Annotated in this window: 59 protein-coding genes (1 of these 59 running past the window's edge); 41 read left to right on the top strand and 18 right to left on the bottom strand. The window is 52.5% G+C overall.

What is annotated here, in order from left to right:
• Together EVJ28_RS09685 and EVJ28_RS09680 are read right to left on the bottom strand one after the other, a co-directional pair.
• Positions 1-94, bottom strand: partial view of an MATE family efflux transporter gene (locus tag EVJ28_RS09685; protein ID WP_131470597.1) — the 5' portion only. It extends 1,265 nt beyond the left edge of the window; the window shows 94 of its 1,359 coding nt (coding positions 1-94); it begins with the start codon at positions 92-94; the stop codon falls past the left edge of the window.
• A 158-nt stretch (positions 95-252) separates the two neighbouring features.
• Positions 253-2,037, bottom strand: coding sequence for a glycoside hydrolase family 13 protein (locus tag EVJ28_RS09680; protein WP_131488801.1), 1,785 nt, complete (start codon positions 2,035-2,037; stop codon positions 253-255).
• A gap of 373 nt (positions 2,038-2,410) precedes the next feature.
• On the opposite strand from EVJ28_RS09680, the gene EVJ28_RS09675 reads away from it, so the two are divergent.
• From EVJ28_RS09675 to EVJ28_RS09630, 10 genes are all read left to right on the top strand, one after another.
• Positions 2,411-3,676 carry an extracellular solute-binding protein gene (locus EVJ28_RS09675; protein ID WP_131488799.1) on the top strand — a complete coding sequence of 422 codons (1,266 nt, stop codon included), beginning with the start codon at positions 2,411-2,413 and terminating at the stop codon, positions 3,674-3,676.
• Between the two features lie 105 nt (positions 3,677-3,781).
• The gene (locus EVJ28_RS09670) at positions 3,782-5,134 is read left to right on the top strand and encodes a carbohydrate ABC transporter permease (RefSeq protein ID WP_131459084.1); all 1,353 of its coding nucleotides are present in this window, start codon (positions 3,782-3,784) and stop codon (positions 5,132-5,134) included.
• Position 5,135: 1 nt separating this feature from the next.
• Positions 5,136-5,969 carry a sugar ABC transporter permease gene (locus tag EVJ28_RS09665; protein WP_070327830.1) on the top strand — a complete coding sequence of 278 codons (834 nt, stop codon included), beginning with the start codon at positions 5,136-5,138 and terminating at the stop codon, positions 5,967-5,969.
• A gap of 22 nt (positions 5,970-5,991) precedes the next feature.
• Positions 5,992-7,503, top strand: a complete 1,512-nt coding sequence (locus EVJ28_RS09660) for an alpha-amylase family glycosyl hydrolase (protein WP_131488797.1) — start codon at positions 5,992-5,994, stop codon at positions 7,501-7,503.
• A gap of 49 nt (positions 7,504-7,552) precedes the next feature.
• Entirely contained in the window at positions 7,553-8,596 is a 1,044-nt protein-coding gene (locus EVJ28_RS09655) for a LacI family DNA-binding transcriptional regulator (RefSeq protein ID WP_070327828.1), read from the top strand.
• Positions 8,597-8,830: 234 nt separating this feature from the next.
• The gene (locus EVJ28_RS09650) at positions 8,831-9,790 is read left to right on the top strand and encodes a DUF2382 domain-containing protein (RefSeq protein ID WP_131459082.1); all 960 of its coding nucleotides are present in this window, start codon (positions 8,831-8,833) and stop codon (positions 9,788-9,790) included.
• An 89-nt stretch (positions 9,791-9,879) separates the two neighbouring features.
• A complete protein-coding gene (locus EVJ28_RS09645; RefSeq protein WP_161566973.1) occupies positions 9,880-10,689 on the top strand; it encodes a YsnF/AvaK domain-containing protein in 810 nt (269 codons plus the stop codon).
• Positions 10,689-11,096: a general stress protein gene (locus EVJ28_RS09640; protein WP_236634117.1), complete on the top strand. Its 408-nt coding sequence runs from the start codon at positions 10,689-10,691 to the stop codon at positions 11,094-11,096. The genes EVJ28_RS09645 and EVJ28_RS09640 overlap by 1 nt, the downstream gene beginning before the upstream one ends.
• Positions 11,097-11,319: 223 nt before the next feature.
• The gene (locus EVJ28_RS09635) at positions 11,320-13,617 is read left to right on the top strand and encodes a glycoside hydrolase family 65 protein (protein ID WP_131468566.1); all 2,298 of its coding nucleotides are present in this window, start codon (positions 11,320-11,322) and stop codon (positions 13,615-13,617) included.
• A gap of 145 nt (positions 13,618-13,762) precedes the next feature.
• The gene (locus EVJ28_RS09630; protein WP_131459078.1) at positions 13,763-14,611 is read left to right on the top strand and encodes a YitT family protein; all 849 of its coding nucleotides are present in this window, start codon (positions 13,763-13,765) and stop codon (positions 14,609-14,611) included.
• Between the two features lie 44 nt (positions 14,612-14,655).
• Here EVJ28_RS09630 and EVJ28_RS09625 read toward each other — a convergent pair whose 3' ends face one another.
• Positions 14,656-15,468 (bottom strand): Cof-type HAD-IIB family hydrolase, encoded by an 813-nt coding sequence (locus tag EVJ28_RS09625; RefSeq protein WP_131488795.1) that lies wholly within the window; start codon positions 15,466-15,468, stop codon positions 14,656-14,658.
• 164 nt (positions 15,469-15,632) lie between these two features.
• Between EVJ28_RS09625 and EVJ28_RS09620 the strand changes: the two genes are divergently transcribed.
• From EVJ28_RS09620 to nfsA, 15 genes are all read left to right on the top strand, one after another.
• On the top strand, positions 15,633-15,827 hold the full coding sequence (locus EVJ28_RS09620) for a YjzD family protein (RefSeq protein WP_070327820.1): 195 nt from the start codon (positions 15,633-15,635) through the stop codon (positions 15,825-15,827).
• Positions 15,828-15,895: 68 nt separating this feature from the next.
• Positions 15,896-16,315 carry a thioredoxin family protein gene (locus EVJ28_RS09615; protein WP_131458969.1) on the top strand — a complete coding sequence of 140 codons (420 nt, stop codon included), beginning with the start codon at positions 15,896-15,898 and terminating at the stop codon, positions 16,313-16,315.
• Entirely contained in the window at positions 16,312-17,097 is a 786-nt protein-coding gene (locus tag EVJ28_RS09610; protein ID WP_131458971.1) for a phosphatidylserine decarboxylase, read from the top strand. Before EVJ28_RS09615 ends, EVJ28_RS09610 begins: the two co-directional genes overlap by 4 nt.
• Positions 17,098-17,236: 139 nt before the next feature.
• Positions 17,237-17,863 carry a YqeG family HAD IIIA-type phosphatase gene (locus EVJ28_RS09605; protein WP_070327818.1) on the top strand — a complete coding sequence of 209 codons (627 nt, stop codon included), beginning with the start codon at positions 17,237-17,239 and terminating at the stop codon, positions 17,861-17,863.
• Positions 17,864-17,996: 133 nt separating this feature from the next.
• Positions 17,997-19,109, top strand: a complete 1,113-nt coding sequence (yqeH, locus tag EVJ28_RS09600) for a ribosome biogenesis GTPase YqeH (RefSeq protein WP_016508207.1) — start codon at positions 17,997-17,999, stop codon at positions 19,107-19,109.
• Positions 19,106-19,891 (top strand): shikimate dehydrogenase, encoded by a 786-nt coding sequence (gene aroE / locus EVJ28_RS09595; RefSeq protein ID WP_071399265.1) that lies wholly within the window; start codon positions 19,106-19,108, stop codon positions 19,889-19,891. The genes yqeH and aroE overlap by 4 nt, the downstream gene beginning before the upstream one ends.
• 5 nt (positions 19,892-19,896) lie before the next feature.
• The gene (gene yhbY, locus EVJ28_RS09590) at positions 19,897-20,193 is read left to right on the top strand and encodes a ribosome assembly RNA-binding protein YhbY (protein ID WP_016508126.1); all 297 of its coding nucleotides are present in this window, start codon (positions 19,897-19,899) and stop codon (positions 20,191-20,193) included.
• Positions 20,190-20,759 carry a nicotinate-nucleotide adenylyltransferase gene (locus EVJ28_RS09585; protein ID WP_070327816.1) on the top strand — a complete coding sequence of 190 codons (570 nt, stop codon included), beginning with the start codon at positions 20,190-20,192 and terminating at the stop codon, positions 20,757-20,759. Before yhbY ends, EVJ28_RS09585 begins: the two co-directional genes overlap by 4 nt.
• Positions 20,749-21,306, top strand: coding sequence for a bis(5'-nucleosyl)-tetraphosphatase (symmetrical) YqeK (yqeK, locus tag EVJ28_RS09580; RefSeq protein WP_070327815.1), 558 nt, complete (start codon positions 20,749-20,751; stop codon positions 21,304-21,306). The genes EVJ28_RS09585 and yqeK overlap by 11 nt, the downstream gene beginning before the upstream one ends.
• A 10-nt stretch (positions 21,307-21,316) precedes the next feature.
• A complete protein-coding gene (gene rsfS / locus EVJ28_RS09575; protein WP_070327814.1) occupies positions 21,317-21,664 on the top strand; it encodes a ribosome silencing factor in 348 nt (115 codons plus the stop codon).
• Positions 21,664-22,389: a class I SAM-dependent DNA methyltransferase gene (locus EVJ28_RS09570; RefSeq protein WP_131488793.1), complete on the top strand. Its 726-nt coding sequence runs from the start codon at positions 21,664-21,666 to the stop codon at positions 22,387-22,389. The genes rsfS and EVJ28_RS09570 overlap by 1 nt, the downstream gene beginning before the upstream one ends.
• A gap of 124 nt (positions 22,390-22,513) precedes the next feature.
• Positions 22,514-23,101, top strand: coding sequence for a DUF2238 domain-containing protein (locus EVJ28_RS09565; protein ID WP_131458976.1), 588 nt, complete (start codon positions 22,514-22,516; stop codon positions 23,099-23,101).
• A 113-nt stretch (positions 23,102-23,214) separates the two neighbouring features.
• The gene (locus EVJ28_RS09560; RefSeq protein ID WP_131458978.1) at positions 23,215-24,684 is read left to right on the top strand and encodes a catalase; all 1,470 of its coding nucleotides are present in this window, start codon (positions 23,215-23,217) and stop codon (positions 24,682-24,684) included.
• Positions 24,685-24,754: 70 nt separating this feature from the next.
• Positions 24,755-25,441 (top strand): hypothetical protein, encoded by a 687-nt coding sequence (locus EVJ28_RS09555; protein ID WP_131488791.1) that lies wholly within the window; start codon positions 24,755-24,757, stop codon positions 25,439-25,441.
• Positions 25,442-25,503: 62 nt separating this feature from the next.
• On the top strand, positions 25,504-26,253 hold the full coding sequence (gene nfsA, locus EVJ28_RS09550; RefSeq protein WP_131488789.1) for an oxygen-insensitive NADPH nitroreductase: 750 nt from the start codon (positions 25,504-25,506) through the stop codon (positions 26,251-26,253).
• A gap of 78 nt (positions 26,254-26,331) precedes the next feature.
• Here the strand turns inward: nfsA and EVJ28_RS09545 are convergent, their stop codons facing one another.
• The 3 genes from EVJ28_RS09545 to EVJ28_RS09535 form a co-directional block, all read right to left on the bottom strand.
• Positions 26,332-27,456, bottom strand: coding sequence for a TlpA disulfide reductase family protein (locus EVJ28_RS09545; protein ID WP_131488787.1), 1,125 nt, complete (start codon positions 27,454-27,456; stop codon positions 26,332-26,334).
• 63 nt (positions 27,457-27,519) lie between these two features.
• Complete coding sequence (locus tag EVJ28_RS09540; RefSeq protein ID WP_131488785.1) at positions 27,520-28,920, bottom strand: MBL fold metallo-hydrolase; 1,401 nt, start codon at positions 28,918-28,920, stop codon at positions 27,520-27,522.
• Between the two features lie 67 nt (positions 28,921-28,987).
• On the bottom strand, positions 28,988-29,284 hold the full coding sequence (locus EVJ28_RS09535) for a rhodanese-like domain-containing protein (protein ID WP_131458982.1): 297 nt from the start codon (positions 29,282-29,284) through the stop codon (positions 28,988-28,990).
• Between the two features lie 114 nt (positions 29,285-29,398).
• Between EVJ28_RS09535 and EVJ28_RS09530 the strand changes: the two genes are divergently transcribed.
• The 7 genes from EVJ28_RS09530 (at position 29,399) to EVJ28_RS09500 (ending at position 37,171) form a co-directional block, all read left to right on the top strand.
• Positions 29,399-29,770, top strand: a complete 372-nt coding sequence (locus tag EVJ28_RS09530) for a rhodanese-like domain-containing protein (protein WP_236634116.1) — start codon at positions 29,399-29,401, stop codon at positions 29,768-29,770.
• A 41-nt stretch (positions 29,771-29,811) separates the two neighbouring features.
• Entirely contained in the window at positions 29,812-30,591 is a 780-nt protein-coding gene (locus EVJ28_RS09525) for a sulfite exporter TauE/SafE family protein (protein WP_016508199.1), read from the top strand.
• Between the two features lie 206 nt (positions 30,592-30,797).
• On the top strand, positions 30,798-32,705 hold the full coding sequence (locus EVJ28_RS09520) for an LTA synthase family protein (RefSeq protein ID WP_131488783.1): 1,908 nt from the start codon (positions 30,798-30,800) through the stop codon (positions 32,703-32,705).
• A gap of 401 nt (positions 32,706-33,106) precedes the next feature.
• Positions 33,107-34,588 carry a SulP family inorganic anion transporter gene (locus EVJ28_RS09515; protein WP_131469685.1) on the top strand — a complete coding sequence of 494 codons (1,482 nt, stop codon included), beginning with the start codon at positions 33,107-33,109 and terminating at the stop codon, positions 34,586-34,588.
• Between the two features lie 15 nt (positions 34,589-34,603).
• On the top strand, positions 34,604-35,017 hold the full coding sequence (locus tag EVJ28_RS09510; protein WP_131443509.1) for a universal stress protein: 414 nt from the start codon (positions 34,604-34,606) through the stop codon (positions 35,015-35,017).
• Between the two features lie 58 nt (positions 35,018-35,075).
• Positions 35,076-35,690 (top strand): class I SAM-dependent methyltransferase, encoded by a 615-nt coding sequence (locus EVJ28_RS09505; RefSeq protein WP_131443508.1) that lies wholly within the window; start codon positions 35,076-35,078, stop codon positions 35,688-35,690.
• A 233-nt stretch (positions 35,691-35,923) separates the two neighbouring features.
• Complete coding sequence (locus EVJ28_RS09500; RefSeq protein ID WP_201738414.1) at positions 35,924-37,171, top strand: MFS transporter; 1,248 nt, start codon at positions 35,924-35,926, stop codon at positions 37,169-37,171.
• Here EVJ28_RS09500 and EVJ28_RS09495 read toward each other — a convergent pair.
• The 4 genes from EVJ28_RS09495 to EVJ28_RS09480 all read right to left on the bottom strand — a co-directional run bounded on the left by EVJ28_RS09495 (position 37,168) and on the right by EVJ28_RS09480 (position 40,141).
• The gene (locus EVJ28_RS09495) at positions 37,168-38,070 is read right to left on the bottom strand and encodes an arsenic resistance protein (protein ID WP_131488822.1); all 903 of its coding nucleotides are present in this window, start codon (positions 38,068-38,070) and stop codon (positions 37,168-37,170) included. The two genes, EVJ28_RS09500 and EVJ28_RS09495, sit on opposite strands and share 4 nt — an antisense overlap.
• A gap of 104 nt (positions 38,071-38,174) precedes the next feature.
• Positions 38,175-38,369 (bottom strand): hypothetical protein, encoded by a 195-nt coding sequence (locus EVJ28_RS09490; protein ID WP_236634115.1) that lies wholly within the window; start codon positions 38,367-38,369, stop codon positions 38,175-38,177.
• Positions 38,370-38,493: 124 nt separating this feature from the next.
• Complete coding sequence (locus EVJ28_RS09485; protein ID WP_131469683.1) at positions 38,494-39,231, bottom strand: ABC transporter permease; 738 nt, start codon at positions 39,229-39,231, stop codon at positions 38,494-38,496.
• Complete coding sequence (locus EVJ28_RS09480) at positions 39,209-40,141, bottom strand: ABC transporter ATP-binding protein (RefSeq protein WP_131459108.1); 933 nt, start codon at positions 40,139-40,141, stop codon at positions 39,209-39,211. The genes EVJ28_RS09485 and EVJ28_RS09480 overlap by 23 nt, the downstream gene beginning before the upstream one ends.
• A gap of 334 nt (positions 40,142-40,475) precedes the next feature.
• On the opposite strand from EVJ28_RS09480, the gene EVJ28_RS09475 reads away from it, so the two are divergent.
• Both EVJ28_RS09475 and odhB read left to right on the top strand, forming a co-directional pair.
• Positions 40,476-43,322, top strand: coding sequence for a 2-oxoglutarate dehydrogenase E1 component (locus EVJ28_RS09475; protein WP_131488779.1), 2,847 nt, complete (start codon positions 40,476-40,478; stop codon positions 43,320-43,322).
• Between the two features lie 18 nt (positions 43,323-43,340).
• On the top strand, positions 43,341-44,612 hold the full coding sequence (gene odhB, locus EVJ28_RS09470) for a 2-oxoglutarate dehydrogenase complex dihydrolipoyllysine-residue succinyltransferase (RefSeq protein ID WP_131459110.1): 1,272 nt from the start codon (positions 43,341-43,343) through the stop codon (positions 44,610-44,612).
• A gap of 36 nt (positions 44,613-44,648) precedes the next feature.
• Here odhB and EVJ28_RS09465 read toward each other — a convergent pair whose 3' ends face one another.
• Positions 44,649-46,244 (bottom strand): diguanylate cyclase domain-containing protein, encoded by a 1,596-nt coding sequence (locus EVJ28_RS09465; protein ID WP_131488777.1) that lies wholly within the window; start codon positions 46,242-46,244, stop codon positions 44,649-44,651.
• Positions 46,245-46,397: 153 nt separating this feature from the next.
• Here EVJ28_RS09465 and EVJ28_RS09460 point away from each other — a divergent pair, with 153 nt between their 5' ends.
• The 4 genes from EVJ28_RS09460 (at position 46,398) to EVJ28_RS09445 (ending at position 49,262) form a co-directional block, all read left to right on the top strand.
• Positions 46,398-47,069: a DsbA family protein gene (locus tag EVJ28_RS09460; RefSeq protein ID WP_131457534.1), complete on the top strand. Its 672-nt coding sequence runs from the start codon at positions 46,398-46,400 to the stop codon at positions 47,067-47,069.
• Positions 47,066-47,485 (top strand): disulfide oxidoreductase, encoded by a 420-nt coding sequence (locus tag EVJ28_RS09455; protein WP_131457532.1) that lies wholly within the window; start codon positions 47,066-47,068, stop codon positions 47,483-47,485. The genes EVJ28_RS09460 and EVJ28_RS09455 overlap by 4 nt, the downstream gene beginning before the upstream one ends.
• A gap of 4 nt (positions 47,486-47,489) precedes the next feature.
• On the top strand, positions 47,490-48,077 hold the full coding sequence (locus tag EVJ28_RS09450; protein WP_131457530.1) for an SCO family protein: 588 nt from the start codon (positions 47,490-47,492) through the stop codon (positions 48,075-48,077).
• Between the two features lie 90 nt (positions 48,078-48,167).
• Positions 48,168-49,262 carry an MBL fold metallo-hydrolase gene (locus tag EVJ28_RS09445; protein ID WP_236634114.1) on the top strand — a complete coding sequence of 365 codons (1,095 nt, stop codon included), beginning with the start codon at positions 48,168-48,170 and terminating at the stop codon, positions 49,260-49,262.
• A 25-nt stretch (positions 49,263-49,287) separates the two neighbouring features.
• Here the strand turns inward: EVJ28_RS09445 and EVJ28_RS09440 are convergent, their stop codons facing one another.
• Entirely contained in the window at positions 49,288-50,505 is a 1,218-nt protein-coding gene (locus EVJ28_RS09440; protein ID WP_131468582.1) for an MFS transporter, read from the bottom strand.
• 173 nt (positions 50,506-50,678) lie between these two features.
• On the opposite strand from EVJ28_RS09440, the gene relB reads away from it, so the two are divergent.
• On the top strand, positions 50,679-50,900 hold the full coding sequence (gene relB, locus EVJ28_RS09435) for a type II toxin-antitoxin system RelB family antitoxin (protein ID WP_131457528.1): 222 nt from the start codon (positions 50,679-50,681) through the stop codon (positions 50,898-50,900).
• Positions 50,901-50,962: 62 nt separating this feature from the next.
• Here the strand turns inward: relB and EVJ28_RS09430 are convergent, their stop codons facing one another.
• On the bottom strand, positions 50,963-51,658 hold the full coding sequence (locus EVJ28_RS09430) for a DsbA family oxidoreductase (RefSeq protein ID WP_131457526.1): 696 nt from the start codon (positions 51,656-51,658) through the stop codon (positions 50,963-50,965).
• An 86-nt stretch (positions 51,659-51,744) separates the two neighbouring features.
• Positions 51,745-52,389, bottom strand: a complete 645-nt coding sequence (gene trhA, locus EVJ28_RS09425; protein WP_070327786.1) for a PAQR family membrane homeostasis protein TrhA — start codon at positions 52,387-52,389, stop codon at positions 51,745-51,747.
• A gap of 125 nt (positions 52,390-52,514) precedes the next feature.
• On the opposite strand from trhA, the gene EVJ28_RS09420 reads away from it, so the two are divergent.
• Both EVJ28_RS09420 and EVJ28_RS09415 read left to right on the top strand, forming a co-directional pair.
• Positions 52,515-53,039 (top strand): DUF1836 domain-containing protein, encoded by a 525-nt coding sequence (locus EVJ28_RS09420; protein ID WP_131465569.1) that lies wholly within the window; start codon positions 52,515-52,517, stop codon positions 53,037-53,039.
• A 305-nt stretch (positions 53,040-53,344) separates the two neighbouring features.
• On the top strand, positions 53,345-54,436 hold the full coding sequence (locus tag EVJ28_RS09415) for an RNA-guided endonuclease TnpB family protein (protein ID WP_131488775.1): 1,092 nt from the start codon (positions 53,345-53,347) through the stop codon (positions 54,434-54,436).
• 52 nt (positions 54,437-54,488) lie between these two features.
• On the opposite strand, the gene EVJ28_RS09410 is transcribed toward EVJ28_RS09415, so the two are convergent.
• The 4 genes from EVJ28_RS09410 to EVJ28_RS09395 all read right to left on the bottom strand — a co-directional run bounded on the left by EVJ28_RS09410 (position 54,489) and on the right by EVJ28_RS09395 (position 57,236).
• The gene (locus tag EVJ28_RS09410; protein ID WP_131488773.1) at positions 54,489-54,785 is read right to left on the bottom strand and encodes a hypothetical protein; all 297 of its coding nucleotides are present in this window, start codon (positions 54,783-54,785) and stop codon (positions 54,489-54,491) included.
• 14 nt (positions 54,786-54,799) lie between these two features.
• Positions 54,800-55,414 carry a PH domain-containing protein gene (locus EVJ28_RS09405; RefSeq protein WP_131457520.1) on the bottom strand — a complete coding sequence of 205 codons (615 nt, stop codon included), beginning with the start codon at positions 55,412-55,414 and terminating at the stop codon, positions 54,800-54,802.
• 13 nt (positions 55,415-55,427) lie between these two features.
• Positions 55,428-56,261 (bottom strand): aldo/keto reductase, encoded by an 834-nt coding sequence (locus EVJ28_RS09400; protein WP_071399295.1) that lies wholly within the window; start codon positions 56,259-56,261, stop codon positions 55,428-55,430.
• A gap of 63 nt (positions 56,262-56,324) precedes the next feature.
• A complete protein-coding gene (locus EVJ28_RS09395; RefSeq protein ID WP_131465567.1) occupies positions 56,325-57,236 on the bottom strand; it encodes an MBL fold metallo-hydrolase in 912 nt (303 codons plus the stop codon).
• Between the last annotated feature and the right edge of the window lie 435 nt (positions 57,237-57,671).

Genomic DNA, 57,671 nt, shown 5'->3' with positions numbered 1-57,671 from the left:
CGATGATCCCGGTCCCCATGTGGAGCGCGAGCTCGATGAAGATCGGCCACGAGATTTTAAATAGGCTGAGCTGTTCGGTGTTTTTGGTTGGCATGAATGTTCCCCTTTTGTTCAAAAATTCTTTATATGAAATATTTATCTTTTAAAAATTACAATGGTCATGTTACTCCTTTTGAAATGAAAAAGAAAGGGGGTTTGCCAAATTATTTTCAACAAAAAAAACCACCCAAGCAAATGGGTGGTTAAACGCCGTCATTTCAGTTTTAAAATGGAAGCACTATACGGTGCGAGTTCGATTTCAAGTGAGTCTACGTCCCGGTCGTTCAGTAAATCGTGGGCACCACCTGTATGCCAGAGCGGGTTGAGCGTAGACACCGTATCTGAGTTATTGAAGTAGATCAAATACGTCTCGTCTTTCGAGCTCCGTTCGACGATGAGGGCGTTGTCTTCATCGTCGACGAGGTTGAACCGGTACGATCCGCCGTTCGCGAGCACCGGGTGATCTTTGCGGAGCTGGATCAACTTCTGGACGAAGCGGAACAAGTTACGGTCTTCCTCGGCCTCGTCCCACGGCATGCAGCGTCGGCAGCCCGGATCTTGCTCGCCTTCGAGCCCGATCTCATCACCATAGTAAATACATGGGCTACCCGTATACGTGAGCATCGAAGTCATGAGGAGTTTGAACTTCCCTTTATGCCCTTTTGCCCGAGTGAGGGCCCGTGGGGTGTCATGAGAGTCGATCAAGTTGAACGTCACTTCGTTCACGTTCATCGTGTTCATCATCTCGACACGCGTCAACTCGTCCCGGAACTGTGACGCCGTCGTCCGATCGAGCGCGAAGTAGTTTAAGCTCGCGTTCGTGAACGGATAGTTCATGACCGCATCGAACTGGTCGCCTTGAAGCCACGGTTGGGCATCGTGCCAAATCTCACCGAGGATGTACGCTTCGGGGTTCGCTTCTTTTACAGTGCGACGGAAGTCACGCCAGAACGCGTGGTCGACCTCGTTCGCGACGTCTAAGCGCCAACCATCGATGCCGAACTCTTCGACCCAATAACGGGCCACATCTAATAGATAAGCTTTCAACGCCGGGTGTTCGGTGTTGATCTTCGGCATGTTCTTCTCGAAAGCGAACGTATCGTAGTTCGGCTTCGGTGCCGTCTCGATCGGGAAGTCGCGGAGATAGAACCAGTCGCGATACTCGGAATGCGGCCCGTTTTCGACGACGTCTAAGAACCAAGGATGGTTGTAGCCGACGTGATTGAACACCGCATCGAGCATGACTTTGATCCCGTTCTCATGAAGCAAGTCGACCAATTGTTTGAACTGCTCTTTCGTCCCGAACTGTGGGTCGATTTCCATATAATCGAGCGTGTCGTATTTATGGTTCGTCGTCGCTTTGAAGATCGGGCAGAAGTAAATGCCGGTGATCCCGAGTTCGACGATGTGGTCCATATGATCGATGATGCCTTGGAAGTCGCCACCGAAGAAGTTTGTGATCGTTGGCTCAGTGCTGTTCCAGGCGAGCGTCCCTTCAGGATCGAGTGACGCGTCTCCGTTCGCGAACCGGTCCGGGAAGATTTGATACCAGACCGTGTCCTTGACCCATGACGGGGCGTGGAAGATGTCGATCGGGTTGATGAACGGGACACAGAAGTAATAACCCGTATCGTCGAGCGGTTTATCTTCGAACCAGCCTTTTTCCGTATAGACGGCCGTCTCGTTGCCGTCATGGAGCCGGAACCCGTAACGGAGGCGACGGAACGGCGGCTTGATCGCGATGAACCAGTAGTCGTACTGGTCGTCGTGGCCGATTTGTTCCATTGGTGTCTCGAACGTGCGCCAGTAGCTCGGCTTGTCCGGGTCAAAGTTCCACATCGCCGGGTCTTCTGAATGCCAGTCGTATGGGTCGTTCCAAATTAAGTCAACAGATTGGATATCATTTCTTTTCGTATGAAACCGAATATGGATCGTTTCCCGGTCGTACTTATAAACGAAAGGGGACATGGCGCGATGATAAATAGCTTCTTTGATCAAGTGAAATCGTTCCTTTCTCGATTGGGGTTGTAACCATTTTACACTGTCTGTTCCGAAAAGAAATGACAGTTGCGAAAACGTTTGCTCAAGCAAAGGGTAATAAAGCGTTTTCATTTTGTCAATCACTGTTCATAACAATTATTGAACAATTGAACGTAGAAACGTTGAAAAAGAGATAAATGGGATACCTACAAGAAAAAATCGTAAAAAAAAGTCTTGTAAAACGCTTACACAACTGTATAATAAAAATTGAGGTGAGGATGCAAACGTTTTCACTGAGCGGCTGATTTCGTAGCGGAGTTGATTAAAATCAGTCGTTCAGTACGTGTGCGCAAATCTGACCATACTAATTTCCTTGGGGAGGTTTTTCATCATGAAGATAAAAAAAATGGTAGCAGGACTTTCAACGGCAGTATTAGCTTTCGGTGCACTTGCTGCATGTGGCGGCGGTACGGATAACGGTTCTACTAACGAAGGCGGTTCTACTAGCGAGAACAAGCCAGAAAAAATCGTAATTTGGGAAGATATTGAAAAGTCGGAAACGACGAAAGAAGTTGCGAAAGCGTTTGAAGAAGAACACGGCGTCGCAGTAGAAGTCGTCGAAGTTCAAATGACGGACCAAAAAGACAAGTTGGCGCTTGACGGCCCGGCTGGTAAAGGTCCAGATATCGTTCTCGTACCGCACGACCAAATCGGCACGATCGCTGACCAAGGTCACTTGGCACCGCTCGCTGACGAAGGCGCGCTCGAAGCGTTCACAGATGCTTCGAAATCGGCTGTCATGTTCGACGGACAAGCTTACGGCTATCCTAAATCAGTTGAAACACCAGTCCTCATGTACAACAAGGATTTGGTTTCAGAAGCTCCTGCTTCAATGGACGACCTTTACAAGTTGTCTACAGATCTTAAAGACAAAGGCGAGTACGGCTTCCTCGGTCTTTGGGATAACTTCTACTTCGCTCACGGTGTAATTGCAGGCTTCGGCGGTTACGTCTTCAAAGAAGACGGCGGCGCGCTCGACCCAACCGACATCGGCTTGAACAACGAAGGCGCAGTCAAAGGATTCGACTACATCGGCAAATGGTACCAAGAAGGCCTCTTCCCTAAAGGATTGGTCGGCGAGTCTGGCGGCCAAGCGATGGACCAACTCTTCACTGAGAAGAAAGCACACACAGTTATGAACGGACCTTGGGCTGTTGCTGGTTACCAAGATGCTGGCGTCAACCTCGGAGCGGCGGCAATGCCAACACTTCCGAACGGTGAGCCAATCAAGACGTTCATGGGTGTGAAAACATATGCACTCTCTGCGTACACTGAGAACCAAGAGTGGGCTGAAATGTTCCTCGCAGAACTTACAAACGAAGAGAACGCATTGAAAATGTTTGAAGCATACAACGAAATCCCACCGGTAGCAGCACTCGAGTCGAATGAGACAATCACATCGAACGAAGTTGCGAAAGCGGTATTCGATCAAGCGACAAATGCAATCCCAATGCCGAACATTCCTGAAATGGGACAAGTTTGGGAGCCAATGGCACAAGCGCTTCAGCTCGTAGCGACTGGCAAGCAAGATGCACAAAAATCAGCTGACGAGGCTGTTAAAGTCATCGAGCAACAAATCCAAGCAAACAACCAATAAGGATGTGAAATGACGGGGTACGCCACATGGCGTTCCCCCTCATTTTCTGAAATTGAGCAAACGCTTGCTCGATTGATTTGCTCAAATTGAAAGGAGAAATTGAGGATGGCTTCAATTCCGAACCCAAAAACACCGGAACAACGACCGGACAAACCGACCAACCATGCTCGGAACGCCGCATTACTCTCGATCATTCCGGGAGTGGGGCAGTTCTATAACAACCAACGTGCGAAGGCGATCGCGTTCTTTATCGTCATCATGTCTTATTTTGCAGTAAACTACGATCTGTTTTTCAAAGGGGCGGGCGCCGGACCTGGTGACCGTGGTGGCCTTTGGGGATTGATCACGCTTGGCGAAGTAGCGGGACCTCGTAACGACCACTCCATCTTCTTGATGGTAGAAGGTATTGTCGCAATAATCTTACTGTTCTTCGGTATCGCGTTCTACATTTGGAACATTCGTGACGCTTACCGAGTCGGTCGCATTCGTGATCAGCACCTAAACGTGCCAACGTTCCAAGTGCAACTTCGCAACTTGCGTGACCATGGATTCCCATACTTGATGTTGATCCCGTCGCTCATCTTGCTCGTCTTCACAGTCGTGTTGCCGCTGATCTTTACGTTCTTGATCGCATTCACGAACTATCGTTACAACAACGCGCCACCGGCAAAACTCGTCGAGTGGATCGGGTTCGAAAACTTTACGCGCATCTTTGAAATCGACATTTGGCGCGACACGTTCGTCGGCGTTCTCGGTTGGACGCTCGTCTGGACGGTCGCTTCAACGGTCGGTGTCATCGCGATCGGGATTTTCCTTGCCGTTCTGTTGAACCAAGAAGGACTTCGGTTCCGTCGCTTGTTCCGTTCAATCTTGATCTTGTCATGGGCCGTACCAGCGTTCATCACGATCTTGATTTTCCGCTCGATGTTCAATGAGTCGTTCGGTGTGTTCAATACGACAATCCTGCCGGCCTTTGGTCTCGATCCGATTAACTGGATGACCGACCCGACAGCGACACGTAGTGCGCTCATCTTGATTCAATGGTGGCTCGGTTTCCCGTTCATCATGACGCTCATGACCGGTGTCTTGCAGTCGATCCCGGGTGACTTGTATGAAGCTGCGACGATTGACGGCGCGAACATCTTTGATAAGTTCCGTCTGATCACATTGCCGATGCTCTTGTTCGCAACAGCACCGATTCTCATCACGCAGTTCACGTTCAACTTTAACAACTTTAACATCATCTATCTCTTCAACGGTGGTGGGCCGGCTGTCCCAGGACAAACTGCCGGTGGTACCGACATCTTGATTTCATGGATTTACAAATTGTCGCTCGGGGCCAACCCGCAATACGGACTTGCGGCTGCGATCACGCTCATCTTGTCATTCTTCATCATGACTCTAGCCGTCATCCAGTTCCGTCGGACAAAATCTTTCAAAGACGAGGATATGATCTGATATGAAAAAACAAAAACGAATCAATTTGGCGTTCTCTTATGTCATCTTGACGCTTGCGTCGATCATTATTCTCTATCCGATGCTGTGGGTAATGGGAACGTCATTTAACCCGGGTCGTACGATCACGTCGACGATCATTCCGTCAAACCCGACGCTCATTCACTACAAAAACTTGTTTGACCTAACAATTTCGGATTATAGTTTATGGTATGTGAATACGTTGAAGATCGCGTTCATCACGATGGCGCTCGCCGTCATCTTAGTAACGATTACTGGTTATGTGTTCTCGCGTTACCGTTTCGTCGGACGGAAGAACTCGCTCATCTTGTTCCTCGTCTTGCAGATGGTCCCGCAATTCGTTGCCATCATCGCGATTTTTGTGTTACTCAACATGCTCGGCCTTCTTGATACGCATACAGCGCTGATTCTGCTGTACGCCGGTGGGGCGATTCCGATGAACACGTACCTGGCGAAAGGTTACTTCGATACGATTCCGAAAGAGCTCGATGAGGCTGCTCGGATGGATGGTGCCGGTCACCTTCGTATCTTCTGGCAAATCATTTTGCCGCTCGCGAAGCCAATTGTCGCAACGATCGCCTTGTTCAACTTTATGGGCCCGTTCAACGACTTCATCTTGGCATCGCTCGTCCTGCGTACACCTGAGAAGCAGACGCTAGCGGTTGGACTTTACAATATGATCTCGCGACAATTCGACAACAACTTCACGTTGTTCGCGGCAGGCGCCGTCCTTTCGGCCCTCCCGATCGTCCTCTTGTTCTTCATATTCCAACGTTACTTCGTCTCCGGTCTCACTGCGGGTGGTACGAAAGGTTAATACTCAAAAAGGGGGAAGCGATATGAGGCGAGGCGTCGTGCTCGTTCTCCTGTCGCTTCTTTTGTTTCCTACAATCGTCGGAGCGAAAGAAGCAGCAACATGGGAACAAGAACGCATGTACTTTATTATGGTCGACCGGTTCGTTGACGGGAATCCTGACAACAACGACCAAGTCGACAAGGATGATCCAAAAGCGTTTCACGGAGGCGACATTCGAGGTGTGATCGAAAAACTCGACTACATCGAATCGCTCGGATTTACGTCGATTTGGTTGACGCCTGTGTTTCAGAACATGCCGGACGGTTACCACGGCTACTGGATCAAAGATTTTTATGACATCGATCCCCAGTTCGGGACGAAAGAAGATTTGCAAGAACTCGTCGATGAGGCGCATAAGCGCGATATGAAAGTCATTCTTGACTTCGTCGTCAACCATGTCGGTCCGAAACATCCGTGGGTCGAGGAACGACCGGACTGGTTCCATGACGAGTTGCCGATCGTGCTCTGGCAAGACCAAGAGCAAGTCGAGACGCACTGGTTGTTCGACTTGCCGGACTTTAAAACGGAAGACCCTGAAGTGAAAGACTATTTGATCGACGCCGCTACTTATTGGATTGAAGAGACCGGCATCGATGGCTATCGTCTCGATACGGTCCGCCACGTCGATAAGCCGTTTTGGGAAGACTTCGTCGAAGCGGTGCGGGCGGTCGACCCTGACTTTTACTTGTTGGCCGAAGTGTTCGACCCGAATCCACAATACGTCGCCGAGTACGACAATTTAGGATTTAACAGTGTCACAAACTTTACGTTCTATGATCGCGTCTCGAAGACGATGACGCAAAAGCACGCCAACGTCGACGAAATCGACGTGGCGGCAAGCTACGCCGAGACGTTTTTCAACGATCCGAACCAAATGGCGACGTTCCTGGACAACCATGATGTCGAGCGGTTCATGCACGTCGCTGGACTCGGGGGAGCCGAGTCGGCAGAGCGGCGACTTCGCCTAGCGCTGTTCGCGCTCTATGCGTCGCCTGGTATGCCGATTTTATTCCAAGGGACAGAAAATGCACAAACCGGTGGGGCCGATCCGGCCAACCGGGTGATGACGGATTTCCCAGGGAATGAAGAGTTACATGAGTACGTCGCGACGATGAACCGGATGCGGGAAGACTATCCCGTCTTCGCCACTGGAGAGCAACGGATGATTGCCTCGAAAGACGGCATGGCCGTGTTCGAGCGTCGCGACGGCGATGAGGTCGCCTTGTACGCCATCAATATGAACGATGAGGATACAGAGATTGAATTCGAGGTAAGCGAAGTCGGTGAAGATCAACGGCTCCGCGGTCTCTTGTTCTCACAACTTGTCACGGAAAAACGTGGCACGTTCACTATCAAGCTCGCTGGCGAAAGCGCCAACGCCTATGTCGTCGAAGAATCGGAAGTGAACATGTGGACGCTTGGTCTGCTCGTCGTCGCGATTCCGCTGTTCTTGACGGGTCTGGTCATGTGGAAGCGACGCCGCGGCGCGAACTGAATACCCTGTCGCAGGGAACAATGAATTAACGGAAGCAAGGGGGAGCATCATGCAAATCACGATCAAAGATGTCGCCAAACACGCCAACGTCGCACCGTCGACAGTGTCACGCGTCATCGCCAACAGTCCGCGAATTAGCCAGAAAACGAAAGAACGTGTTCGTAGTTCGATGGAAGAACTCGGGTACCATCCGAACATCCATGCAAGAAGTCTCGCCAACCGCTCGACACAATCGATTGGTCTTGTCATGCCGAGCGCGGCGACGAAAATACTCCAAAATCCGTTCTTCCCGGAAGTGTTGCGCGGAATCAGTACGAAAGCCCATCAAAACGGTTATTCGTTGTATATGACGACCGGTGTGACCGAAGAAGAAGTGCTGTCGGGTGTCATCGAGATGGTCCAAGGTCGCCGGGTCGACGGTGTCATCGTCTTGTACTCACGCGAAGACGATAAAGTCGTCCAATATTTGCGGCAGACGAAGTTCCCGTTCGTCGTCGTCGGGAAGCCGTTCGGGGACGCCTCGTCAATCACGTACGTCGATACGGACAACTACTTAGCTGGTCGTGAAGTGACGAAGCACTTGTACAACCTCGGTCACCGCCGCATCGCCTTCATTGGCGGATCGGATAAATTGGCTGTCACGCAAGACCGTCGCAACGGGTACGCGACGGCGCTTATGGAAGCCGGGATCCCGGTACGGGAAGACTACATCGCCCGTGCCGAGTTCATGACGAAAGGTGGCGCCAAAGCGGTCCGGGAACTGCTTCATGTCGATGAGCCACCGACGGCTGTCGTCGTCAGTGATGATATGATGGCGCTCGGTGTCATCAGCACGCTCAGTGAGATGGGTCTGAAAATCCCTGAAGACGTCGCTGTCGTCAGTTTCAACAACGTCTATATCGCTGAGCATTCGAATCCGCCGCTCACTTCAGTCGAAATCAACATCTTCGGTCTCGGTTTCGAGGCGACGAACTGCCTGATCGAACAAATCGGCGATAGTGCACCACCGTACGGGAAACGTGTCATCGTCCCGCACTATTTAGTCGTCCGCCAGTCGTGTGGTCAAAAAAAGAATAGCCATGCGGCTGAATGAGTTGAAACCTTCCGTTTTCGTGCGGAAGGTTTTTTGTGCGGATTCTAACGCATACAAAGAAAGAACGTTCAATCCGACAAAAGTCCTGGCGTTACAAACAGATTACAGTTGTGAAAGAAATGGTTGAAAAAACAGGACGAGGGAACACTTATACTACCGGCAAAATAGCAAATCACGACAGAGCAGTCCGGCCAATAACCAAAAAAATATAGAATTTGAAAGGGAGATACAATCATGGATAACAAACGTTATGTAGGGACTTACTATCAAGAAGCAGAGCTTGTCTCGAAAATTGATGAACTTCGCGCGGCGGGACACCGCGAGGACGACCTGTACGTTGTTGTAAAAGATAAATCGAACCTTTCGATGGTTCGCGGCGAAACGGATGCAGAAGTAAAAGAAACGAAAGCATCGTGGCTCGATCGCTTCTTCGGAGTCGCAGACGGCGGCGATGAAGTGCGCCATACGTTTGATAAACTCGGCTTCTCAGAAGAGGAGACGGCACGCCACCATCAAGATATCGAAAAAGGCGGCTTCGTCTTGTTATTAGATACAGACGACGGCGTCTTGGACAACGGTCGCAACGACACGTTCGAAGGCGGTCGCACGTCAGCGGGCTATGGTTCTGAAGGGAACGAGGCTGGAAACATGACGTCGCGTGATCATGACCTCGGGACGACAGGTGCCGGACTTGGCGCAACGGGCGCGGGAGTCGGAGCGGACCGTCACCATGACATGGACGAGGACATTCGCAACCGTACCGACTTGACGGACGAGCAAAAGCTTGAGCTTCACGAAGAGCGCCTCCAAATCAATAAAGAGCGCGTTCAGACCGGTGAAGTCCGAGTCGAAAAAGAAGTCGTCGAGCACGAAGAACGGGTCGATGTCGAAGTCGAGCATGACGAAGTGCACGTCGAACGACGTCAAGTCGACGGGGACCGTGAAGCGACGGGCCATTCGTTCGATGCGACGACAGATCGCGACGAGATTCGTGTGCCAGTCACAGAAGAACGCGTCGATGTCACGAAGAAAGACGTCGTGGCCGAAGAGATTGTCGTCGGCACAGACAAAGTGAAAGATACAGAGACGGTACGCGAGACGCTTCGTAAAGAAGAAGCCCATATCGAAGGCGAAAACAGCCATCAAAAACATGACGCTGACCATAAGCGCCGTGATGAGCGCGACCGGATCTAATTGGATGACCAAGCACCTCGACAAGGATGGCTCTCTCTGAGGGACCATCCTTTTTTTCGCCAATTCATCTTACAGGAGGAACGAATGTTATGAAACATGCCATCATCTCTGAAGTATTTGACCAACCCGAGGTGTTGCTCAAGCGGACGATCGATTTGAAGCAAGAAGGATATAAAGAAGAAGACATGTACGTCTTCGTCAAACGGACTGAAACGGCTGACGCCATCCGACGCCATTCAAAACTATACGTACTAGTCGCGGATGAGCCGGATACGGTGGCGTCTCTCGTCACGTCAAGCGAACGGCCAATCGAGCGCTGGCTCGGCAGTATGCGGTTGACGCGCGAGCAGCAGGAACGATTCGTGGGTGAAGTCGAGCAAGGACGGTTGTTCCTTTACGTCGACGCGGATCAAAACGAGGAGATGGCGGACATTAAACGATTGCCGCGCGCTTCTTCCAAGGAGCATGAAGAACAGACGCTTGAACTCCACGAGGAGCGACTCGCGGTTGAAAAAGAAACGGTGCAGACGGGGGAACTCGTCATCGACAAGCATGTAACCGAGACTGAACAGACGATTGAAGTACCGGTTCGGAGGGAACACCTACATGTAGAGCGCCTTGCTGGTTCTGAAAATGTGATTGAAGACTACGACTTCGACAAACCTGGCATCCGGACGATCGACGAAGGGGACCAACTACGTATCCAAGTCATCGAAGAGCGCGCCTTCATCGTCAAGCGTCCAGTCGTCGTCGAAGAGATCATCGTCCGCAAGCAAGTGGATGAAGATACGAAGACGGTCACCGAGACGCTCCGTAAAGAAGAGATTGATATTAGGCAAGTGGGACAAGGCAAGATCACGATCGAGGACAATCCAACACCTAGAAAGGATGATAAATGATGAGTAACAAACGATTTGTTGATACGTACAAAGACGAGGCGGCACTCGTCTCAAAGATTGATCAACTGAGCCAAGACGGGTACGACGAGAAAGACCTTTACGTCGTCGCGAGAGACGAGGATAACGTCTCGCTCGTCAAACGGAACACTGACGCGAAAGTCGAGGAAGCGAACGCTTCTTGGATGCAGAAGTTCGCGGGCGTCGCCGAAGGAGAGCAGGAAGTGAAACGGGCACTCCTCGATCTCGGTTTGGCCGATGATGACGTCAACAAAGCGTACGGGGACATTATGGACGGTGGGTATGCCCTCATTCTCGATGAGCCCGATACCGGATTCAACGATGGCGACAACCCGGCCTTTGAAGGTCATGAAGCGAACGCCGCCTTCGGTCGTGATTCAGACGTGTGATACAGACGTACCTACTCTGGCCCAATGAGGCAGGGTAGGTTTTTTTCGTTCCAAAAGTGACAAAAAAAGAATGAAAAACTTTTATGCAAACGATTGCATTCTCGGTGTAGTCGTGTAAAATGAGAGGTGAGATTAAAAATACAGCGCTTTCATAGACAAGCGGTTGCACGATTCGGTTGTCTACTGACAAGTAGCCTTGTAGAGAAAAAGGAGTGGCAGACAGATGAAACGATTGTTTGCAGTCGACGAATGGAAAGTAACGGAAGAAGGGCTTCACCCGAACGAGAACCGTCTCGCAGAATCGATCACCTCGCTCGGTAACGGGCACATGGGGATGCGCGGGAACTTTGAAGAAGATTATTCAAACGATACGCACCAAGGATTTTACGTGGCGGGCGTCTACTATCCTGACAAGACGCGTGTCGGTTGGTGGAAAAATGGATATCCGGAATACTTTGCCAAAGTATTGAACGCGACGAACGTGGCCGGCCTGCGTGTCGCCATCAACGGGACGCCTGTCGACTTGGCGAAGTGGGAAGTCAAAGGCTTCACACGCGAACTCGATATGCAGCGCGGTGTCCTCACGCGGACGTTCACGCTCGTGAACGGATCCGAGGAGACGAACGTCGAAGTCGTTCGCTTCTTCTCGATCGTCGACAAAGAGATTTTGGCGATTCGCTACAACGTCACCCCGGTGAACTATGAAGCGAAAATCGAATTCACTCCTTATCTAGACGGGGACGTCGTCAACGAAGACTCGAACTACGATGAGAAATTCTGGTTGCCGGTCGAACACGGCGTCGAAGAACGGTTCGGTTTCGTCACGACAAAAACGAAGAAACTTGATTGGCACGTCACGGCGTCGATGATCGCCGACGTCGAAGACGCACGCTGTGAAGTGCTCGATGCGACCGACCTCTACGTCGCGAACCGCTTCACGGTCAAAGCGGCAGCGGGTGAGATGGCAACGGCGTACAAGTACGTCTCGGTCGTCACGAACCGTGACCATGAAATTGACAATTTGCAAGGAGTCGGCATGCAGCGCGTTGAAGCCGCGTTCGAGAAAGGGTTCGAGACGCTCTTGGCGGAACAGACGGAAGCTTGGCTCGCCCGTTGGGAAAACGCGGACGTCCGCATCGACGGCGACGCGGAAGCGCAACAAGGCATCCGTTTCAACATCTTCAACATGTATCAAACGTATACGGGCGAAGACTCACGTCTCAACATCGGACCGAAAGGGTTCACGGGCGAGAAGTACGGTGGCGCCACGTATTGGGACACGGAAGCGTATTGCCTCCACTTCTACTTGGCGACGACGAAGCCGGAAGTGTCGTGGAACTTGCTCAAATATCGTCATAATCAATTGCCGCAAGCGAAAGAGAACTCGGTCAAAAACGTCGGGATGAAGGGCGCCTTGTATCCGATGGTGACGATGAACGGGGAAGAGTGCCACAACGAGTGGGAGATCACCCATGAAGAGATTCACCGGAACGGTGCGATTGCCCATGCGATCTTCAACTACACGAACTTCACGGGCGACAAGTCGTACCTAGGTCAATACGGACTTGAAGTATTGGTCGAGATCTCGCGTTACTGGGCTAGCCGCGTCAACTTTGTACCACACAAAGACGTGTACATGATCCTAGGCGTCACAGGTCCGAACGAATACGACAACAACGTCAACAACAATTGGTACACGAACTTGATCGCCGCTTGGACGCTCGAGTACACGCAAGAAGTGTACAACTACTTGAAAGAAGCAGAACCGGCACGACTCGACGAGTTGACAGCAACGCTCAACTTGACGGATGCGGAACTCGCTAAGTGGGCTGATATCCAAACGAAGATGTACTATCCGAAAGACGACCTCGTCCCGGACGTGTTCATGCAGCAAGACGGGTTCATGGATAAAGAGCAGATCTTAGTGAAAGACCTCGATCCGAAACACTTGCCACTTAACCAAAATTGGTCGTGGGACCGCATCCTCCGCTCGAACTTTATCAAGCAGGCGGACGTGCTCCAAGGCCTGTACACGTTCAGCGACCGCTTCACGCTCGAACAAAAACGTGCGAACTTCGACTTCTATGAGCCGCGTACGGTGCATGAGTCGAGCTTGTCGCCTTGTGTCTACTCGATCGTGGCAGCTGAAGTCGGTTATGAAGACAAAGCGGTCGAGCTGTACCAACGCTCAGCCCGACTCGATCTTGATAACTACAACAACGATACAGAAGACGGTCTTCACATCACATCGATGGTCGGTTCGTGGATGGCGATCGTCCACGGCTTCGCTGGGATGCGCGCCCTCGAGACCGAACTCACGTTCAGCCCGATGATCCCGAAAGATTGGGACGGTTACTCGTTCAACGTGCTCTGGCGCGGCCATCACTTGACGGTCACATCGACGCGTGAACAAGTGACGATCAAACAGACAAATGGAACGGACGTTACGATTCGTGTGTACGGAAACGCGGTAACGGTTCCGGCGAATGATTCAGTGACGATCGAGACAGTGAAAGCGTGACCAAACGTATCAGGGCAGCAAGTCGGCTTCGGCCGGCTTGCTTTTTTGTGATACAGGCGGGCACATCCCATTATTTTTGTTGTAGGCATGGCTTTGAATGTATGTTATCTTGATGCTTAGCTAATTTTGAAAGGGGAGACAGAACTTGACGGAATCCGTTAAAGAACACGCGCGCATCGGGATCGTTTCGATCATCGGGGGAGTGTTCGTCGCATTATCGATGACATTATTCTTAATCCCAGCGGGGGTTTACTCGACTGGGTTTACGGGCTTGGCCCAAATTTTCACGACCTTATTTGCCGGTACGCCGTTTGAGCTCGGTGAAGGCATTTGGTTCTTCATCTTGAACGTACCGCTTTTAGTCGTCAGTTATTTTATGCTCGGAAAGAACATGATGATCCATACGTTGATCAGCGTTGCCTCGGTCACCTTGTTCATTCGCGTGCTTCCGCAATCGCAGCTCCTCTCGGACGATCCACTGTTGAACGCCGTCTTCGGCGGGGTATTGCTCGCCATCGGGTCAGGCATCACGATTCGGTTCGGTGCCTCGACCGGAGGGTTTGATATCGTCGCCCTCATCCTAGCGAAGTTCACGAACAACTCGGTCGGCGTCTACTTGTTCCTCATGAACATGATGATCGCGCTTTGGGCCGGTGCTTTGTTCGGATGGCCGACGGCGCTGTATACGATCGTCTTCTTGTACGTGACGTCGAAAGTCATCGATGAGATTTACACGAATACACAGCGTCAGACGCTCTTCATCGTCACGAATCATCCAGACGAAGTGACGCAAGAGTTGCACCAACACGTGTTCCGCGGCATCACGCTCATGCCAGCGATCGGTACGTACTCGAAAGTCGAGAAAGCGACGCTCATGATGGTCGCCCAACGCCACGAAGTGCGTGAGATTACCCGTATCTGTAAAGATGCCGATTCACACGTCTTTATTAACGTCGTTCCGACGGAAGATGTTGAAGGGGCGTTCCGACGCTGACAGGAAGTCAAGAAAACCCGCTGAACGGTTTCAGCGGGTTTTTGTTATGACTTGATGCCAAATTTTTCTTCGAGGTAGATGGCGATGCCGTCATCCATGTTCGAAGCGGTCACTTCGTTGGCGACGACTTTGAGCTGGCTGATGGCGTTGCCCATCGCGACGCCCGTGCCGACGTAGTCGAGCATCTCGAGGTCGTTCTCTTCATCGCCGAAAGCGATGATGTTCTGACGGCTAATGTTCAAGTGCTTCGATACTTCGCGAAGGCCGAGCGCCTTCGATGTATTTTGGCTCATGACTTCGATCATGTGCTCGGGCATGCGCCATTGACGGTTCAAGACGGCTTCGGCGTGCACTTTGTTCAAGCTGGCCCGGACGTTGTCGACGTGTTCTTTCGTCGCGTGGATCAAAAGCGACGTCGGCTCGTCTTGCAAGTGCTTGAGCAAGTCACCAGATGTGACGCTGAGTGCCCGTTCGGCGTAGGGACCGTAAAATTCTTGCGGATCTTTATGGAAATAGACGTGGTCGGTCACTTCGACGACGATGTTGTGTGCTTTCGTCTCCGATACTTCTTCGATGATGTCGTGTGCTGTTTTAAGTGGGATCGGACGGTGTGTGACCGCGTAGGACGTATCTTTCGGGTGATGGACGAGCGCTCCGTTGAAGTTGATCAAAGGCGTCGTCAAGCCGAGTTGTTCATAATACATGATCGAGTGACGATGGGGCCGTCCTGTTGCGATCATGACTTCATGGCCGGCATCACGAGCCGCTTGAAGAGCGCGGATGTTCCGCTCACTGATCGTCTTGTCATCTCGTAACAACGTACCGTCTAAATCGACTGCGATTAAATAACGTGACATAAGTCATCCTCTTTTCTACATTGTGTACTATTTCTCTGACCGTACCATATTTCACGTTTCGACGGAAAGAATATACAATCGAGGTCGCATATTGTACGGCAACAATGATATACTATTGCCGTATGGAATTTTATGAATCATCTGTGAGATGGAGGGGACTTTCGATGCGTTACTTAGTCACATTGTTCTGGGCGATCTTGCTTTCGAATACAGCAGTCTTTATCATTTCAGCTGTCGATGGCGTGACGTTCAATGCGGTGCTCGCAACAGCCTTTGGCGTGGTCATCACAATCTTTATCGCGCTCTTGGATACACTTAACCAAGACATGGGAATCAACGACGTCGCCCAAGAAAAGTAAGACGTCCACAACCAAACTGGCTCATATCCGAGTCAGTTCTTTTTATACACATTTAGGAGGGATCGACCATGAAAAACAGCGCCAAACGCGCCAACTTCATTACGTTCGCCATCATCGGTGCCATCATCGTGATCGGGATCGCGCTTTTATTCTTCTTGAATAATGCGAATGAAGAGACCGGCGTCAACGCCGTGTCAGCGGACGAGCTCGAACAGAAAATTGACGAAGAAGAAGAGGTCGTCGTTTACTTCTGGCAGACGGGTTGCGAATATTGTGATCAAGTCAAACCGTATGTCGAACCACTCATCGAGGAGTATGACGCGGTCTCGATCAACTTGGCCGATCATGACGTCTGGACGACTTATGGCATTAACGGAACACCAACGATGATTCGTTTTAAAGACGGTCAAGAAACGGGTCGTGTCGAAGGGGCCGTCTCGGAACAACAGTACGAAACGTTCTTTAAAAACGAGGAGGCCGCACAGTGATCAAAAGCCGCTTGTATCAGACGTTGTTTGAATTGAATGCGACACCGTTCATCGCCAAGCGGCTCCGTCAGTTCGCCGAATCGAAGGCGAGCCGCGCGTTCATCCCGTCGTTCGCGAAAACGTATCAAATCGATATCGCTGAAGCGGCAGAGCCGATCGACGCCTATCCGAGTCTGCACGCCTTTTTCACGCGCCACTTGAAAGACGGGGCGCGCCCGATCGATGCAAACACGGACACGGTCGTATCACCGTGCGACGGACAGCTGTCGATCGTGTCCGCCATAACAGACGAGAGTCGGTTTGAAGTAAAGGGGCAGTCGTATACGCTCGCCGAGATGCTCGGTTCACAGTCAGAGGCGAGACGGTATGCCGGCGGGACGGTTTGCGTGCTCTACTTGAGCCCGCGTGACTACCACCGTGTCCATGTCCCGCTCGCAGGCCGAGTGCTCAGCCATTACGAGCTCGGCGACCGTTCGGCGCCGGTGAATGAACTCGGTTTGACGGAGACGGTCCGCCCGTTGTCACGTAACTATCGCCGTGTCACACGCTTTGAGAGCGTGGCCGGACGTTACGAGCACATCATGGTCGGCGCTTTGAACGTCAATACAATCGAATGGACCCATGACGGCGAACGTGTCGATAAAGGGGCCGAGGTCGGTTACTTCTCGTTCGGCTCGACCGTTATCCTCTGTTTTGAGAAAGATCGTGTCGTCATCGACCCGGCGAAAATTGGTCCGGTCCGGCTCGGTGAAGTCATCGGTTCGATTCAATCGAACCGATGACTGATAAGTAAATAGACAACAATTTTCTGGCCGGTCAAACGAGACACTAGTCGTTTGGCCGGTTTTCGTATAACATAGAAGGGATATCAATACTTGTATAAGCTGTTGAATCGCTTTAGCTAATTGGAGGAATACAAACGTGTTTAATCGACTTTATCCGAAACAGTTCGTCGCGTCAGTATTTGACATCGACCTTGAAGACTTGAAAGACCGTGGTGTCCGCGTCATTTTGACGGACCTTGATAATACACTCGTGGCCTGGGACGTCCCGCACGCACCTGAGCTTCTTTTGCTATGGCTCGAGAAAGTGAAATCACATGGACTCGATGTCATCGTCGTCTCGAATAATAACGAGAACCGCGTGCGCACGTTTACGGAACCGCTCGGTCTTCATTATGTGGCGCGTGCGAAAAAACCGTTGCCGTCTGGGTTCAAGCAAGCACTTGCCAAGTACGGCTATTCAACCAAAGAAGCGATTTTCTTAGGCGATCAAATCTTCACTGACGTGCTCGGCGCCAATATGGCAGGCATTCACGTCGTTCACGTGCAGCCCGTCGTCAAGACGGACGGTCTCGTCACGAAGTTCAATCGCATGCTGGAGAAAGTCGTATTCGCGCATATGAAGCGTCGCGGGAAGTACGTGTTGATCACGAAAAAAGTGGAGGAAATCGCAGTCGATGCGAAGCGGGCCAAAGTGGCCGTCGCTGAAAAAATCGGCGAGGCGATGCACTCACGTTCAGAAGATTCACATAAAAAAGATAAATAAGGGCCTCGAACGCATAGGAAGAAGGAGGCTGTCTTGTACGGCGCGTAAGACGTCGGAATTAACGCTTCAGGAGTAGCGGCGAGGCGCTACGAAGAATGAAGAAGAGGAAACTTAAAGGACAGCACATACGAATATGGAAGAAACGAAACGTTATTGCGCCGGTTGCGGCGTTCTCATTCAAACAGAAGACCCGACAGCAGTCGGTTATGCACCAAAATCGGCACTTGATCGCGAGATCGTCATTTGCCAACGCTGCTTCAAATTGAAGCATTACAACCAGATCCAAGACGTCGAATTGACGGACGATGACTTCTTGCGCATCTTGAACGGGATCAGCGCCAAAGAAGCGCTCGTCATCAAAATCGTCGATATTTTTGATTTCAACGGAAGCTGGCTCCCGGGACTTCAACGTTCGGTCGGATCGAACGATGTCTTGTTAGTCGGGAACAAAGTCGATCTACTGCCGAAGTCGGTCAACCCGAACCGGATGGCGAACTGGATGAAGACCGAGGCGAAAGAACTTGGCTTGACGCCGGTCGATGTCCATTTGATCAGCGCTAAAAAAGGTCACGGCATCGACGAACTAGCAGAGAAGATCGAGTACTATCGCAAAGGGAAAGACGTCTACGTCGTCGGTTGTACGAACGTCGGGAAATCGACACTCATCAACCAAATCATCAAGCGCTTCGGTGCTGAAGATGAAGCGATCATCACCGTCAGTCATTTCCCGGGAACGACGCTCGACTTGATCGACGTCCCGCTCGACGATGATGCGAACCTGTACGATACGCCAGGGATCATCAACCGCCATCAAATGGCGCATTACGTCGACGCGCGCGATTTGAAGACGATCACACCTAAAAAAGAGATCAAGCCGCACGTGTTCCAATTGAACCCGCAGCAAACACTCTTCTTTGGTGGTCTGGCTCGTCTCGATTACCTGGAAGGCAATAAACGTTCATTCGTCGTCTACATGTCGAACGAGTTGAAGACACACCGGACGAAGCTCGACAAAGCAGATGAGCTTTATGAAAACCATATCGGCAAAATGCTTAACCCGCCGAACGAGAAGACGTTGCAATTGTTGCCGCCGCTCGTGCGTCATGAATTTAGTCTCCGTGACGGCGTCAAGACGGATATCGTCTTTAGCGGACTCGGTTGGGTCGCCATCCACGGAAAAGGTGGACGGATTGCCGCTTGGGCACCAAAAGGAGTCGTCGTCACATTACGCGAGGCGCTCGTATGAGACTGGCCGTCATCGGTCACCCAATCGCTCATTCGCTCTCTCCCTCCCTGCACGAGCAGTGGCTGAGAGCGTCTGGGCTTTTCGGGCGGTATGACGCGCTCGACGTCACAGCGGACGAGCTCGCCCCGTTGTTTCAGGCGATGCGGGACGGGGACTATGACGGGTTCAACGTCACGATCCCGTACAAGGAAGCGGTCATCCCGTTGTTAGACGACTTGGAGGACTCAGCCAAGTCGGCCGGTGCCGTCAACACCGTCTATAAGCGGGACGGACGTTTGATCGGCGCGAACACGGACGGCGTCGGTCTTGTGACCGCACTCGACCCGTACACCGACTGGTCTGGTCGTGTGCTCGTCATCGGGGCGGGTGGAGCGGCCCGCGGGATCATCAGCGCGTTGCCGACCCGAAACGTCACGGTCACGAACCGGACGATCGACCGGGCCGAGCGTCTCGCGAAGACGTTCGGCATCGAGTCACAACCGCTCGGTGATGTCGACGTCGCCCGCTACGACGTCATCATCCAAACGACATCGGTCGGCATGGATGGGGTACAATCACCGCTTCCGTTAAATGGATTACGACAAAACACCGTCATTTGTGATATCATATATCGTCCACTCGTCACACCGTTTTTAAGCGACGCCACAATCCGAGGCGGTAAAACCGTGAACGGGACTGCCATGTTCGTCGGGCAGGGAGCGTTGGCGTTCGAACGCTGGACAGGTGTGAAACCGGATCAAATTGTCGGAATGAAGTTAATTGAAAGCTTATTGGAGGAATAAAAATAATGTTATCAGGTAAACAGAAGCGATTTTTACGCGCCGAGGCACACAACCTCTCGGCCATCTACCAAGTCGGAAAAAACGGCGTCAGTGAAGCGATGTGCAAAGACATCGGCGATGCGCTCGAAAAGCGTGAACTGTTAAAAGTCCAAGTTCTTCAAAACTGTCTCGACACGCCGAAAGACGTGGCTGGAGAGTTGGCTGAAGGAACGAAGGCAGAAGTCGTTCAAGTCATTGGAAAAGTCATCGTCTTGTACAAACAGGCGAAAGAGAAAGAGAATCGCCAAATCAAGCTTCCATGAGTCGCATCGGGCTGATGGGAGGGACGTTCGACCCGCCGCATCTCGGTCATCTGTTGATCGCCGAGCAGGCGAGAGAACAACTCGAGCTCGACGAGGTCTGGTTCTTACCGGCAGCGATCCCGCCCCATAAGGCCGGGTTCAGCCGGGCGGACGACCGGATCGAGATGACGCGACGGGCCATCTCCGGTCACCCGGATTTCAAGCTCAACTTGATCGAGTTCGAACGAGCTGAACCGTCCTACACGGTCGAGACGATGAAACGGTTGCGGGAGCAGTATCCGGCTGACACGTTCTTCTTCCTGATCGGGGCCGATTCACTCGATGCGCTCGAGAAGTGGCACGATTATGAGACGCTGACTACGCTCGTGACGTTCGGTGCGGTCGCACGGCCCGGGAGTCGTTACCGGATCCCGAGCCGAGCTGACGTCCGTACGATCGACATGCCGCAGCTTGAGATTTCGTCGACCGACATTCGGGAACGTGCGAAGCGGAACAAGTCGATCACGTATCTCGTCCCATGTGAAGTCGAAACTTATATCAAGGAGCACGATTTGTATGACGTATGAACAGGCACAGGCATTGATTGAACGAACGTTGCCTGAGAAACGGTACATCCATACGCTCGGTGTCGTCGAGACGGCAGAACGTCTCGCCCGAACGTACGGAGAGGACGTAGACCAGGCCCGGCTCGCGGCAATGTTGCACGATTATGCGAAGTACCATGACCGTGACGAGATGCGTCAAATCGTCTTAGACGAGCATCTCGACCCGTTGTTGCTCGAGTTTGATGACGAACTGCTTCATGCGCCGGTCGGAGCGGTCTTGTTAGACCGCGCCTACGACCTCGACGCTGAAGTCATATCGGCCATCAAAAATCACACGACCGGCGAACCCGGCATGTCGCGCCTCGATCAAATTTTATTTGTCGCGGATGCGATTGAACCGAATCGTCGGTATCCCGGTGTCGACGTGTTGCGCGATTTGGCCGACGTTTCACTTGAAGCGGCCGTCGTCGCGACACTGCGCCATACGATTAACTATTTATTGAAGAAGTCGGTGCGGATTTTCCCGCAGACGATTACGACATATAACTATTATTTGAACACACCTTAGGAGGGTCTATATGACTGTAAAAGAAGAACTTGAATTGATTGTAAAAGCTGTTGACGATAAACGTGGGGAAGACATCGTCGTCCTCGACATGGAAGGTATCTCACCGATCGCCGATTATTTCGTCATCTGCCACGGTAACTCTGAGAAGCAAGTCGAAGCGATCGCACGTGAAATCAAAGACGTGGCGGGCGAGAACGATTTGCCGCTTAAAAAATTCGAAGGCATGGACTCGGCACGTTGGGTGCTCGCTGACCTCGAAAACGTCGTCGTCCACATCTTCCACCGTGACGACCGTGACTACTACAACCTCGAAAAATTATGGGCTGACGCGCCGCACGTCGACGTGGAAGTCGGCTAATGACGTACGAAGGGTTCGCCTACGTATACGATGAGTTGATGAAAGATGCCCCGTACGCGGATTGGGTCGCGTTCGTGCGGCGCCACGTCGCGGACGGTGCATCGCTTGCCGACGTCGGATGCGGGACGGGCTCAGCGACGATCCGGCTGGCCGAGCATTACGACACGATCGGTCTCGACTTATCCGAGTCAATGCTCGAAGTCGCCCAAGAGAAAGCGCTTGAAGCGGGCGTCACGCTCCCGCTCTGGCAACAAGACATGCGTGAGCTCGAACTGCCGGCTCCGGTCGATGCCGTGACGATCCTTTGTGACTCGCTTTGCTACCTTGCAGACGAGGCCGACGTCGTCGACACGTTCGAGGCGGTATATGAGCAGCTGAAGCCGGGCGGGACGTTCATCTTTGACGTCCATTCACCGAACAAGATGGAGACGCTCTTCAACCAGAAGACGTACGCGTCGAACGGGGAAGACTGTTCTTACATCTGGTTCGCTGACCCGGGCGAGAAGCCGCTCTCGGTCATCCACGATTTGACGTTTTTCGTCGCGCTCGAGGATGGCACGTATGAACGCGTCGAAGAGACGCACGAACAGCGGACGTATGAGCCAGGGCAGTATATGCAATGGCTCATCGGTGCCGGCTTCCACGTGAAATCGGTCACGGCCGACTTCACGGATCAAGCTCCGGGCCAAAACGCCGAACGAATTTTCTTCGTCGCCCAGAAATAAACGAGACCCTATCGCGTGAAGCGATGGGGTCTTTGTCATATGGAAATATGTACACAGTTGTTCGATTAGACACGGAAATGGGAATAAGTCCGTAGAGACATTTTACGGAAAGAAGGCACGTATCATGAAGCTGACACGAGGACGACTGTTAGAATTCGGATTCGTCTTGTTCATGGGGATTATTCTCATCACGTCCATCATTCAAGGAGCGTGGTTTAACGCGAGTGTCGCCGGGGCGGGCATCGTCTCGGGACTGATTCCGTTCATGTTGGAGAAGGCGTTTAAAACCGAGTTCGATGCCAAGATGAAAATCGCCTATATTATTTTCCTGTTCGCCTCGCAATATTTGGGTTCGATCGTCGGATTATACAGCAACGGATGGTGGGACACATTTTTGCACGTGTTGAGCGGGGTATTTTTGGCGTTTCTTGGTTTTGACTTCTTTAGTCGTCTCGATGAAGACACACGGCTCGAGATGCCGAAGCGCTTCCTCTTCGTTTACATCGTCGTCTTCTCGATGGCGGGCGCGGCGTTATGGGAGATGTATGAGTTCACGTCAGACATTGTGTTGCAGACGACGATGCAAGGGAACGGGAACGATGACACGATGGTTGATATAATTGCCGGATCGCTCGGTGGGATCATCGCTGCCTTATTGGTGACAGAAATCCATCGGAAAGAGCAGATTAAAAAGAAAAATGGAACCACCTGAAAATAATAGCGCTTACAAAACGTTCGAGACGTCTCGAGCGTTTTATTTGTAATAATTATTATCTTTTAATATTATTAATTTAGTAATAATGATTATTAAGAGGAGGCAACAATATGGATCAACATCGTCATCTAACTACTAACCAAGGCGTTCCAATCGGGGACAACGCCAACTCCATCACAGCGGGCCGCCGCGGCCCAACGCTTCTCGAAGATTATCAGCTAATTGAGAAACTCGCCCACTTTGACCGTGAGCGCGTGCCGGAGCGGGTCGTTCATGCCCGTGGTGCCGGAGCACACGGTGTCTTCAAAGTTAAAAATAGCATGAAACGATATACGAAAGCCAAGTTCTTGCAAGAAGTTGGCCAAGAAACACCAATTTTTGCCCGCTTCTCGACGGTCATCCACGGTCTCGGTTCACCGGAGACGCTTCGTGACCCGCGTGGATTCTCAGTCAAGTTCTACACCGAAGAAGGGAACTATGACTTCGTCGGAAACAACTTGCCGGTCTTCTTCATCCGTGATGCGATCAAGTTCCCAGACGTGATCCACTCGCTCAAACCGGACCCACGGACGAACCTTCAAGACCCGGACCGTTTCTTCGACTTCATGTCGCTCACACCGGAATCGACGAGCATGCTCGTGCACTTGTTCAGTGATGAAGGCATCCCGGCGTCGTACCGTCACATGCGCGGTTCATCGGTCCATTCGTTCAAATGGGTAAACGAATTTGGGAACACGGTGTACATAAAGCTCCGTTGGGTTCCGAAGCAAGGCATTAAAAACTTGTCGATGGACGAAGCAGCGAAAGTGCAAGCGGAAGACTTCAACCATGCGACGCGCGACTTGTTCAACGCGATCGAAGAAGGCGACTTCCCGGAATGGGACCTTTACGTCCAAATCCTCGATCCGGCCGATATGGACAACTTCGACTTCGACCCGCTCGATGCGACGAAAGACTGGTTCGAAGACGTCATCCCGTATCAACTCGTCGGCACGATGACGCTCAATAAGAACGTCGACAACTTCTTCGCCGAGACGGAATCGGTCGGGTTCAACCCGGGCGTGCTCGTCCCTGGGATTCAACCGTCTGAAGACAAGATGCTGCAAGGCCGTCTGTTCTCATACTCAGACACGCAACGTTACCGCATCGGGGCGAACTATCTCCAACTCCCGATCAACTGCCCGTTCGCACAAGTGTCGAACAACCAGCGTGATGGCGCGATGCCGTTCAAACAACAGACGAGTCCGGTCAACTACGAGCCGAACCGTTACGAGGACACACCGAAACCGGATGCGGCTTATATCGAAACCGAGCAACCGATCACAGGAGTAACAGGTCGTCAGAAAATCGAGAAGACGAACGACTTCGGGCAAGCAGGCGAGGTGTACCGCCGCTACTCGCAAGACGAGAAAGATGGTCTCGTGCGTAACTTGGTCGCCCACATTAAAGAAGTCCGTCATGAGAAGACGGTCCTTCTCTTGATCTGTAACTTCTACCGTGCCGACCGCGACCTCGGGGAACGCCTGTCGAAAGAATTGAACGTCGATATCACACCATTCTTGAGTCAAGTGACGGAGTAAACGTTAGGAAGCAGAGTCGGCAAAACGCCGCTCTGCTTTTTTGCGTATACTAGGGAATGGGGGTGATGAAATGAATGTGCGAAGTGCCGGGTATTTGCTAATCGAACGTACAAATCGAGCAGCGTATATGGACGAACGACTGATTCCGAAGTTGGTGCAATCTGCAAGTGTATGCATTTGTGAGCAATATCCAACGCTTGATGTGCTTTGGGGGACGTCAAAACATAGTAAAGATACGTATCGAGAACAATTGCGACTTAGCGAAGAAGAATTCTTCATACTCATGGAATGGGTAGATTTGCATCAGGAGAGTGGGGAACTCGGATACCCTCAAACGTTTCAGACGATTGAACTCGCAAAGAAATTTAGGGACCGCTTCTTCTCTCACATCGAACTCGACATCATTGAGCTCGGCCTGCCTGAGTCTTATGTTTCTGACTTTTTAGCAGAGGGGGAAGAAGGAGACAGCCCCGAGCGATACGGTGTTGAACGTTTCATTTTGCGACACGAACGCAATGAGCCGCTCGGACGATTTCTCGGTTACGAAGTGCTCGGGTATGAGAAAGGCACGTTTCATTCCTATCTATGTAATGGGTTAGAGCGAGATTTCGCCGAACGATTCCCGTTTCAGTTGAACGAGCGCGGCTTCATCCCGACGCTTGAAGAAGCGGAACGCTATTGTACATACAGTAATCAAGAAGACGTTGGGACTGAGCCTGTCTTGTGGTTGCCATGGGCCATCTTTAAAGTGGAGTGAGGTCTCTATCATTGTCGGAAACCTTCGCTCTGTGCCAAGATAAGAAAAAAGGGGGAAGCTGCATGAATCAAATCATCGAAACATTACTGAACCACCGCTCCGTCCGCTCGTTCACGGACGAGACGCTGACCGACGAACAGATCCGTCTCATCGTCGAGAGTGCCCAGCGCGCCTCGACGTCGAGCTTCATCCAGGCGTATTCGATCATCGGCGTGACCGACCCGGAGAAGAAGGCCCGCCTCGCCGAGATTGCCGGCAATCAGCAGTACGTCGTCGACAACGGTCATTTCTTCGTCTTTTGTGCCGATTTGTATCGGCACGAACTGATCGGGCAACTGCAAGAAGCCGCCGTCAACCCGACGCTCGAGACCGATGAGAAACTGCTCGTCGCCGTCATCGACGCCACGCTCGCGTCACAGAACGCCGTCGTCGCCGCCGAATCGATGGGGTTAGGCATTTGTTACATAGGTGGGATCCGCAACGATATGTCGGCTGTCAAAGAGTTGCTCGGTTTGCCGGAGCGGGTGTTGCCGCTGTTCGGGCTCGCAGTCGGTGTCCCGGCGCACGTCGAGGATCAAAAACCGCGGCTTCCGCTCGAGCATATCTATCATGAGAACACGTACGACGCTGATCCGATTCAACTGAAGCAAGAGCTCACAGCTTACGACCAGACGATTCACGACTATTATGCGGCACGTGGATCGAACCAACGCAGCGATACATGGACGGGCCAGATGGGACGGATGTTGTCGAAGCCGACTCGGCTCGATGTGAAAGACTTCTTGAAGACGCAAGGCTATTTGAAGCAATGAAAAAACCGCCGGCTGAACTGCCCTGTAAAAGTTGGATTTTCATGTCCAACTTTTTTGGTTCAGTTCAACTGGCGGTTTTTAGTTGGTTTTGGTATCGAGCCACGCTTTATCGATCGCACCGAACTGTTTGGCGACGATGACACCATTTTCATCGAGCACATACGTCGTCGGCATCGCTTGGATCCGGTAGGCGTTCCCGACGGCACCGTCCTCATCGTAGACGACTTGGAACGCGTCTTCATAAGGCGCGACGAACGACCGCGCCTCGTCGACGTCACGTTCACTCGTCGTCGTGTTGACGGCAACGATCGTCACATCATCTTGCTCGCGGGCAAACTTGGCCATGTCTGGCATCTCAGCCCGGCACGGCGGGCACCAAGACGCCCAAAAGTTGACGACGACACGCTCTCCGCGTAAGTCTTCTAAGTTAAGTGTCGTCCCGTCCGTTCGTTTCAATTCAAAGTTAGGCGGAACTTGACCGATGTTCAGTCCTGCCGCTTGAGACGAGTCGGCAACGAGCGTTGGTGTCTCGTCCGGTAAGCTCGCGTTGATGATCGCGAGCGCGACGAGGACACCGAGACCGGATTGGACGATGCGGCGTGACGGTTTGACGACGTACCCGGCGAGTCCGACTAAAGCTGCGAACGGGATGAGCCACAGTAGATTCACCGTTGTCGTCGCATACGTGCTCACGAGCCAGATAGCAAACGCACCGACCGTCGTCCATAGCAAGGCACCGACCGATGGCGAGCGCATCCAGCGCCACGTCACAACGATTAAGCCTGCGATGAGCAGGGCAGTGTACAGATGGAGCGGTTGAGCGGTCGCGATAAACGGGAGCGTTCCGTACTTCGGCACGACGATCGTCACACCGAACCATAAAAGTAGGGCTGAAAATAGCCAATAGCCCCGAAGCCCGGGAGCAAGCCGGAAGACGAAAAATCCGATCGTTGCAGTGGCGACGAGGATCGACCAGATACCGCCCGTCGCGTACAGCGATAGCGCCAAACTACCGGTCGAGGTGAGGCCGATGATGATGGCGCTCAGTTTCCAGGCGAGAAACCCGGCGAACCACGTCCCGAGGACGGCGTCGCGGTCTTTTTCCGTTAATCCGATTTTTTTGAAGCCGATGTAGAGAACGAGCAGACTGACCATGAAGACGAGCAGGTCGAGTCGGACGTTCAGTGGACCGATTGCAATCACGATATCCCTCCTAGAGAAAAAGCGCCCAAACGAGTGGGCGCTTTCTTTGTTTTTAGTATAGCATTAGCCGATTTGTTCTGCGTTGAGGACGGTCTTCATCGCGGCATAACCACCGAGAACGTTTTGAATATCCTTGTAGCCGAGTGATTGAAGGACGCTCGCGGCCATACGTGAACGGACGCCTGACGCACAGTGGACGGCAATCGTCTTGTCTGTCGGTAGACCGTCATGGTCACGCATGAGTTTACCGAGCAAGATACGCTCTGCTTTCTCATAGTGACTCGCGTTCCATTCTGTCGCATTGCGGACGTCGAGGACGAACACGTCGTTCTTTTCAGCTGATTCGATCGCTTGTTCAGCCGTCACGTCCGTGTACGTTTCCGTCAACAGTTCTTGGCCGAGCTCTTCGACAGGGACGATGAAGCGGAGGCGGTCAAGACCGATTGATTGAAGGTCTGTTTGCACTTCTTCGACGTCTTCCGCGCTCGCGATGAGCGTGATGTCTTTGTCGAAGTTCACGAGCCAGCCGGCCCATGAGACGAATTTCGTGTTGTAAGGGATGTTGATCGTCCCAGGGACGTGACCTTGCGCGAAGTCTTCGCCTTTACGTGTGTCGACGACTTGCGTCGCTTCGACGAGTGTGTCGAGACGGTCCGTGCCGACGACTTCTGGACGAGCGATCTCGTTCGTCACTTGGATGCCTTCTTTGTTCACTTTTTTCATCATCGCGAAGTAGTTCGGCGGTTCTGGTTGGTCCGTCGTCAACTCTTTGATGAATGCGTCTTTGTCCGTCATTTGGAGCGCCCAGTTCGTCGCTTTCTCATAACCGACCGTTGACGTTGGGATCGCGCCGAGCGCTTTCCCGCAAGCGCTGCCGGCACCATGGCCAGGCCAGACTTGAACGAAGTCAGGGAGAGCCTTGAACTTGTTAAGCGAGTGGAACATTTGCTCGGCACCGATGGCCGTCGTTCCTTTCACGCCGGCCGCTTCTTCGAGCAGGTCAGGGCGTCCGATATCGCCGACGAAGACGAAGTCGCCTGTGAAAATACCCATCGGTTGCGTTTGGTTGCGGTCATAGAGCAAGAACGAGATGTGTTCCGGTGTGTGGCCTGGTGTGTGCATGACTTCGAGCGTGACGTTACCGACTTTGAACGTGTCGCCGTCTTTGACGAGTTTCGAGTCGATGTCTTTCGCGAACGCGTATTTCCATGACGCGTCACCTTCATCTGACAAGTAGGCTGTCGAGCCAGTGCGTTTCGCAAGTTCGAGCGAACCTGAGACGAAGTCGGCGTGGATGTGTGTCTCAGCCGTCGCGACGATCGTCATGCCTTCTTTTTCAGCTTCTTGCAAGTACGGTGTGATGTTGCGGGCCGGGTCGATGACGACCGCTTCGCCGGTCATTTGGCAACCGACCATGTAAGATGCCTGTGCTAATTTTTGATCATAGAAATAACGTAATAACATATGATATACCCCCTAGAATATTTGACTGTAAACGTTAGTTGTTGTGCTGCTTTATATTAAGAAGTGATTAAACCGTTTCGCCTGTCCAGCTCATCATGCCGCCGTCGACGTTGATGACGTCAAAGCCGAGTGAGTCGAGGTAAGCTGACGCGTTCATGCTGCGTCCGCCTGCCGCACAGATGACATGAATCGGTTTCGTGCGGTCGAGCTCATCGACTTTCGCACTGAACTCAGACAACGGTACGTTTTTTGCTTGTTTGATATGTCCGCCTGCAAATTCGTCCGTTTCACGTACGTCGATCAAGTTGAGCGTTTCATCCGTGCTTAGCAATGTTTCTAATTCAGTCGTCGTAATCGTCTTCATGTGGTATTAATCCCCTTTTCTAATCAAGTTATGTTTAAAGTGAGTAACTTTCGTTGTTTTTAATATACCCCCTAAGGTATACTCAATGCAAGGAAAAGAATTGGAGGTCAAAAATTGCGTAAATTAACGATCATCTTATCGGTTTTAGTGATTGTGACTGTCGGAATCGTGGTTTTCACTTCGAAAGAGGATAGAATCACCCAAATCGACGTCGAAACACTACAAAACAGATTGGAAAACGAAGAAATAACCTTGTTGGACGTCCGTGAACTAGATGAATACGAGGGGGGGCATATCGAAGGAGCGGTGAACGCACCACTTTCTTCATTAAATGAAACCGAATTACCTTATGCGAAAGATGAACCGATCTATATCATTTGCCGCAGTGGCAATCGAAGCGCCCAGGCGGCCGAGTTGTTGCAGGATCGAGGTTATACGGAAATTTATGACGTTTCAGGCGGTATGATCGCTTGGGAACAGAGATAAAACTTACTTATCTAATAGGGTAGGAAACTGGAGGAGCTAGGATGGAGTTAGAGTTTATCATCACAATCTTTTTGATCGGCTTTATCGGATCATTCATCTCAGGGATGGTCGGGATTGGCGGATCAATCATTAAATATCCAATGTTGTTGTACATTCCGCCGCTTCTTGGCTTCGCGGCGTTCAGCGCCCACGAAGTATCTGGGATCAGCGCGATTCAAGTGTTCTTCGCGACGATCGGTGGGATTTACGCATATCGTAAAGGCGGCTATTTGAATAAACAACTCATCCTGTATATGGGTGTCGCCGTCTTGATCGGAAGTTTCATCGGGGGCTACGGCTCGACGCTGTTGTCGGAGAACTTGATCAACGTCGTCTATGCGGTCCTCGCGACGATTGCGACGATCATGATGTTCTTACCGAAAGCGAACGTCGAAGATTTGCCGCTCGACCAAGTCACGTTCAATAAACTGATCGCGGCCAGTTCGGCGTTTATCGTCGGGATCGCAGCCGGGATCGTCGGGGCGGCCGGAGCGTTCATCTTGATGCCAATCATGCTCGTCGTGCTCCGTATCCCGACGAAGATGGCGATCGCGAGTTCGCTTGCGATCACGTTCATCTCATCGATCGGGTCGACAGCCGGTAAGATCATCACCGACCAAATCGTCTGGGAACCGGCTTTCGTCATGATCATCGCGAGTTTGATTGCGGCACCGATCGGGGCGAACATCGGGAAAAATATGAAGACAAAGTCGCTCCAGATGATTTTGGCGTTGCTCATTTTAGCGAGTACGGTCAAGATCTGGATGGACATCATCGGCTAAATGAATCGTGTTTCAAAGGCTATCGAGTTCACTCGATAGCCTTTTTTAGATGAAGATTGCAAAGAAATTGTTAAGTTTATGTAGCATTGTAAACGTCAAAAAGTTGAATTAAGTTCAAAAGAACGTTAAAATACTCTTTATACGTCTGTACGTTTGTTAGTCGACGCACTAACTTACCATATGAAAATGACCTAAGGAGTGTTTGAATGAATCACACGAATCAATCGAACGGGAAATTAGAGCGGTTCCGTCACGCGGCAAGCGACTCGTTCCGGACGCATCGCCTGTTTTGGATATTTACGATCCTGTTATGGACGAAGTCACTGATTGCGTATCAGTTCTTCTTTAACATGCCACCTGAGAACGCGGTCCAAGCGTTCATTCTGTTCATCAACCCGTTAAGTTTCACGTTGTTCTTGTTTGCCTTTAGTTTCTTCTTCGGAGGCAATAAACGGAAGTGGGCGCTATACGGTCTTTACACGGTGTCCTCGCTCATCTTGTTTGCGGATACAACCTACTACCGTGAGTTCACTGACTTCTTGACTGTGCCGTTATTGTTCCAATCGTCGAACCTAGAGACGTTATCGTCGTCATTCCTGTCGTTGCTTGAATGGAAAGACTTGCTTCTGTTAGGAGATCTCGTCGTGCTTCCGTTCTTGCTCTGGAAACTAAAAGAGACGGGCAAAGCGTCACAACGCCGCGTGTTGCTCACGTTCGGTGCGGCTGCCGCCGTGTTCGGCTTTAACCTTGTCCTTGCAGAGACAGAGCGCCCAGAACTGTTGACGCGTTCGTTCGACCGTGAACTGCTTGTTAAAAACTTAGGCACGTTCAACTTCCACGTCTATGACGCGATGCTTCAAACGAAGACATCGGCGCAAAAAGCGCTCGCGGACGGTTCTGAGCTCGATGAAGTCGAGAACTACACGCGTCAGAACTATGCGGCGCCGGACCCTGACATGTTCGGGAAGTATAAAGGCAAGAACGTCATCGCCATCTCGCTCGAATCGACACAGAGCTTTACGCACAATATGAAAGCTTCGAACGGCGAGTACATCACGCCGAACTTGAACAAGTTGATCGACGAGTCTCACTTCTGGCCGAACTATTACCATACGACCGGTCAAGGGAAGACGTCGGACTCTGAGTTCGCGCTCGACAACTCGCTGTACGGATTGTCGCGTGGCGGCGTCTACTTCACGAACGCCGACAACGAATATGATGCGCTTCCTGGTGTCATCAAAGAAGACAACTACTATTCGGCGGTGTTCCACGCCAACAACAAATCGTTCTGGAACCGTGACCAGATGTATCAAAACATCGGAGTCGATGAGTTCTTTGATGAGAAGAGCTACGATTTAGGCGACCCGGCCAACATGACGGAATGGGGTCTCCTCGACGATGAGTTCTTCTTACAGTCGGTACCGATGCTTGAAGAACTGCCGGAACCTTACTTTGCGAAGTTCATCACGCTGACGAACCATTTCCCGTTCACGATGCCGAGTGCGGACCATGAACTCGTTCCGAAATTCGAGACGAACTCGACGACGCTCAATAACTTCCCGCAAGCGCTCGCATATCAAGACTATGCCCTCGGGTTGTTCATTGATGAGTTGAAAAAGAACGGGACATGGGACGATACGATCTTCGTCGTTTACGGTGACCATAACGGCATCTCGACGAACCATAACGCTGCCATGGCCGACTTGCTCGGAAAAGACGAGTTGACGCCATATGACGTGGCAAAACTTCAGTCAGTCCCGTTCGCGATTCACTTGCCTGGTCAAGACAAAGGTGAAGTCCACGAGACGATTGGGAGCCACGTCGATATGAACCCGACGATTCAGCATTTGCTCGGGTTCGATACGTCTGATCAAATCGGGTTCGGGAACGACTTGTTCGCGCCAGAACGCAACGATCGCGCCATCTTCCGTGACGGTACGATCGTGACAAGCGACTATTTGTTCACCCAGTCAACGTGTTATGACGCCGAGACAGGAGAAGTCGTCGATGACGCGAAAGTATGTACGCCACTTGAAGACGAGGCGAACAAAGTACTTGAGATGAACGATAAGATCATCTATTCGGACTTGCTCCGCTTTAAAGAAAATAACTAAACACGCGAGAGAAAAGATTTTAAAAATCTTTTCTCTCTTTTTTTGTTGTCTGAAAAATAAATCGGCGGCAAAATCGGATCGACTATGGTGAAAATCAGGGTAGGCGAGGTAAGCGGTTACATGGTTGGTGTAAAGGGGGATACCAAGTCGGAGCAGCGAGGGAAAGTGAAGAGAGAGAACGAAGTGTGTCGTTATATCCTTATAAAAATGAACGAATCCGCATGCGGACATCTAGGAAAAAGTTGAGGCTCATCGGTTGCCATCGTGCTCATTCTCGGGTAATATCTGAGTTGTTGTGAAGTTATGAACGAACTGTGAATACGGCTTCTATAATTTGATTAAGTTGATTTCTGTGAGAGTCAGAAATCAATTTAAAAATTTTTATAGAGAGGTGTGTTCATTTGGAAAAATTGAATACGGTAAAACAAGAATGGCTCGGGAATCCCCGTGCTGAAGTGATGGCAGGGATCGTTGTGGCCCTTGCACTCATTCCGGAGGCAATCGCCTTCTCACTGATCGCTGGATTAAATCCGATGGTAGGACTATATGCGTCCTTTATCATCGCGATGGTCATTTCGATTACGGGAGGACGCCCCGCGATGATTTCGGCCGCGACGGGCGCAATGGTACTCCTTGTCGTCGATCTCGTAAAAGATTATGGACTTCAGTACTTGCTCGCTGCAGGGATACTAGCTGGTGTGATCCAGATCGTGCTTGGTTTTCTTGGTATAGCTCGTTTAATGAAGTTCATCCCGCGTGCGGTTATGGTCGGCTTCGTTAACGCCCTTGCCATTTTGATCTTCCAAGCCCAGCTTCCGCAATTTGGAGGCGAGACGTGGATCATGTGGGCCATCGTTGCAGCATCGCTTGCGATCATCCTTGTTTTCCCGCGCATCACGTCAGCAATCCCGGCGCCGCTTGTCGCCATCGTGGCGATGACGTTGCTCGTGTTCTTTATGGGACTTGAGACGAAAACGATCGGAGATATGGGGACGATCACGGCGACGCTGCCGATGTTCCTCTTGCCTGACCTCCCGCTCACACTCGAGACACTTATGATCATCTTGCCTTATTCGTTCTCGCTCGCCTTTGTCGGTTTGATTGAGTCGCTATTGACGGCTCAAATCGTCGATGACATGACGGGTACAGATTCGAATAAGAACCGTGAATCAAAAGGTCAAGGGATCGCCAACATCATCGCTGGTTTCTTCGGTGCGATGCCAGGATGTGCGATGATCGGACAATCGGTCATCAACGTCTCGTCTGGAGCACGGGGTCGCTTGTCGACGTTCTCGGCAGGACTTGCGCTCCTCATCATGATCATGACGATGAGTAACATTTTAATGCTGATTCCAGTCGGGGCGCTCGTCGGTGTCATGTTCTTCGTCGCCTATGCGACGTTCGACTGGGGCTCACTCAAAACGCTCAAGACAGGTCAAAAGACCGATTCGCTCGTCATGGTCACGACGGTACTCGCGACCGTGCTCACGCACGACTTGTCGATCGGTGTCATTGTCGGGATCGTGACGGCCGCCGTCATCTTCGCTGCGAAAATTTCGCGTGTCGAGCTGAAGCGCCACCAAGACGGACACCGTGCTCACTATGAAGTGAACGGACAATTATTCTTCGCGTCTACGTCTGACTTTGTCAACCAGTTCGATGTCGAAGAGGATGTCGAAGCAGACGTGAAACAAGTCAGTATCGACTTCGCCAACACCCATCTTTGGGACGATTCGGCCATCGGGGCCATCGATAAAGTCGTCTTCAAATATCGGACGGTCGGAATCGAACCAGAACTGTTAAACTTGAACAAAGATTCAGAGAAGCTGTTGAACACGCTGGCGCTCCATCTTCGTCAACAAGATGCGAACGTCGGCCACTAAAAGGGGGAACTTACAATGAGTAAAATCTTTCTAGCGATTGATGGTTCAGACCATTCGATGCGTGCCACCCAAAAAGCGGTCGAACTCGCCAAAGTGACATCATCTTCAATCGATGTCGTCCATGTCGTGTCACCGAAAGAATCAAAAGAAAGCGCCCTTCAATCGACGGGTAAAATCGATCTTGAAGTGAGACGGAAACAACGTCTTCAAGTGTTTTTCGATGCGATCACCGAAGCGGGCGTTTCGTACGAGTATATCGAACTCCGCGGCGAACCTGACGTTGAACTCGTCAACTACGCCAACCATGAACCGTTTGAATTCGTGGTCGTCGGCTCGCGCGGTCTCAATACGTTCCAGGAGTTCGTATTGGGCAGTGTCAGCCACAAGCTTGCTAAACGATCGTTGTCACCTGTGATCATCGTTCGTTAACAGACAGCGCCACGAAACTTTCGTGGCGCTTTTGCTGTGTAAAAAAAAGGAGGAGCTTATGACATTAGATTATACGGGAGAACGGGTCATCCCAGATCAAATGAACCCGATGAACGGCATGTTGCTCGAACATATCGCCCGCTATCAGTTCGCCGCGTTGTTTCTCGAAGGACGTGTGCTCGATTTTGCGAGCGGGAGCGGGTTTGGCAGTCAATTGATTGCAAAGATACAAAAAAAATCGGTCGCTGAGGTCGTCGCGCTCGATATTTCAGAAGATGCGATTCGATATGCGCAAGGTCGTTATTTTCACCCGAAAGTGAAGTATATCGTCGGAGACGTGCTCGACCGGACGCTACCAGATCAACTCGGCACGTTCGACTGTATCGTCAGTTTTGAGACAATCGAACACGTTGAAGACTTTGCAGGGTTCATGGCGAACGTTTCAGAATTGTTAAAGCCGGGTGGCATGCTCGTCTTGTCGACGCCGTTCGGTCAAGGCATCGGTAAACCGACGAACGAACCGTTCCACGTTCATCAATTTACCGATCAAGAGTTTAAGGCGCTTTTCACGTCATTCAGTTCGACAGATTTTTATTACCAACGTGGTGTCTTGATCGAACCGAAACGAGAAGCGGTACATTATCCGATTGGAATTGCCGTCGCTATTAAATGATGTGAACGTGTTGATGAGGCCAAGCAGGAGGTGATGAGATGAGTGTGAAAATCATTTGTCCCGAGTGCGATGGGGTCGGGACCGTTCCCATCATGAAAGGATTTCCGTTCGTTAAGGAATGTCCGGTTTGCCAAGCGAGCGGAAAGAAAAAAATAAAACGCAGAAAAAAACGTTCAATTCTTGTAAGATGAGGATTGAACGCTTTATTTTACATAACGAAAGGGGCAGAAAACATGAAAGGTCTTCGAAAACCATCCTACTACGGATGGTATATGGTCATGATCGCGGGCCTCGGTGTATTTTTCTCGGGTCCCGGTCAGACGTACTTTATCTCAGTTTTTATCGACCAATACATAACCGATTTTGGCTGGTCGCGCTCTGAAGTATCGAGCGTTTATTCGGCCGCGACGCTCGCCTCGGCAGCCTGTTTATTTTTCGTCGGTCGATTGATCGACCGCTTTGGGCAACGGGCGATGATGGTCATCGCCTCGATATTGCTGGCGGCGGCTTGTCTGTTCAACAGTTACGTCACGAACTTGACGATGCTCTTCTTCGGCATCTGGATGCTCCGTCTATTCGGACAAGGGTCGATGACGCTCGTCCCGAATACGCTCGTCCCACAATGGTTCATCACGAAGCGTGGCCAGGCGCTCAGCTATATGGCAATCGGTGGGTTTTTAAGTGCCGCCGTCTTTCCGCCGCTCAACGTCTGGCTCGTCGGTTTGATCGGTTGGCAAACGACGTGGCAAGTGTGGGGACTGCTCGTGCTCGTCTTGTTCACACCGCTCGCTTATCGTTTCGTCCGCAACCGCCCAGAAGACATCGGACTGTTGCCGGACGGAGGGACGAACCCTCATCCGAGCAACAAATCGACAACGACACCGGTTCATATCGACGTCGATTTCACGTTCCAAGAAGCGCTCAAGACACGCGCATTTTGGCTGATCTTGTCGTGCATCGGTATCCCGGCGCTCGTCAACACGGCGATCACGTTCCACTTGATCTCAATTTTTGAAGAGCAGAGCCTACCACCAGCGACGGCCGCACTCGTCTTGAGCTTGATGGCAGTTCTCGGTTTCCCGGCGACGTTCATCGCGGGACGGCTCATCGATGTCGTGAAAATCAATTATGTATTGATCGGTATTTTTGTGACCGAGATCATCTTCATGATCATCCTGCAATATACGTCGACGTTCTCAATCGCGATTTTGTTCGGTGTGGTCTGGGGCATCAGTAACGGCTTTGAGCGCATCGCTTTAAACTATGTTTGGCCGTACTACTTCGGTCGGGCCGCGCTCGGTAGCATCAGCGGGCTGGCGACGTCGGTCATGGTACTTGGCTCGGCGGTCGGACCGTTGCCGTTCGGGATCGCCTACGACTTGTTCGGCAACTACGAGTCGATCATTTGGTATTCGCTCGTCTTCCCGGTCATCGGCATCCTCGCCGCCTCGTTCGCGGTCAAACCGACGCTCGTGCGCTAACCGAGTCGACGTTCGGCTCGGTTTAGTCGCCGAATCACGAAGGAAGCGGCGACGAGCACCGGCAATTCGATTAACGGACCGATGACCAAGACGAGGGCGATGAGCGGCTCGTTCGGGAATGCGGTCGTCGCGATGGCGAGCGCGATCGGTGAATTCCGCGCGAGCGTCGTCATTTGAAGACTCGTCACGGCCGCGTCTTCACGCAACAGTTTCTTGCCGACACGGCGACTTATGACAAAATTGACGATGAAAAATAACAGCAACGGTACAAGCAACAATCCGAGAATCGAGACGTGCTCGATCAAGAGCCGCCCTTGTGAGGCAAAGATCGACATGACGGCGAGACTTAACAGGAAAATTGGCCATAAGCTGACGCTCTCGAGCCGCCGCAACTGGTTCGACTTGGCGAGAAAGTACCTCAGTCCAATCGCTGAGCCGAGCGGGATTGCTAAAACGGCTAGACTATGTAGGAACACCGAAACTGAGATCACGCTCGACGTCCCTGTCAAAACATAAAGATAGACCGGTAACAGCGCGAGTTGAAGTATAAGATTGAGCGGCAAGATGCTGAGCGAAGCGACGACGTCGCCTTTCGCGAGACCGGTGAAGACGATATACCAATCGGTGCATGGCGTGACCATGAGCATGATGAACCCGATCCAAAGCGCCGGGTGGTCGGACAAGAAGACGCTCGCGAGTGCAAACGCGAATACGGGCGTCCAGACGAAGTTGAGGACGAGACTCGTGATCGTGAACGTCCGGTTCGAAAACGAATGCCGGATTTGGGCGAACGGGATTTGAATGAACGTAAAGAACAGCATCGCCATAAGCAATGGAACGATCGCACCGTCCGCGATTCGACGCAGCGTCTCGATCGTCCCGAACGCGAGACCAGTCACAACAGATAGAAGTATGAATATGGGGTATAATTTCTCGAATCGACTCAAAGGGCCACCTCTTTTCCATTAGCAAAAACGTACCACAAAAAAACCCGATGAACGAGTCATCGAGCGATGAAATAGTATAACAGTCCGAGCGCCACGAATGAGACCGGAAATAGGACGATATACGTCCAAGACACCAGCGACCAGCTTTTCTTTTGGCTATAGTCTGATTTGTCTTTTCCGAGACCGACCATGATCGTGAAGACGAGGGCGATCAAGCAGACGACTAGCGATAATCCGATTGTGAGATACATCATACCACTTCCTTTAACGTTTCTATACCTAGAATACCGTATCGTCAAACAAAAAAACCTCTGAAATGTTGGGATTGTGTGTCCGACAGTCAGAGGTTTTGTCACGTTCATAGAGAGGGGCAGGTCATTCCGCGAACGTCTTGCTGCGGAACATGAACGCCGTGATGATATAGAAGGCGATGATGTGGATCAACACGTAAAACGCTGAGAACCAAATCGTCACGTCCATCGTCTCCATGAAGCCTGGACTTTGGTAATAGATAGACAAGTCCGTGTGCAAAAAGACGATCCACTTAGCAATGGCCGGCTTCCATGCGATGAGGAGGCCGCCGATCATCGTTGAGACGAAGTTCGCGAGCACTGTAAAACCGATGACGACACCGACCGATTTGAAGACGACCGAGAACATGAGCGTCAAGAAGATGACGAACACGCCGCTCGACACGCTGAGTAGGACGTTACGGAACTGCTCGAACGTCAAGTTCCCGTCAAGCGTCAAAGCGAAGCCATACGTCACGGCAAGGATGAACACGAACTGGGCGAGCATGATCAGGATTGCGGCAACGAGTTTCGACAGCAAGATTCGGTCACGGGAGTACGGACTCATGAGCAAGTGTTTCAATGTATCGAACTTTAACTCGTTCCCGATCATTTCAGCGGTGAACACGATCGTGAAGATGCCGAGGAACGTCATCGCGGCCATCGTTGCATAGTTGACGAACGTTGTCGCATCTCCCGACTCGTTTCCACTCGTGACGATGACGTACGTCAAAATGATGACCCCGGTATACATGCCGAGGGCGATCAGCGGCTTGATCGTGCGCCGCCATTTCATAAACTCATTGGCTAGTAATGAACGCATTGTTCGTTCCTCCTTCTTTCTTCGTCACTTTGAGGAACTGGTCCTCGAGCGTCTCGTATTTCATCCCGATTTGGAAGACGTTGATGTCTTGATTGATGAGTCGTTTCAACAGAACCGGGATATCCGTCTCAGGGCGGGGGACGAGGAACGTCTCTGCCGATTGCTGAACGATCTTCACATCGTCAAAAATCATGGCGGCCGCGTCGAGCGCCTCGTTCATCTGCTCGCGTGACACTTTACAAAGAATGACGCCTTCTTCACGCGTCGTCCCGTCTTGGACCGACTTGATTTGACCGTGGTCGATGATCGCGAACCGGTCCGTGATTTGTTCCATCTCACTAAGTAAGTGGCTCGAGATCAAGATGGCGATGCCGCGGTGCTCGGCGAGATGCCGTAAGTAGTTGCGCAGGTCGGCGATGCCGGCCGGGTCGAGCCCGTTCGTCGGCTCATCGAGAATGAGCACTTTCGGGTTGTGGAGGAGCGCACGGGCGATCCCGAGACGTTGCTTCATCCCGAGCGAGTACTGTTTGACTTTCATGTCGAGCTTCGATTCGAGCCCGACGAGTGCCCCGAGGGCGTTCAAGTCGACTTTTTTCAAATTGGGGATCAAGTTCTTGGCGTGGATCAAGTTTTCTCGACCGGTTAAGTAAGGGTAGAACGCCGGGTTTTCGACGATGGCCCCGATGCGACTGAGCGCCTCTTGGCGGTCGGTCGATACGTCGAACCCGTCGACTGTCACTTTACCGTGCGTTGCCGGCATTAGACCAGTGATGATACGGATCGTCGTCGTCTTTCCGGCACCGTTCGGACCGAGGAAGCCGAAGATTTCGCCGGGCGTGACTTCGAAGCTGACGTTGGTCAGAACGTTCGTCTGGCCCAGTTTTTTGTGGACATTTTGGACGGATAACATGTTGTCACCTTGCTTTCGTTGAGATTTGTTTCCAAGCTTGCTAACATTGTATACGACAAGACTGAAAGAAGGTTTCACCTTTTTTTGAAACAATTGAATCAAACGACAACTTTCACAATTAGTCGATAAGTAAAACTTATTGAATTAGTATGGACGAATTGTGAATTTGAAAGGGTCTTTCGACCTGGAAAGGTGTAGTATGAAGAAGAGAGTAAGAGGCAAGATTTGGCTCTTTTCACGGCCTGAATCAGATGGATGAACTGATTCGTGCGGCCTTAAAAAATGAAAGCGTTCACACATTGGGCGCATAGGAACGGACAGGGGGATTTATTCAATGGGAGAGTCGTCGAACGGTCGCGAGCAATCGCAAACATTTTATGGTCCAAACTTAGGCTACATCGTTGAATTGTACGAGCAATATTTGGAAGACAGAGAATCGGTCGATGCGGAGACGCGTCGTTACTTTGATGAGAACGGTTCACCCGAACAAGCGGTACCGGTTGCACCGGTCGCTTCATTTGATTTGGAGAAAATCGTGGCGGCGACTCGGCTCGTCAACGATATCCGGGCGCTCGGTCATAAAGCGGCTGATATTTATCCGCTCAAGGACCATCCGCGTGAGCACGGGTTGTTTGTGTTCGACCGTTACGGGTTGAACGAGTCAGACCTCGAGCAGATCCCGGCACACTTGCTGTCAGAAGACGTACCGAAGCCCGGCGCGAACGCACTTGAACTCGTCCGTCATTTACTCGACGTCTATACAGGGACGGTCGCCATCGAGTTGCGCCACTTGGATGATATGGAGGAGAAGCGCTGGATTCGCCGCCGCATCGAGCAAGGCGCATTGAAAGCCGCGTATTCAAAAGAAGAAAGACTCGAATTGTTCGAGCGCTTAGCCGAGACGGAACTGTTCGAATCGTTCCTTCATAAGACGTACGTCGGACAAAAACGTTTCTCGATCGAAGGACTCGACAGCATGGTCCCGCTCCTTGACGCGATGGTCGGACGGCTCATCTCGAGCGGTTCAGAACACATCAACATCGGGATGGCACACCGTGGACGTTTGAACGTCCTCGCCCATGTGCTCGGTAAACCGTATGAAATGATCTTTGCCGAGTTCCAGCACGCACCGAACAAAGAACTCATTCCGTCAGAAGGTTCGATCGGCATCAACTTCGGCTGGTCGGGCGACGTGAAATACCATCTTGGACTCGACCGCCGCGTGTTAGATGAGAAGAAAGAAGTCCGCTTGAACCTCGCCAACAACCCGAGCCACCTTGAATTCGTCGGCTCGATTGTCGAAGGTTACACGCGTGCCGCGCAAGACGACCGCTCTGCAAAAGGGATGCCGGTCCAACACGATGACAAGGCTGCTTCGATCTTGATCCACGGGGACGCCGCGTTCCCAGGCCAAGGCATCGTCGCCGAGACGCTCAACATGACGAACTTGACGGGCTACCGCACAGGCGGCACCGTCCACGTCATCGCCAACAATACGATCGGCTTCACGACGGACCCGAGCGACTCGCGCTCGACACGTTATGCGAGTGATATCGCCAAAGGCTACGAGATCCCGGTCTTCCACGTCAACGCCGACGACCCGGAAGCGTGTGTCGCCGTCGCGAAATTGTGCAGCGAATACCGTGCCAAGTTCCATAAAGACATCCTTGTCGACTTGGTCGGCTACCGCCGCTATGGACACAACGAGATGGATGAACCGATGAACACGAACCCGGTTCTATACAAAGCAATCAAAGAACATCAATCGGTCCGTCACGTCTATGCCGATCTTCTCGAAGCAGAAGGCGTCATGACGAAAGAAGACAAAGCGACGATCGAACAATCGATTGAAGATCGCTTGAAGTCAGCGCGCGACCTCGTCCCGGCTGAGGAAGAAGATGCGGACATCGTCTTGCCGGAAGCAGTCTATAAAGGATTCCCTTACGTCGATACGGCAGTCGAACGCGACTTGTTGCAACAGTTGAACGATGAGCTTCTCGTCTGGCCTGAAGGGTTCGGCGTGTTCCATAAGCTCCAAAAAGTACTCGACCGTCGTCGTGACGCGTTCGGGGACAACGGCAAAATCGACTGGGGCCATGCCGAGACACTCGCCTACGCCTCGATCATCTCGGACGGGACACCGATCCGTTTAAGCGGTCAAGATTCAGAGCGTGGGACGTTCGCGCAGCGTAACATCATGTTGAACGACGCCGAGACCGGTAAGAAGTTCTCGCCGCTCCACGAGTTGTCGACGGCGAAAGCCTCGTTCACGGTGCACAATAGCCCACTCTCGGAAGGCTCAGTCCTCGGCTTTGAATACGGCTATAACGTGTTCGCACAAGATACGCTCGTGTTGTGGGAAGCACAGTACGGTGACTTTGCCAACTCGGCCCAAGTCATGTTCGACCAGTTCATCTCGGCCGGTCGTGCGAAATGGGGTCAAAAATCGGGTCTCGTCATGCTGTTGCCGCACGGTTACGAAGGACAAGGTCCGGAGCACTCGAGCGCGCGGATGGAACGCTATTTGACGCTCGCCGGTGAAAAGAACTGGACGGTCGCTAATTTGTCGACGGCTGCCCAATACTTCCACATCTTGCGTCGTCAGGCGAAGATGCTTGGTACTGAGCAAATCCGACCGATGATCATCATGACACCGAAGAGCCTGCTTCGTCATCCACTTGCAGCCTCAACGGTCGAAGAGTTGTCAGATGGCAGCTTCTGTCCGATCGTCGAACAAATAGGTCTTGGCGAACAGCCGGACAAAGTCGAACGGCTCGTCTTCTGTTCAGGGAAGATGGCGATCGATCTGCAAGAAGCGACGATGAAGTCAGAGGAGTCACTCGACTTCCTCCACATCATCCGCGTCGAAGAAATCTATCCGTTCCCGGTCCGTGAGATTCGCGACGTCATCAGTCGCTACCCGAACGCCAAAGAGATCGTCTGGGTACAAGAAGAACCGAAAAACATGGGAGCTTGGACATACATCGAGCCGCGTCTTGAAGCGGTGACATCGAACCGTCTGAACGTCCGTTACATCGGCCGCCGTCGCCGGTCGAGCCCGGCTGAAGGAAATCCGACAGCACACAAACAAGAACAAGCACGCATCATCCGTGAAGCCTTATCCCGTGACGCCGTCTCAAGTGCGGCTGGAGCGAGCACATACCAAAAAGATCGTAAATAAGTTAAGGGGGAACTCATTGTGATCGAAATTAAAGTACCGGAATTAGCAGAGTCCATTACGGAAGGAACGGTCGCGTCTTGGCTCAAGCAGCCAGGCGACCACGTTGAAAAAGGGGAGGCCATCGTCGAGCTCGAGACAGACAAAGTCAACATCGAAGTGCCGTCCGATGAGTCGGGAACGTTGGAAGAACAACTCGCCGGGGAAGGCGACACGGTCCAAGTCGGTCAAGTCATCGCCCGCTTAAGTTCAGGTTCAGCCGGCGGCACGGCCGTCGCGACGAAGACGAAGACGGAAGCAGCGACAGAAGCTGCTCCGGCTCCAGCCGAGACGAAAACAGAAGAAGTCGGCGAAGCGAAAAAAGTCGAGCGTCGTGAAGAGCACGTGGCAAGCCCAGGTAAAGGCCCGATCGCTACACCGGCGGCACGTAAGCTCGCTCGTGAGCGCGGGATCGACCTCTCGGCCGTTCAGACGAACGACCCGATCGGCCGCATCAACGTCCATGACGTGTCGAACCACAACGCAACACCGGCGCCAAAGCCAGAAGCACCGAAAGCACCGGTTGCGGCACCACAACCGGTCGCGAGTGGCAAAGACGAAGAGCGCATCAAGATGACGCGTCGTCGTCAAACGATCGCGAGCCGTCTCGTCGAAGTCCAACAGACGGCGGCGATGCTCACGACGTTCAACGAGATCGATATGACGGCGGTCATGGCGCTCCGGAAACGTCGTCAAGAGAAGTTCATTAAAGATAACGACGTCAAACTCGGCTTCATGTCGTTCTTCACGAAAGCGGCCGTCGCGGCTCTGAAACGGATGCCGTATCTGAACGCTGAGATTCAAGGCAACGAGATCGTCTTGAAGAAATATTACGACATCGGCATCGCCGTATCGGCACCGGACGGACTCGTCGTCCCGGTCGTCCGGGAAGCGGACCGTAAAAACTTTGGCGAGATCGAGAAGGATATCATCCATCTCGCCGACAAGGCCCGCAACAATAAGCTCGGGCTTAGCGACCTGACTGGCGGCACGTTCACGATCACGAACGGCGGCGTGTTCGGTTCACTCTTATCGACACCGATCTTGAACGGACCGCAAGTCGCGATTCTCGGAATGCACACGATCCAACTTCGTCCGATCGCGATCGACGCCGAGACGATTGAGAACCGTCCGATGATGTACGTCGCCCTCTCATACGACCACCGCATCGTCGACGGGCGTGAGGCCGTGACGTTCCTTAAACACATTAAAGATATGATCGAAGATCCAGAACAGTTGTTGTTCGAAGCGTAAAAAACAGGTCCATGTCGCAAGTGACATGGACCTTTCTTATGCAAGCAGCGTCTCATCGAGCGTGATCTGGTTCTTGCCGTTCGCTTTCGAGCGATAGAGTGCCTTGTCGGCCCGTTCGATGGTGAGATGTGGCGGCGTGTTCGAACACCAGAGCGCAGCGCCGATACTCACACCGACTGTGGCCGTCCCGCCGTCAAACGATACGGGCGCGGACAATGAGGTGATGACATCTTCCCCAATCTGCTGGACGTCTCGGTCACTTCGGTTGTTTCGTTCGAACAGAAGGAAGAACTCATCTCCGCTCAATCGGACCGGGTACAGCCCTTCGAGAGGCAGCTGCTTCAACCGGTCGGCGATCTCGACTAGCACTTCGTCGCCCGACGCGTGCCCGTATGTGTCGTTGATTGCTTTAAAGCCGTCAAGGTCGATATAGAAGCAGACGTAGTCGTTCGTTGTCAGTTGTGCGTCATTCAAGTACTGACGGAGCGCCGTCCGGTTGGCGAGACCGGTCAATACATCGTGTTTGGCGAGTGACTCGAAGCGGACCCGCTCTGTCTCTGAATTGGTCAGCGACGTGACGAGTGACTCAAGGGCAAATGCGAGCGACTCGATCTCATAGATGCCGGACTGATGCGGGAACGTCTCCGCTTTTCCTTGCTTCATGAGCGTCGCCGTCTCGGTGATTTTTTGCAGTGGCCGCGTCACGAACAAGGCGAGCAGCCAACCGATCAGGGCGGTCACAACCGAGGCGACGAGCCCGATCCATAAGATGTTGTTTTGCAGCGTCGTGACGGGGGCGAACGCCACGTCGACCGGTTGCCGGACGACGACACTCCAGCCGAGACCGGCGTAGTCGTCGTACCCTTCTCCGATAGCGACGCCGGTCAAGTATGACGTTCCATCTTCCCACGTCTCGACGTGCCAGCCGTCATCGAGCGTCGTCGGGAGCGGTGTCCCGACGAGATGATCGGGACCGAGTAGCACAGTGTTATCACGTCCGCTGACGACGAACATGTCGGTATAGTCCGAGTGATGGTGCAACGTGCGGTTAAAGTGCTGGAGCACTTCTTCTCCCCATTCCCAGCTCAGGTGGGTCGCCAAGACGCCTTTAAATTCACCGTCGCGCATGATTGGGATGCTGATGTCGACGAATTGGAGAGGTTCTCCACTCGGATTGGGGAGTTTTTCAGCGAGGAGAACGGCCTCGTGGACGTCCCCGATGAACGGTTGTTGTTGCGCTTCCGAGAAGACCGGACGTTCGGCGATCGACATATCTTCTAAAATCCCGTTCGTCGAGGCGGTGACAGTCCCAGATGCATCGGTCACCCCCATCCACGAGAAAGCGGGGATGTTCGTTTGAACCTCATCGAGAAGGGCCCGGCTTTCGCTTGGTTCGGTCAAGGCGTCGAGTCCTTGGAGCAGTTGGACTTCCTGATAGCGCGACCACATATAAAAGTCGAGCTTATCGACGAGCTGATGCGATGTCGTCGACAGACGTTCCCCGATTTCTTGTTCAAGCGACGCGGCCGAACGCTCGCTGATCGTATACGTTAAGGCGAGTGTCAGAATAAAGACGAGACCGGAAATGCTGAGCGCCAAGATTAACCCGAGGCGCATCGAAAACAATTTCATAAATAGTTCCTCCTACAATAAACATCCACTCTGTTCATCGTCAAAATGTGGACGACTTGAAGCAAAGTCGGTAATAAACAAGTCGATTTCGTGGAATCGGATAGCGCTTTCGCTATAATGAAAGACGAATCGATAAAAATAGAGGTGAGACGAATGAAACAAAATCAAGCATTGGTCGTCGGGACGCTCATCGCGGTCGCACTCATCGCGGTCGTGGTCGTTCTCTTGAACCGCCCGGCCGAGCAGGCAGAGACGGCAGCGCCGGCTACGAGCGAGCACGTGCCGACGGACGGGCAACCGACGCTCGGGGAAGCGGACGCACCGGTCTCGATCGTCGAGTTTGGGGACTACAAATGTCCGTCTTGTAAACAATGGGGCGAGACGATCTATCCGCAACTAAAGGCGGACTATGTCGATACGGGCGACGCGAGCTTCAGCTATATCAACGTCTTGTTCCACGGACAAGAGTCGATTTTGGCGTCACTCGCTTCAGAATCGGTCTATAAGCAAGACCCGGATGCGTTCTGGGACTTTCATAAGGCACTCTATGACGCGCAACCGGCGAGCCAGCAGCACGACGAGGCATGGGTCACGATCGAGCGATTGAAGCAGATCGCAGGCGAGACGACGTCGGTCGACATGGCGAAGTTTGAAGACGACTTGAGTGAAAACTCGAGCGTGCTCGAACAGGTGAGTCTAGATGACGGACTCGTCAAAGAATACGGGGTCCAGTTCACGCCGTCGATCATGATCAACGGCGTCATGCTAGAAGACCCGTTCGACTATAAGGCGATTGAACGGTTGATTGAACAAGGGGCGCCATGAATCAGTCGTTCCTGAGCCGCTACGGCTTGTATCTCGCTTGGCTCGTCGCGCTCACGGCGACGCTCGGCAGTTTATACTTCAGTGAGATCCGCGAGTTCGTCCCGTGCGAACTGTGCTGGGTCCAACGTATCTTTATGTACCCACTCGTCTTCGTGCTCGGTATGGCTGTATTCACGAACGATCGTCAAGTGAAGAAATATGTATTACCGCTAGCAATCGTCGGCGGTATGATTTCACTTTACCATTATCTCGTGCAAAAAGTACCCGGTTTTGCCGACATCAAACCGTGTGTCGAAGGCGTGCCGTGTAACGTGCAGTACATCAACTGGTTCGGCTTCGTGACGATCCCGTTCCTCGCGCTCACGGCGTTCACACTCATCACGCTATTATTGCTCAACACAAAAACGGACAAGTAAGGGGATGGAACGTTTGAAAAAATGGATGCTGATCGGGCTTATGAGTTTACTCACTGTGCTCGCCGCTTGCGGCAATGAGATCGAAGACCCGCTCAACTGGGAGATCGAATCGTTCGACTATATGAACCAGGACGAGGAGATGGTCAGTCTCGACGACTTGAAAGGGAAAGTGTGGATGGCCGACTTCGTGTTCACGAACTGTGAGACCGTCTGTCCGCCGATGACGTACAACATGACGAAGTTGAATGAAGCGCTCATCGAAGAAGGCGTCGAGGACGTCCAGTTCGTGTCGTTCAGCGTCGACCCGACCGTCGACACACCGGATAAGATTAAACAGTTCATGTCCGGGTACGACTTGGCGCAAGCCGACTGGCAGTTCTTGACCGGCTATTCGCAAGACGAGATCGAGGCGTTCGCGCAACAGAACTTCAAGGCGCTCGTCCGCAAGCCCGACGAAGGCACGCAAGTCGATCACGCGACATGGTTCTATCTCGTCGACCAAGACGGGAAAATCATCAAGGCGTACCAAGGGTTCCAAGACGTGCCGATCGAGGAGATCGTCAACGATATTAAAATTTTACAGAAATCTTGAGGGCGACGCGATGTCGTCCTTTTTTGCGTATTTAAAAACAGGGGAATCCGGCATGTTGCCGTATAATAAACAGTAGAGGAGAGGATATTTTTGAAAAAAACACTACTCGTTTCATTGATGGGTTTGGCTGCTGTGACGGGTACGGCGCTCACACAATATAAACCGCTCGGCCGCAAGCCAAAAGCGCTCCAGTCGCCGAATCTTGTCAACGGTAAGTTCCGCAATCAGCTTGAGACACCGATGCGGTTTTCAAGCGATGACATGATCTCGATGTCGAAAGAATTTTTAAATCCGGACTCGCTCCGGAAGCCGAGCGTGCGGTTGCCGGTCGTCCCGATCGACTTCACCGAGACACTCGGCTCGAGCTTCACCCGCATCTATTGGCTCGGCCATTCGGCGATGCTCGTTCAAATGGACGGCAAGACGATGCTCGTCGACCCGATGTTCGGCCGGAGCCCGTCACCGCTCCCGTTCGCGAAGAATGAACGGTTCAGCGAGGACTTGCCGTTCGAGCTCGACGATTTGCCGCCGATCGACGTCGTCTTGCTGACGCATGACCATTACGACCATTTAGACTATGCGACGATTCAAGCGATCAAAGACAAAGTCGCCATGTTCATCGTCCCGCTCGGCGTCGGCAGCCATTTGAAACGTTGGGGCGTCGGGGCCGAACGCATCGTCGAACGCGATTGGGGCGACACGTATCAGTTCGGGACGTGGACGTTCGTCTGTGCGCCGGCCCGTCACTTCTCGGGTCGTGCCCTCACCGACCGCAATGCGACGCTTTGGGCGTCATGGGTCGTCATCGGTGAGACGGACCGCTTGTTCTTTAGCGGTGACGGCGGTTACGGTCCTCACTTCAAAGACATTGGGGACGAGTACGGACCGTTCGATTTCGCGGCACTCGAATGCGGGCAATACGATGAGCGTTGGCCGGATGTGCACATGCAGCCACGAGAGACGGCTCAGGCGTTCCGCGACATACGGGCTGATAAGATATTGCCGATCCATTGGGGCGCGTTCACGCTATCGTTCCACGCCTGGTACGACCCGGCCGAGCAGTTGACACAGTTGTTGCCGCGAGAACACGTACTCACTCCAATCATCGGGGAACGGATCACGCTCGACGGTCGCAACGACACAAACACGTGGTGGCGCGACATCGAGGACATGAACAAGCGCTGACCGAATTCGGTCAGCGCTTGTTTTGTTAGGACGAGATCCGTTCGGTCTCGTCCGTTTCGATATAAAGCTTGTGTTTCCGCGTATAGACGAGGAAGGAAGCGGTCATCGCGATCGAACTTACCCCGAACAAGACGACCATGAGCTGCAGACCGATCAAGTCGAGGAAGAAGCCGGTGACGAGCAACACGACTTGGAAGACGATGCGGTCGAGCATGTTCCGGAACGAGAAGAAGCGCCCGTGATAGTCTTTCGGCATCCGCGTCTGGAAAATCGTCACGGCGGTCGGGAAGAAACAGCCGACCGAGAAGCCGAACAAGACGAACGCCGCGATCGAGACGGCCGGGATGTCGGCGAAGTACAGCATGAGCTGAGCGACCCCGATCAAAAACGAGAACGTGAACAAGATCGAGAACACGGAGAACTTCTCACCGATCCGTTTGATGACGAACGCGCCGACCATGAAGGCAATCCCTTCCGCCGTATAAATCCAGCCTTTGATCGCGGTCGAATCTTGCAGCTCGCTAATGTTGATGACGAGCAGGTTGAACCCACCGATGAAGAGGAGCGGGATGAGCGTCATGACGAGCGTCATGAAGATGACCGGGATCGACTTGATGATTGGGAAGACGTCCTTGAATCCGCCGGACGACTTCGTATCGACTTTCCGAGCGGACGGTGTCGTCGTCTCGTCGATGTTCAAGAACCACGTCGCGACGGCGAGCAACAAGTAGGCGACGAGCGAGAGCGCGTAGACGTCCCGCAGCGAGACGAGCGTGAGCAAGATGCCGGCGATGGCCGTCCCGATGACGCGTGATAGCGTCGATACGTTCATATGGACCCCGTTCAAGGCGAGCAGCTCGCGTTCCTTGACGATGAGCGGGATCGCTGCTTGGAGCGCCGGGAAGTAAAACGCGGCCGACCCTTGCAGGAAGACGAGGAAGACGACCATCCAAAGCACGCTTCCCGTCTCGATGGCGACGAACATGAAGAGAACGCTGAGCGCCCGGACGACGCTCGAGATGAGCATGATTTTCTTTTTCGAGCCCTGGTCGGTGAGCCGACCGGCGAGCGGTCCGATGGCGACGCCTGCGAGCAGCCCCCCGGCGAGGATGAGCGCCTTGACGAAGTCGGACGGGACTTTCTCCTGCATGAACTCCAAGTTGCCGATGATGCCGAGCCAAAGCCCGAGACCGGCGACGAACTCTCCGGTCAAGATGATCCAGACGTTCCGATTTTTCCACATATGTTAAGTCCTCGATTCTTATCAGTTAATAATAATTATGCTTGAGAATGATTCATTAAGCCACAAAAAAGAAGCCGAAGATTCGGCTTCTACTCCCATTCATTAATTCATGCGAACTGATTATATAAACACTCTGATTTCGTAATACAATGTGTATGAAGGAGGGTGATTGTATGGGAACGATATCTGTGCGACTCAATGAGGAAGACGAACTTCTCATTAGAGAGTATGCGAAAACAAAAAATCTTACCCTCTCTATGCTTGTTCGGGAAGCTGTCCTAGAACGAATAGAAGATGAATTAGACATAGTGCTTTATTATGAAGTAATGAGTGCACATCAAGAACATTCTGAAGCAATTTCATTCGAGGCCATGCTAAAGGATTTGCAAACTTAGATTAAATCTAAAAAAGCATTCGTCCGTATTCAGACGAATGCTTCTCTGTCGTTCTTTTGAAGTCAAATATCGCAGTTATCGTCCGTGCACGTCGCACCGCCCGAGAGCACTTGAAGTGTCGGTGCCGATTCGGCCCACGTCTTCTCGAGTACTTGTGTGAACGCCTCGGTCGGTTGGGCGCCTGAGACGCCATACTTCCCGTCGAAGACGAAGAACGGGACGCCGGTGATGCCGAGATCGCTCGCGCGTTTCTCTTCAGCGCGGACGTCTTCCATGTATACGTCTGAAGCGAGTACGTCTTTCACGGCGTCAGCATCGAGCCCGACGCTTGTCGCGATCGATACGAGTACGTCGTGGTCGCCGATATGTTTCGCCTCGACGAAGTACGCTTTGAGGAGCGCTTCCGACAGTTCCTTCTCTTTACCGACCGTCTTCGCATAGTGCGTCAACCGGTGTGAGTCGAGCGTGCCGGTGACGACCATGTTGTCAAAGTCATAGTCGAGTCCGACTGATTGAGCTTGAGCGGCGACTTGGGCCGTCGTCGTTTTCGCCTGCTCGAGCGGCATGCTGTATTTCTTCGCGAGCACTTCATAAATCGAACGTGAATCGGTCGTCGGGGCGTTCGGGTCGAGTTCGAAGCTCTTAAACTCCACTTCGACCTTGTCCGCGTGTGGGAACTGTTCGAGTGCTTCTTCTAGACGGCGCTTGCCGATATAACAGAACGGACAGACGTAATCTGACCAAACTTCAATTTTCATAGTGAATCCCTCCTACAGTCAGTGTAGGATGTCTTGAAATTGAAGTAAATGAATGTGCTCACAAAAAAAGCCCTCACGAGGAGGACTTAAAAGACGTACCAGAACACGCAGACGAAGTGGGCGAAGCTGCCGAACAAGATGAACAAGTGGAACACCTCGTGGAAGCCCCAACCGCGCCAGTTGACGAACTTCGGCTTAAAGCCGTAGATGAGACCGCCGACCGTGTACATGAAGCCTCCGAGCAAGAGCCAAAAGATGCCGCCGTTGCCGATCACGCTATGGAGCGGTCCGATGAAGAAGACCGACAGCCAGCCCATACCGATGTAGAGAGCAGTCGACAAGAAGCGTGGGGCGTGGAACCAGACAAGTTTGAAGATGATGCCGAACAAGGCGAGGACGTGGACGATACCGAACAGCACCCAGCGCATCGGGCTTTCGAGCGCGAGCAGTGTGAGCGGGGCGTATGTCCCGGCGATCAAAGCGTAAATCATCGCATGATCGATTCGTCGGAAGAACGCGATGACTTTCGGCGAGGCGATGATGCTGTGGTACAAGCCAGACGACAGGTAAAGAAAGACGAGACTGATTCCGAACAAAATCGCCGCCATGATGGCGAGCGGTGAGCCGAGCAGTGACGCTTTCACCGTCATCGCGATCAAGGCGATGAAGGCGAGTACCGCTCCGGCGAGATGGGTCAGCGCGTTAATAGGTTCCCGAAAAATCGAATTCATGCAAAAACACTCCTTATGACGTCATGTAGTATCCATAACTACATGATAAGCGGTATGGGCAAGAAGAACAAGGTTTTTGTTTCGACAAACGACGATTGTCCGTATACTGAAAGTGAGGTGATTCGATGAAACCGAACGAGATTGTACGGACGGAAGGCACGCTCCCGAAAGCGGTATTGCCGACGATCGACTTATACATGGACCAAGTCATCCAACTATTCGAGCAACATTACGGCAAGATGAAACGTAATGAAGACGAGACGATCTTGACGAAGACGATGATCAACAACTACGCCAAAGGGAAGTTGTTCCATCCCGTCAAAAACAAGAAGTACACGAACGAGCATTTGATGCTACTAAGCCTGATTTACGAGATGAAAGGGCTGTTGTCGATCAACGACATCAAAGAGACGCTCCGGCCGCTGAATGAATCGGACGAGGCGTTCTCGCTCGAAGACTTTTACGACGCCTATCAAGCTCAGAAAGAACAAAACTTGCAGGCGTTCGAGACGCAAGCCGAGACGCTGCTCGCGAACGTGAAAGCGACTGAAGCGAGTGAAATCCAACAGTCGCTCGCCATTGCCTCGGCCGTGCATATGAGCCACTTGTACCAACGGCTCGCCGAACGGTTGATCGACGAAAGTAAATAAAAATGTCCCCTAGACTCCGTTTGTAGTCTAGGGGACATTTTGTCATTTTAGATGTTCGCGTTCGAAGCGCTCACCTTTGTTGTACATTTTAACATAATTAAGCGAGAATTCTCCCACCTCTAAGCGTCTGGGGCGAAGCCCAGCGTAGGTGGGAGATGAATCGCCCGTACATAAACTTTTTGGCCACCCCTGTGACAGATATGACGAACATAAGTTCGTGATTCCGTCAGATTTCCCTTCCCCCGCCGCGGGTATCGGATGAGGAAGGCGTTCATCACGATCATCGGCCGAGAGGAGGGGGAGACATGCTGAAGGGCTACAAATACCGGCTCCACCCGACCGCGGCACAGGCCGAGTTCCTGGTCCGAACGATCGGCTGCGCCCGCTTTATCTACAACAAGCTGCTCGAGGACCGCATCGCCATCCACGAGGAGTCGAAGACTGGGACCGGGCCGAAACGCAAACCGCCGACACCTGCCTCCTACAAGCCGCTGTTCCCGTTCCTGTGCGAGGCGGACAGCCTCGCGCTCGCCAACGCGAAGCTGCACCTCGACACTGCGTTCGCGAAGTTCTTCGCCGGGACGGCCGGCTTCCCGGTGTTCAAGTCGAGACGGAAATCGCGCGCCTCCTACACGACGAACAACCAGCACGGCACGATCCGCATCGAGGGGGACCGGGTCCGGCTCCCGAAGGTCGGGTTCATCCGCTTCACACAGCACCGAATCTTCGACGGCGAGATCCGCTCGGCGACCGTGTCGATGACGAAGACGGGCAAGTTCTTCGTGTCGCTCCTCGTCGAGCAGCCCGACGAGCCCTGGGTCCCGGCCGAGCACAAAATCGGGATCGACCTCGGCCTCGGGCACTTCGCCGTCATGACGAACGACGCGCTCGTCACGGAGAAGGTCCCGAACCCGCGCAACCTGCGCGAGGCCGAGGAACGGCTGAGACGGGCGCAGCGCTCGCTCTCCCGCAAGAAGCCCGGCAGCCGGAACCGCGAGAAGGCGCGGCTCCTATTGGCCAAAAAGCATGAAAAGGTACGGAACCGCCGACATGACTTCCTTCACAAGCTGTCACGACGCATCGTCGACGAGAACCAAGTCGTCGTGGTCGAGACGCTGAAACCGAGGGAGATGATGCAGGACCGCCGCCTGGCAAAGTCGATCGGGGACGCCGGGTGGGGCGAGTTCGTCCGCCAGCTCGCCTACAAATGCAGGTTCCACGGCCGCACACTGATCCAGGCCGACCCGTGGTTCGCCTCGACCCAAGTCTGTTCGGCCTGTGGCGAGAACGGCGGCAAGAAGGACCTGCACGTCCGCGAGTGGACATGCGCCGCATGCGGCACGCACCATGACCGCGACGTCAACGCGAGCCTCAACCTGTTGGGTCTCGCCGACTGAAACACTCCAGGGCAGGGACTGCCCGACGAGCTTGGTCCACAACCGTGGCTGGTCAAAGCGCGGTCTTCCCAAGAAGCTCCCACTTCAAGTTGCGAAGCAAATAAGTGGTGAGTAGTTCACCGACGAGAAGTGGTGCTAAATAACTGATGGTCACAAGAATGAAAAGCGTCCATAAGAGATTATAATCTAACATTAGACGCTCATACGTGAACGACAAAAACAAAATGACGGTGATATGAACTAACGGGTGGAGGTTCCTGAGCAAGGCGTTAAGCACACTACTGATGAATACAGTCAAAATCACGAGCATGAACAAGAAAAACGCAATCAACAACCACATGTAGTCCATACGTCACCACCAAGTTAATTATTGATGTACTTCTCGAACACGTCACCGAAATCTTTCCGGTTCCATTCGTGATAGTGGCCTTGGAGCCAGTCGAACGATTGTTGCGACAAGTCTTTGAACGTCGTCGCGACGTTCATGTCCCCTTGACGGAGGCCGCTCAGAACTGACACGGAATGCGTGAGCGACGCGTTGGCAAATTCAAGCATCTTCCGGCCTTCACGCTGTTTATCAGCGATGGCGAGGAGTGATTTGTACAAGTCTTTGACGTGCTCGATTTGCTTTTTGTTCACGTCGATCGAGTATGGCTTATCGCCGATTGTGAACTTGATCTCGACGTCTAAGTCGACCGTGCCGGCCGTCTCGAACATGACGTGTTGGAGCGGATGTTGCGCGTACGGATAACGATACAAGACGCGCTTCGAACTGATGGCGCTCGCGCCGTCGAGATGGATCATCGCGAGGTTCGTGAAGCAGTACTCATCCGATTTCGACTTGATCAAGAAGTAAATCTTCTCGTTGTCCTCATGTAAGACGTAATCGTCGGCATCGGCCTTGTCGAAGTCTTTCGGGTCGATGACTTCACCGATATCGCTAAAGCCTGTCAAATCAGAAGCTAGTTTTTTGAACATGTACAGTCTCTCCTCAGTAGTGGATTTTGTGCATCTCGACCGGGTCGGACCCGGTCCGCTCGTTCCGGTTGAGTCCGTCGATCGCTGCCATGTCTTCTTTCGTCAACGTGAAGTCGAATACCTGTATGTTTTCACGAATCCGACTCGGTGTGACCGATTTCGGGATGACGGCGACACCGTTTTGAAGATGCCAGCGCAAGATGACTTGGGCCGGGGACTTGCCGTACTTGCTCGCGATGTCGACGATCGTCGCATCCTCGAGCGCCTCACGACCTTTCATGAGCGGACTCCACGCTTGGATCTGGATGTCATAACGCTTGCAGAACGCGATCAATTCTTTTTGGGACAAGTATGGGTGGATCTCAACTTGATTCACCGCCGGTACGATCGCGCACGATTGGATGATCTGTTCGAGGTGTTGAATCTCGAAGTTCGAGACGCCGATGGCCCGTACTTTGCCTTCCTCATACAATTGCTCGAGCGCTTTGTACGTTTCAACGAACTTACCGAAGCGCGGCATCGGCCAATGGATCAAGAACAAGTCGACATAGTCGAGGCCGAGTCGGTCGAGGCTGTCTTGAAACGCCTGGAGCGCCTCGTCGTAGCCGTGAAACTCGTTCCACAGCTTCGTCGTCACGAAGATGTCTTCGCGCGGGACGCTCGACTCGCGGATCGCCTGCCCGACGCTCTCTTCGTTCTGATAGATGGCGGCCGTGTCGATCAACCGGTAGCCGGCGTCGAGTGCCGCCTTGACCGTGTCGACCGTGACCGTCCCGTCTTCAACTTTGTACACGCCGAGACCGAGCATCGGCAGTTTCACATCATTATTGAGTGTTGTCCATTCCATAATTTGATTCCCTCCCTCTCACATCTAACGTTACCGAAAATCACGACAAAGTGAAAGTGAAACCTACAGCCGAATGCTTTCTCCGTGCGCCTTGATCACGATTTGATCGCGTTCGAGTTTGGCTGCGGCGACGAGGCGGTCATACGGCTCCTCGACCGGCTCGTATGATAAGACGAACGTGTCCCAGTGCATCGGGAAGAACCGTTTCGCTCCGCTCTGTTTGAACATCGTCCACGCTTGCTCCGGGGTGCAGTGCGCTTCCTGGAACGAGTCCGGTTGATACGCACCGATCGGGAAGAAGGCGAGGTCGATCGGTTCTTTGTTCGCGAGCCCGTTGAACGCTTCGGTGTACGCCGTGTCGCCGGCGAACAGCATACGGACGCCTTTATATTTCAAGACGTAGCCGTTATAGCCCATGTGTTTGTCCCACGGGAAGCGGTTGCCCCAATGCGCGACCGGGATCGCTTGGACGTTAAGTCCGTTCGCGAGTGTCAACTTGTCGTGGGGATGCATCTCGAGCGTCTGTAGGCTCGGATAGTGACGCAACAGTTTGCTCGTCCCCGGTGCCGAGATGACGACCGTGTCACGGGTGATGAGCCGCTTCAAACTTTTATGGTCGAAGTGGTCCATATGGGCGTGGCTGAGCAAGATGACGTCGACGTGACCGATCTCTTCGATCGAGAGGGCAGGGGCGGTATGCCGTTTCATGCCGAACGTGACGGGACCGACGTGGACACCGATCCGTTTTGAGAATACCGGGTCGGTCAAAATTTTGAGGCCGTACCAATGGATGAGCACGGTCGAGTGGCCGATCCACGTGGCGCTCACGCTCGTCTCGTCGAAAATGGACAAGTCCGGTTTGATCGGCGCCTCTTTAAAGTCAGGACGCGGTAACCGTTGTTTCAGTCGTGTATAAAAGAACGTGCCGACGCTTGCCAAGACAGCGCTCGGGACGAGTAAGTTGCGTAATTTCATGTGAGTCACCTCGTTATATAGGATAGTTTCATCTTAACGCTGACGACTAAGACGTGCATCCGCCCATAGGCGTAGAAACGATGGGAGATTGTGGGTTTGACGATTGCGAATCCGCTTACATTTTGGTAAGGTGGCAGTAGATTAGGAAAGGAAGGTACCGCGTGCTATGAAAAAGTCACACTCACTCAACTGATGAAACGAATCATCACTGTTCGTCTGAACAGTCACGGGTGAAGTGTGTCCAATCTCAAGCTACGGGGTGACCCTTTTTTCCGCTTGACCGGAGATCTTCACACCATCGCTTTCTAGGAGGGCACTGAAAAACCTCCGCTCTATCCGAGCGTGAACAGAAAAAAGGGCGATTGGACCGACTCAAGTCGGGACAATCGCTCTTTTTCCTTGCCCTTATCCTGTTTTTTCTTTTGAGAGGGTGAT

Origin of the sequence: Exiguobacterium sp. SH3S3 (assembly GCF_004337115.1) — a bacterium.
Classification (GTDB): Bacteria; Bacillota; Bacilli; order Exiguobacteriales; family Exiguobacteriaceae; genus Exiguobacterium; species Exiguobacterium aurantiacum_A.
The sequence above is the reverse complement of the archived record's forward strand: the minus strand, read 5'-3'. Positions and strand labels throughout refer to the sequence as shown.

Coding starts and splice junctions, on each gene's coding strand:
- EVJ28_RS09505 (WP_131443508.1), top strand. CDS start 35,076: ATGACATTAGATTATACGGGAGAACGGGTCATCCCAGATCAAATGAAC.
- EVJ28_RS09510 (WP_131443509.1), top strand. CDS start 34,604: ATGAGTAAAATCTTTCTAGCGATTGATGGTTCAGACCATTCGATGCGT.
- aroE (WP_071399265.1), top strand. CDS start 19,106: ATGAGACTGGCCGTCATCGGTCACCCAATCGCTCATTCGCTCTCTCCC.
- EVJ28_RS09650 (WP_131459082.1), top strand. CDS start 8,831: ATGGATAACAAACGTTATGTAGGGACTTACTATCAAGAAGCAGAGCTT.
- EVJ28_RS09465 (WP_131488777.1), bottom strand. CDS start 46,244: ATGAAATTGTTTTCGATGCGCCTCGGGTTAATCTTGGCGCTCAGCATT.
- EVJ28_RS09555 (WP_131488791.1), top strand. CDS start 24,755: ATGAATGTGCGAAGTGCCGGGTATTTGCTAATCGAACGTACAAATCGA.
- EVJ28_RS09665 (WP_070327830.1), top strand. CDS start 5,136: ATGAAAAAACAAAAACGAATCAATTTGGCGTTCTCTTATGTCATCTTG.
- relB (WP_131457528.1), top strand. CDS start 50,679: ATGGGAACGATATCTGTGCGACTCAATGAGGAAGACGAACTTCTCATT.
- yhbY (WP_016508126.1), top strand. CDS start 19,897: ATGTTATCAGGTAAACAGAAGCGATTTTTACGCGCCGAGGCACACAAC.
- EVJ28_RS09540 (WP_131488785.1), bottom strand. CDS start 28,920: ATGTTATTACGTTATTTCTATGATCAAAAATTAGCACAGGCATCTTAC.
- EVJ28_RS09395 (WP_131465567.1), bottom strand. CDS start 57,236: ATGAAATTACGCAACTTACTCGTCCCGAGCGCTGTCTTGGCAAGCGTC.
- EVJ28_RS09415 (WP_131488775.1), top strand. CDS start 53,345: ATGCTGAAGGGCTACAAATACCGGCTCCACCCGACCGCGGCACAGGCC.
- EVJ28_RS09625 (WP_131488795.1), bottom strand. CDS start 15,468: ATGTCACGTTATTTAATCGCAGTCGATTTAGACGGTACGTTGTTACGA.
- EVJ28_RS09565 (WP_131458976.1), top strand. CDS start 22,514: ATGAAGCTGACACGAGGACGACTGTTAGAATTCGGATTCGTCTTGTTC.
- nfsA (WP_131488789.1), top strand. CDS start 25,504: ATGAATCAAATCATCGAAACATTACTGAACCACCGCTCCGTCCGCTCG.
- EVJ28_RS09670 (WP_131459084.1), top strand. CDS start 3,782: ATGGCTTCAATTCCGAACCCAAAAACACCGGAACAACGACCGGACAAA.
- EVJ28_RS09635 (WP_131468566.1), top strand. CDS start 11,320: ATGAAACGATTGTTTGCAGTCGACGAATGGAAAGTAACGGAAGAAGGG.
- EVJ28_RS09620 (WP_070327820.1), top strand. CDS start 15,633: ATGCGTTACTTAGTCACATTGTTCTGGGCGATCTTGCTTTCGAATACA.
- yqeK (WP_070327815.1), top strand. CDS start 20,749: ATGACGTATGAACAGGCACAGGCATTGATTGAACGAACGTTGCCTGAG.
- EVJ28_RS09420 (WP_131465569.1), top strand. CDS start 52,515: ATGAAACCGAACGAGATTGTACGGACGGAAGGCACGCTCCCGAAAGCG.
- EVJ28_RS09450 (WP_131457530.1), top strand. CDS start 47,490: ATGGAACGTTTGAAAAAATGGATGCTGATCGGGCTTATGAGTTTACTC.
- EVJ28_RS09480 (WP_131459108.1), bottom strand. CDS start 40,141: ATGTTATCCGTCCAAAATGTCCACAAAAAACTGGGCCAGACGAACGTT.
- EVJ28_RS09400 (WP_071399295.1), bottom strand. CDS start 56,261: ATGGAATGGACAACACTCAATAATGATGTGAAACTGCCGATGCTCGGT.
- EVJ28_RS09520 (WP_131488783.1), top strand. CDS start 30,798: ATGAATCACACGAATCAATCGAACGGGAAATTAGAGCGGTTCCGTCAC.
- EVJ28_RS09660 (WP_131488797.1), top strand. CDS start 5,992: ATGAGGCGAGGCGTCGTGCTCGTTCTCCTGTCGCTTCTTTTGTTTCCT.
- EVJ28_RS09525 (WP_016508199.1), top strand. CDS start 29,812: ATGGAGTTAGAGTTTATCATCACAATCTTTTTGATCGGCTTTATCGGA.
- rsfS (WP_070327814.1), top strand. CDS start 21,317: ATGACTGTAAAAGAAGAACTTGAATTGATTGTAAAAGCTGTTGACGAT.
- EVJ28_RS09535 (WP_131458982.1), bottom strand. CDS start 29,284: ATGAAGACGATTACGACGACTGAATTAGAAACATTGCTAAGCACGGAT.
- EVJ28_RS09615 (WP_131458969.1), top strand. CDS start 15,896: ATGAAAAACAGCGCCAAACGCGCCAACTTCATTACGTTCGCCATCATC.
- yqeH (WP_016508207.1), top strand. CDS start 17,997: ATGGAAGAAACGAAACGTTATTGCGCCGGTTGCGGCGTTCTCATTCAA.
- EVJ28_RS09570 (WP_131488793.1), top strand. CDS start 21,664: ATGACGTACGAAGGGTTCGCCTACGTATACGATGAGTTGATGAAAGAT.
- EVJ28_RS09485 (WP_131469683.1), bottom strand. CDS start 39,231: ATGCGTTCATTACTAGCCAATGAGTTTATGAAATGGCGGCGCACGATC.
- trhA (WP_070327786.1), bottom strand. CDS start 52,389: ATGAATTCGATTTTTCGGGAACCTATTAACGCGCTGACCCATCTCGCC.
- EVJ28_RS09585 (WP_070327816.1), top strand. CDS start 20,190: ATGAGTCGCATCGGGCTGATGGGAGGGACGTTCGACCCGCCGCATCTC.
- EVJ28_RS09500 (WP_201738414.1), top strand. CDS start 35,924: ATGAAAGGTCTTCGAAAACCATCCTACTACGGATGGTATATGGTCATG.
- EVJ28_RS09675 (WP_131488799.1), top strand. CDS start 2,411: ATGAAGATAAAAAAAATGGTAGCAGGACTTTCAACGGCAGTATTAGCT.
- EVJ28_RS09405 (WP_131457520.1), bottom strand. CDS start 55,414: ATGTTCAAAAAACTAGCTTCTGATTTGACAGGCTTTAGCGATATCGGT.
- EVJ28_RS09460 (WP_131457534.1), top strand. CDS start 46,398: ATGAAACAAAATCAAGCATTGGTCGTCGGGACGCTCATCGCGGTCGCA.
- EVJ28_RS09430 (WP_131457526.1), bottom strand. CDS start 51,658: ATGAAAATTGAAGTTTGGTCAGATTACGTCTGTCCGTTCTGTTATATC.
- EVJ28_RS09490 (WP_236634115.1), bottom strand. CDS start 38,369: ATGTATCTCACAATCGGATTATCGCTAGTCGTCTGCTTGATCGCCCTC.
- EVJ28_RS09455 (WP_131457532.1), top strand. CDS start 47,066: ATGAATCAGTCGTTCCTGAGCCGCTACGGCTTGTATCTCGCTTGGCTC.
- EVJ28_RS09645 (WP_161566973.1), top strand. CDS start 9,880: ATGAAACATGCCATCATCTCTGAAGTATTTGACCAACCCGAGGTGTTG.
- EVJ28_RS09655 (WP_070327828.1), top strand. CDS start 7,553: ATGCAAATCACGATCAAAGATGTCGCCAAACACGCCAACGTCGCACCG.
- EVJ28_RS09475 (WP_131488779.1), top strand. CDS start 40,476: ATGGGAGAGTCGTCGAACGGTCGCGAGCAATCGCAAACATTTTATGGT.
- EVJ28_RS09640 (WP_236634117.1), top strand. CDS start 10,689: ATGAGTAACAAACGATTTGTTGATACGTACAAAGACGAGGCGGCACTC.
- EVJ28_RS09410 (WP_131488773.1), bottom strand. CDS start 54,785: ATGGACTACATGTGGTTGTTGATTGCGTTTTTCTTGTTCATGCTCGTG.
- EVJ28_RS09560 (WP_131458978.1), top strand. CDS start 23,215: ATGGATCAACATCGTCATCTAACTACTAACCAAGGCGTTCCAATCGGG.
- EVJ28_RS09440 (WP_131468582.1), bottom strand. CDS start 50,505: ATGTGGAAAAATCGGAACGTCTGGATCATCTTGACCGGAGAGTTCGTC.